At 35.4% G+C, this 57,671-nt stretch carries 55 protein-coding genes and 1 tRNA gene (1 of these 56 running past the window's edge); 41 read left to right on the top strand and 15 right to left on the bottom strand.

Annotated elements, in window-relative coordinates; all coding sequences use genetic code 11:
* From V7M80_RS10550 to V7M80_RS10530, 5 genes are all read left to right on the top strand, one after another.
* Positions 1-1,160, top strand: the 3' portion of a protein-coding gene (locus V7M80_RS10550; protein ID WP_333695972.1) for a PspC domain-containing protein. The gene continues 589 nt to the left of window position 1, outside the view; the window shows 1,160 of its 1,749 coding nt (coding positions 590-1,749); its start codon lies off the left edge, out of view; the stop codon is at positions 1,158-1,160.
* On the top strand, positions 1,157-1,903 hold the full coding sequence (locus V7M80_RS10545; RefSeq protein WP_333695971.1) for a head GIN domain-containing protein: 747 nt from the start codon (positions 1,157-1,159) through the stop codon (positions 1,901-1,903). The genes V7M80_RS10550 and V7M80_RS10545 overlap by 4 nt, the downstream gene beginning before the upstream one ends.
* Before the next feature lie 78 nt (positions 1,904-1,981).
* Positions 1,982-2,818 carry a GIN domain-containing protein gene (locus tag V7M80_RS10540; RefSeq protein WP_333695970.1) on the top strand — a complete coding sequence of 279 codons (837 nt, stop codon included), beginning with the start codon at positions 1,982-1,984 and terminating at the stop codon, positions 2,816-2,818.
* Positions 2,819-3,050: 232 nt separating this feature from the next.
* Complete coding sequence (locus V7M80_RS10535; protein ID WP_333695969.1) at positions 3,051-6,044, top strand: T9SS type A sorting domain-containing protein; 2,994 nt, start codon at positions 3,051-3,053, stop codon at positions 6,042-6,044.
* Positions 6,045-6,051: 7 nt separating this feature from the next.
* Positions 6,052-6,246, top strand: coding sequence for a hypothetical protein (locus V7M80_RS10530; RefSeq protein ID WP_333695968.1), 195 nt, complete (start codon positions 6,052-6,054; stop codon positions 6,244-6,246).
* Positions 6,247-6,405: 159 nt separating this feature from the next.
* Here V7M80_RS10530 and V7M80_RS10525 read toward each other — a convergent pair.
* Positions 6,406-6,480 (bottom strand) — tRNA-Pro (locus V7M80_RS10525).
* A 166-nt stretch (positions 6,481-6,646) separates the two neighbouring features.
* Here V7M80_RS10525 and trxB point away from each other — a divergent pair.
* The 16 genes from trxB (at position 6,647) to V7M80_RS10445 (ending at position 22,080) form a co-directional block, all read left to right on the top strand.
* Positions 6,647-7,594 (top strand): thioredoxin-disulfide reductase, encoded by a 948-nt coding sequence (trxB, locus tag V7M80_RS10520; protein ID WP_333695967.1) that lies wholly within the window; start codon positions 6,647-6,649, stop codon positions 7,592-7,594.
* Between the two features lie 135 nt (positions 7,595-7,729).
* The gene (gene udk / locus V7M80_RS10515; RefSeq protein WP_333695965.1) at positions 7,730-8,338 is read left to right on the top strand and encodes a uridine kinase; all 609 of its coding nucleotides are present in this window, start codon (positions 7,730-7,732) and stop codon (positions 8,336-8,338) included.
* A gap of 3 nt (positions 8,339-8,341) precedes the next feature.
* Entirely contained in the window at positions 8,342-8,683 is a 342-nt protein-coding gene (locus V7M80_RS10510; RefSeq protein ID WP_333695964.1) for an FtsB family cell division protein, read from the top strand.
* 10 nt (positions 8,684-8,693) lie between these two features.
* On the top strand, positions 8,694-10,058 hold the full coding sequence (locus V7M80_RS10505; RefSeq protein ID WP_333695963.1) for a methylmalonyl-CoA mutase subunit beta: 1,365 nt from the start codon (positions 8,694-8,696) through the stop codon (positions 10,056-10,058).
* Positions 10,048-10,692 (top strand): hypothetical protein, encoded by a 645-nt coding sequence (locus V7M80_RS10500; protein WP_333695962.1) that lies wholly within the window; start codon positions 10,048-10,050, stop codon positions 10,690-10,692. Before V7M80_RS10505 ends, V7M80_RS10500 begins: the two co-directional genes overlap by 11 nt.
* A complete protein-coding gene (gene scpA / locus V7M80_RS10495; protein ID WP_333695960.1) occupies positions 10,689-12,818 on the top strand; it encodes a methylmalonyl-CoA mutase in 2,130 nt (709 codons plus the stop codon). The genes V7M80_RS10500 and scpA overlap by 4 nt, the downstream gene beginning before the upstream one ends.
* Positions 12,819-13,393: 575 nt before the next feature.
* Positions 13,394-13,813 (top strand): hypothetical protein, encoded by a 420-nt coding sequence (locus V7M80_RS10490; RefSeq protein ID WP_333695958.1) that lies wholly within the window; start codon positions 13,394-13,396, stop codon positions 13,811-13,813.
* A gap of 64 nt (positions 13,814-13,877) precedes the next feature.
* Positions 13,878-14,444, top strand: a complete 567-nt coding sequence (locus tag V7M80_RS10485) for a GNAT family N-acetyltransferase (protein ID WP_333695956.1) — start codon at positions 13,878-13,880, stop codon at positions 14,442-14,444.
* A gap of 60 nt (positions 14,445-14,504) precedes the next feature.
* Entirely contained in the window at positions 14,505-15,635 is a 1,131-nt protein-coding gene (locus V7M80_RS10480) for a methionine aminotransferase (protein WP_333695955.1), read from the top strand.
* 95 nt (positions 15,636-15,730) lie between these two features.
* Positions 15,731-16,612, top strand: a complete 882-nt coding sequence (locus V7M80_RS10475; protein ID WP_333695954.1) for an SDR family oxidoreductase — start codon at positions 15,731-15,733, stop codon at positions 16,610-16,612.
* 126 nt (positions 16,613-16,738) lie between these two features.
* Entirely contained in the window at positions 16,739-17,503 is a 765-nt protein-coding gene (locus tag V7M80_RS10470; protein WP_333695952.1) for a ParA family protein, read from the top strand.
* 6 nt (positions 17,504-17,509) lie between these two features.
* Positions 17,510-18,415, top strand: coding sequence for a ParB/RepB/Spo0J family partition protein (locus tag V7M80_RS10465; protein ID WP_333695950.1), 906 nt, complete (start codon positions 17,510-17,512; stop codon positions 18,413-18,415).
* Positions 18,412-18,975, top strand: coding sequence for a DUF5683 domain-containing protein (locus tag V7M80_RS10460; protein ID WP_333695949.1), 564 nt, complete (start codon positions 18,412-18,414; stop codon positions 18,973-18,975). The genes V7M80_RS10465 and V7M80_RS10460 overlap by 4 nt, the downstream gene beginning before the upstream one ends.
* Positions 18,972-19,673: a 4-hydroxy-tetrahydrodipicolinate reductase gene (dapB, locus tag V7M80_RS10455; RefSeq protein WP_333695947.1), complete on the top strand. Its 702-nt coding sequence runs from the start codon at positions 18,972-18,974 to the stop codon at positions 19,671-19,673. The genes V7M80_RS10460 and dapB overlap by 4 nt, the downstream gene beginning before the upstream one ends.
* Positions 19,674-19,754: 81 nt before the next feature.
* Complete coding sequence (lepB, locus tag V7M80_RS10450) at positions 19,755-21,452, top strand: signal peptidase I (RefSeq protein WP_333695946.1); 1,698 nt, start codon at positions 19,755-19,757, stop codon at positions 21,450-21,452.
* A gap of 1 nt (position 21,453) precedes the next feature.
* Positions 21,454-22,080, top strand: coding sequence for a WbqC family protein (locus V7M80_RS10445; protein ID WP_333695945.1), 627 nt, complete (start codon positions 21,454-21,456; stop codon positions 22,078-22,080).
* Here V7M80_RS10445 and V7M80_RS10440 read toward each other — a convergent pair.
* The 7 genes from V7M80_RS10440 to V7M80_RS10410 all read right to left on the bottom strand — a co-directional run bounded on the left by V7M80_RS10440 (position 22,067) and on the right by V7M80_RS10410 (position 28,396).
* The gene (locus V7M80_RS10440) at positions 22,067-23,119 is read right to left on the bottom strand and encodes an endonuclease/exonuclease/phosphatase family protein (RefSeq protein ID WP_333695944.1); all 1,053 of its coding nucleotides are present in this window, start codon (positions 23,117-23,119) and stop codon (positions 22,067-22,069) included. The two genes, V7M80_RS10445 and V7M80_RS10440, sit on opposite strands and share 14 nt — an antisense overlap.
* A 13-nt stretch (positions 23,120-23,132) precedes the next feature.
* Positions 23,133-24,005 (bottom strand): rhomboid family intramembrane serine protease, encoded by an 873-nt coding sequence (locus tag V7M80_RS10435; protein ID WP_333695943.1) that lies wholly within the window; start codon positions 24,003-24,005, stop codon positions 23,133-23,135.
* A 33-nt stretch (positions 24,006-24,038) separates the two neighbouring features.
* A complete protein-coding gene (locus V7M80_RS10430) occupies positions 24,039-24,860 on the bottom strand; it encodes a rhomboid family intramembrane serine protease (protein WP_333695941.1) in 822 nt (273 codons plus the stop codon).
* Positions 24,857-26,707 (bottom strand): DNA mismatch repair endonuclease MutL, encoded by a 1,851-nt coding sequence (mutL, locus tag V7M80_RS10425; RefSeq protein WP_333695939.1) that lies wholly within the window; start codon positions 26,705-26,707, stop codon positions 24,857-24,859. The genes V7M80_RS10430 and mutL overlap by 4 nt, the downstream gene beginning before the upstream one ends.
* Positions 26,707-27,000, bottom strand: coding sequence for a hypothetical protein (locus tag V7M80_RS10420; RefSeq protein WP_333695938.1), 294 nt, complete (start codon positions 26,998-27,000; stop codon positions 26,707-26,709). The genes mutL and V7M80_RS10420 overlap by 1 nt, the downstream gene beginning before the upstream one ends.
* Before the next feature lie 137 nt (positions 27,001-27,137).
* Positions 27,138-27,617 carry a 6,7-dimethyl-8-ribityllumazine synthase gene (gene ribH / locus V7M80_RS10415; protein WP_333695936.1) on the bottom strand — a complete coding sequence of 160 codons (480 nt, stop codon included), beginning with the start codon at positions 27,615-27,617 and terminating at the stop codon, positions 27,138-27,140.
* A 2-nt stretch (positions 27,618-27,619) separates the two neighbouring features.
* Positions 27,620-28,396 carry a tetratricopeptide repeat protein gene (locus V7M80_RS10410; protein ID WP_333695935.1) on the bottom strand — a complete coding sequence of 259 codons (777 nt, stop codon included), beginning with the start codon at positions 28,394-28,396 and terminating at the stop codon, positions 27,620-27,622.
* 176 nt (positions 28,397-28,572) lie between these two features.
* Between V7M80_RS10410 and recF the strand changes: the two genes are divergently transcribed.
* The 11 genes from recF to V7M80_RS10355 all read left to right on the top strand — a co-directional run bounded on the left by recF (position 28,573) and on the right by V7M80_RS10355 (position 40,069).
* Positions 28,573-29,652 carry a DNA replication/repair protein RecF gene (gene recF, locus V7M80_RS10405; protein ID WP_333695933.1) on the top strand — a complete coding sequence of 360 codons (1,080 nt, stop codon included), beginning with the start codon at positions 28,573-28,575 and terminating at the stop codon, positions 29,650-29,652.
* Between the two features lie 196 nt (positions 29,653-29,848).
* Positions 29,849-30,832: a hypothetical protein gene (locus V7M80_RS10400; protein WP_333695931.1), complete on the top strand. Its 984-nt coding sequence runs from the start codon at positions 29,849-29,851 to the stop codon at positions 30,830-30,832.
* 66 nt (positions 30,833-30,898) lie between these two features.
* A complete protein-coding gene (locus V7M80_RS10395) occupies positions 30,899-31,573 on the top strand; it encodes a DUF2461 domain-containing protein (protein ID WP_333695930.1) in 675 nt (224 codons plus the stop codon).
* Between the two features lie 3 nt (positions 31,574-31,576).
* Positions 31,577-32,590, top strand: a complete 1,014-nt coding sequence (gene murB / locus V7M80_RS10390) for a UDP-N-acetylmuramate dehydrogenase (protein WP_333695929.1) — start codon at positions 31,577-31,579, stop codon at positions 32,588-32,590.
* Between the two features lie 88 nt (positions 32,591-32,678).
* Complete coding sequence (locus V7M80_RS10385) at positions 32,679-32,882, top strand: membrane or secreted protein (RefSeq protein WP_333695927.1); 204 nt, start codon at positions 32,679-32,681, stop codon at positions 32,880-32,882.
* Positions 32,883-32,899: 17 nt separating this feature from the next.
* Entirely contained in the window at positions 32,900-34,006 is a 1,107-nt protein-coding gene (locus V7M80_RS10380; RefSeq protein WP_333695926.1) for a glycosyltransferase, read from the top strand.
* Positions 33,997-34,545, top strand: coding sequence for an RNA polymerase sigma factor (locus V7M80_RS10375; RefSeq protein ID WP_333695924.1), 549 nt, complete (start codon positions 33,997-33,999; stop codon positions 34,543-34,545). Before V7M80_RS10380 ends, V7M80_RS10375 begins: the two co-directional genes overlap by 10 nt.
* 39 nt (positions 34,546-34,584) lie before the next feature.
* Complete coding sequence (locus tag V7M80_RS10370) at positions 34,585-35,829, top strand: MFS transporter (protein ID WP_333695922.1); 1,245 nt, start codon at positions 34,585-34,587, stop codon at positions 35,827-35,829.
* A gap of 96 nt (positions 35,830-35,925) precedes the next feature.
* A complete protein-coding gene (lipA, locus tag V7M80_RS10365; protein WP_333695921.1) occupies positions 35,926-36,798 on the top strand; it encodes a lipoyl synthase in 873 nt (290 codons plus the stop codon).
* Between the two features lie 68 nt (positions 36,799-36,866).
* On the top strand, positions 36,867-37,865 hold the full coding sequence (gap, locus tag V7M80_RS10360) for a type I glyceraldehyde-3-phosphate dehydrogenase (protein WP_333695920.1): 999 nt from the start codon (positions 36,867-36,869) through the stop codon (positions 37,863-37,865).
* Between the two features lie 29 nt (positions 37,866-37,894).
* Positions 37,895-40,069 carry a tetratricopeptide repeat-containing hybrid sensor histidine kinase/response regulator gene (locus tag V7M80_RS10355; protein WP_333695919.1) on the top strand — a complete coding sequence of 725 codons (2,175 nt, stop codon included), beginning with the start codon at positions 37,895-37,897 and terminating at the stop codon, positions 40,067-40,069.
* On the opposite strand, the gene V7M80_RS10350 is transcribed toward V7M80_RS10355, so the two are convergent.
* From V7M80_RS10350 to lpxK, 3 genes are all read right to left on the bottom strand, one after another.
* The gene (locus V7M80_RS10350) at positions 40,066-41,340 is read right to left on the bottom strand and encodes a metal-dependent hydrolase family protein (protein WP_333695918.1); all 1,275 of its coding nucleotides are present in this window, start codon (positions 41,338-41,340) and stop codon (positions 40,066-40,068) included. The genes V7M80_RS10355 and V7M80_RS10350 overlap by 4 nt on opposite strands.
* A gap of 61 nt (positions 41,341-41,401) precedes the next feature.
* Positions 41,402-42,217: a purine-nucleoside phosphorylase gene (locus V7M80_RS10345; protein ID WP_333695916.1), complete on the bottom strand. Its 816-nt coding sequence runs from the start codon at positions 42,215-42,217 to the stop codon at positions 41,402-41,404.
* The gene (gene lpxK, locus V7M80_RS10340) at positions 42,189-43,214 is read right to left on the bottom strand and encodes a tetraacyldisaccharide 4'-kinase (RefSeq protein WP_333695914.1); all 1,026 of its coding nucleotides are present in this window, start codon (positions 43,212-43,214) and stop codon (positions 42,189-42,191) included. The genes V7M80_RS10345 and lpxK overlap by 29 nt, the downstream gene beginning before the upstream one ends.
* Positions 43,215-43,339: 125 nt before the next feature.
* Here lpxK and V7M80_RS10335 point away from each other — a divergent pair, with 125 nt between their 5' ends.
* From V7M80_RS10335 to rluF, 4 genes are read left to right on the top strand one after another with little or no spacing between them, the layout of a single operon-like run.
* Positions 43,340-44,434: a Nif3-like dinuclear metal center hexameric protein gene (locus tag V7M80_RS10335; protein ID WP_333695912.1), complete on the top strand. Its 1,095-nt coding sequence runs from the start codon at positions 43,340-43,342 to the stop codon at positions 44,432-44,434.
* Positions 44,435-44,437: 3 nt separating this feature from the next.
* The gene (locus V7M80_RS10330) at positions 44,438-45,217 is read left to right on the top strand and encodes a zinc ribbon domain-containing protein (RefSeq protein ID WP_333695911.1); all 780 of its coding nucleotides are present in this window, start codon (positions 44,438-44,440) and stop codon (positions 45,215-45,217) included.
* A 33-nt stretch (positions 45,218-45,250) separates the two neighbouring features.
* The gene (locus tag V7M80_RS10325; protein ID WP_333695909.1) at positions 45,251-46,099 is read left to right on the top strand and encodes an alpha/beta hydrolase; all 849 of its coding nucleotides are present in this window, start codon (positions 45,251-45,253) and stop codon (positions 46,097-46,099) included.
* A gap of 14 nt (positions 46,100-46,113) precedes the next feature.
* A complete protein-coding gene (gene rluF, locus V7M80_RS10320) occupies positions 46,114-46,908 on the top strand; it encodes a 23S rRNA pseudouridine(2604) synthase RluF (protein ID WP_333695907.1) in 795 nt (264 codons plus the stop codon).
* Between the two features lie 31 nt (positions 46,909-46,939).
* Here the strand turns inward: rluF and V7M80_RS10315 are convergent, their stop codons facing one another.
* Both V7M80_RS10315 and ffh read right to left on the bottom strand, forming a co-directional pair.
* A complete protein-coding gene (locus V7M80_RS10315; protein ID WP_333695905.1) occupies positions 46,940-47,830 on the bottom strand; it encodes a bifunctional 5,10-methylenetetrahydrofolate dehydrogenase/5,10-methenyltetrahydrofolate cyclohydrolase in 891 nt (296 codons plus the stop codon).
* Positions 47,831-47,892: 62 nt separating this feature from the next.
* Positions 47,893-49,230 carry a signal recognition particle protein gene (gene ffh, locus V7M80_RS10310; protein WP_333695903.1) on the bottom strand — a complete coding sequence of 446 codons (1,338 nt, stop codon included), beginning with the start codon at positions 49,228-49,230 and terminating at the stop codon, positions 47,893-47,895.
* Positions 49,231-49,375: 145 nt separating this feature from the next.
* Between ffh and V7M80_RS10305 the strand changes: the two genes are divergently transcribed.
* A complete protein-coding gene (locus tag V7M80_RS10305; RefSeq protein ID WP_333695902.1) occupies positions 49,376-50,092 on the top strand; it encodes a hypothetical protein in 717 nt (238 codons plus the stop codon).
* 382 nt (positions 50,093-50,474) lie between these two features.
* Here V7M80_RS10305 and V7M80_RS10300 read toward each other — a convergent pair whose 3' ends face one another.
* Positions 50,475-50,924, bottom strand: a complete 450-nt coding sequence (locus V7M80_RS10300; protein ID WP_333695901.1) for a hypothetical protein — start codon at positions 50,922-50,924, stop codon at positions 50,475-50,477.
* A 27-nt stretch (positions 50,925-50,951) separates the two neighbouring features.
* The gene (locus V7M80_RS10295) at positions 50,952-51,944 is read right to left on the bottom strand and encodes a hypothetical protein (protein ID WP_333695900.1); all 993 of its coding nucleotides are present in this window, start codon (positions 51,942-51,944) and stop codon (positions 50,952-50,954) included.
* Between the two features lie 102 nt (positions 51,945-52,046).
* Here V7M80_RS10295 and V7M80_RS10290 point away from each other — a divergent pair, with 102 nt between their 5' ends.
* The 4 genes from V7M80_RS10290 to xerA all read left to right on the top strand — a co-directional run bounded on the left by V7M80_RS10290 (position 52,047) and on the right by xerA (position 57,565).
* Positions 52,047-52,568: an RNA polymerase sigma factor gene (locus tag V7M80_RS10290; RefSeq protein ID WP_333695899.1), complete on the top strand. Its 522-nt coding sequence runs from the start codon at positions 52,047-52,049 to the stop codon at positions 52,566-52,568.
* 42 nt (positions 52,569-52,610) lie between these two features.
* Positions 52,611-53,498: a FecR family protein gene (locus V7M80_RS10285; RefSeq protein ID WP_333695897.1), complete on the top strand. Its 888-nt coding sequence runs from the start codon at positions 52,611-52,613 to the stop codon at positions 53,496-53,498.
* A gap of 3 nt (positions 53,499-53,501) precedes the next feature.
* Entirely contained in the window at positions 53,502-56,045 is a 2,544-nt protein-coding gene (locus V7M80_RS10280; protein WP_333695896.1) for a TonB-dependent receptor, read from the top strand.
* 476 nt (positions 56,046-56,521) lie between these two features.
* The gene (gene xerA, locus V7M80_RS10275; protein ID WP_333695894.1) at positions 56,522-57,565 is read left to right on the top strand and encodes a site-specific tyrosine recombinase/integron integrase; all 1,044 of its coding nucleotides are present in this window, start codon (positions 56,522-56,524) and stop codon (positions 57,563-57,565) included.
* Positions 57,566-57,671: the final 106 nt, after the last annotated feature.

The following is a 57,671-nucleotide window of genomic DNA, read 5'->3' as shown; positions in this document are numbered from 1 at the left end:
ATCCGGATTTAAAGGAAGGTACCGATTCTGTAAAGAATTCAAATTCTGTAAAATCGGGTGCCGAGCGTATAGGTACTAATATTGGTGAAATTTTCATGACTTTGTTTAGTCTATTTGCTAAATTCATCGGAGCGATAATCATCATTTTTTCAATACTCGTTTTGGGTTCTTTACTTATTGGTAGTTTTACTTTTGGGACAACCACTTTTGTAGAAATGCCTTGGCAAGCCTATTACGATGCTGTTATTGTTAGTGAGTTTCCTATTGGTTTGGTAATTTTACTCAGCTTTTTTGCTATTGGTATTCCCTTTTTCTTCTTATTGATTTTAGGACTAAAATTGATAATTACGAATATGAAATCTATTGGAAACATAGCAAAATATACACTTTTGGCATTGTGGATAATTTCGGTTGGAATTCTAATTTCATTTGGAATCAAACAAGCAACTGAAGTGGCCTATAGCGGAAAAGTTTCAGTAAAAGAAAATTTGAATTTGATTCCTAATGATACGCTCATGATATCTTTTAAATACAATGACTTTTACGCTAAAGATCTTTATCATTATAACGATTTTGAAGTTACTCAAGATGAAAATGAAAACACTGTAATTTACTCCAACGATGTTCGAATTGAAATCAAATATACCGAAGAACCTGTAGCTTCAATTCAAGTAGAAAGAAAAGCAGAAGGAAAATCAATGAAGGAAGCTAAAAAACGTGCTGAGAAAATTAAATACCAGTACACTATTGATTCAAACAAGTTGATTTTTGACAACTACTTTGTAACCGATTTAAAAAATAAATTTAGAAACCAAGAAGTTGATATTTACTTGTATTTACCCAAAGGTACCTATTTTAAAACCGACTCGAGTTTTAAAGAGTTTGACAGAAGTGATAACTCCTTTTTTAATTTACATTTTAGTTCAGATCATTATATTTATCAAGTAAAAGATCGAAAAGTATATTGCATCAATTGCCCATCTGAAGAAAATGAATATGAAGATATCGAATTAAAATTTGAAGACTCAACTTCTACTTCGGTTACTATAAATAGAAACGGGATACAAATACAAGAAAAAGATAACTCAACTACCCAAAAAGAGTTTAAAGGACTAGAAATCAATAAAGAAGGTGTAATTATTAAAACTAATAATCCATGATAAAATTTATTGTATATTTATCTAAAGCAATTGTTACGCTCATAGCAGCTTTGTTGTGGGGTTCCTGTCAATATCACATTGATTTGACAGATACTATAAAAGGTAGTGGAAATGTTATTCAAGTTGAGCGTACCTTGAATGAAGAAATTCAATCTATTGAGGTTAAAAGAGGTATGACCGTAGTAATAGAACAAACTCCTTCTAATACGATACGTATTGAAGCAGATGACAATTTAATAGAATATATTGAAACAGAAATAACCCATGGAAATTTAGTTGTAACTACCACCAAAAACACGCGAACAAAAAATCCAAAGATTGTAAAAATTGGTGTAAAGAATCTAAATGCAATCCGAACTTCAAGTGGCTCGGAAGTAAAAAACATTGGTACATTACTAACTCAAGAAATTGATTTAAGAAGTTCAAGTGGTAGCCATATAAAGTTGGTTGTAGAATCGGAAAAAATAACTTGTGATTCCAGTAGCGGTAGTGAAATAGAATTAGAAGGCAAAGCTTTAGTTTTGGAGTGCGAATCATCCAGCGGAAGTACAATTACAGCTAAAAAAATGAAAACCAATCAAATAACTGCAAAGTCTTCTAGTGGAAGTTCAATAAGTTTGTATCCTATTCAGAGCTTAGATGCTACTTCCACAAGCGGAAGCACTATCAAATATTACAACAGTCCAAACAAAACTACCAAAAAAAGTACATCAGGTGGCTCTGTAAAAGAAGCTTATTTTTAAATTAATTAAAACAAACCCCAACCAAAAACATCTCCCAGGAGATGTTTTTTTTATATTTGCTAATAAATCTACCCTAAAATGAAACAACTATTCTTAATACTCGCTTTGCTACTCCCTGTATTTCATAGTTTTAGTCAAAAAACTGAAAAGATCAAAGCTTCAAAAATTGTTACAGTTTCACAAAAAGAAATTCCGGACTTTGAGAATTTAGAGGTTCAAGATGATATTAAAATATTTTTACAGAAAGGAACTCAAAGCCAAATAGAAATTGAAGCCGACGACAATACTCACGAAGCATTTGATATCCAATCATCCGGTTCTACATTGCGAATAAAATTGAAACAATCCATTTCCGGAGCTAAAAAAACCAGTTTAAAAATAACCTACACAGATAGTTTTAAAATGTTGATTACCAAAACAGATGTTGATGTTACAGCGTTGTCCGAACTTCGTTTAAACGAAATTACAATAAAAAGTTATGACGATTCAAGACTCTTTTTGAATGCCAATTGCAACTCTTTCACGCTGATTACCAATGATAAATCTAAAATAGAATTAAACCTAAAAGCCCAAGACGTTGTATTAGAATTAAGTAAAAACTCAAGTTGTAAAGCCTTAATCAATAGTGTTAAATTAAAATGCGACATGTACCAAAAATCTACTGCTGTGATTGAAGGTGATACCGATGAATTAAAACTTAGGCTAGATAACAGTTCTAATTTTACAGGTAAAAATTTGGTTTCCAACTACGCCTCTATGATAGTTGAAGGTACTACAAAGAATAGCATAAATGTTACTACGAAATTGGTCTTGGAAGCCAGCGGAAAAGCTGAAACCTTATTTTATGGTGAAGCCAAAGTTGAACTTAAAAAATTTACAGACGAAGCTCAACTCAGCAAAAAGAAATTGAAATAAAAAGTTGAACAAACTCTAAATATCTAATTGAATTTTAATTCTAAAATTAGAATCCTTATAATTTAAAAAAAAAATATCAAACTGCACCAAGTTATTAACACGAAAACGTTTTCGTTGAAGCTATTTCATGCAAGTTGTTAATTATCTATAAGTTTATTTGTTAGGTTTGTAAAATATTTACAAAATGGCAAAATTTTAAAAAAATACTATAGATTTAAAAAAATTACACACCATGAAAAACTATTACGCTTCTAAAAGTTCATATATTCTATTCTTTTTATTCTCTTTTTTTACCTTTTCAAAGTTGATCGGTCAAACCTACACTACTGGTGTAGCAAATTGGACTCAAGTATGGAATAGCAATAGCGGAAGATTTGATTTCACAAATGGTATAGGAATGTTCTCTTTTGGTAATACTGCAGAAGGACAAGTAGAAGGCCGTTTTTTTACTGTTGATGGAACCCTCAATGGAACCCAAAGAACTGTAAAGCCAGGACAAAAAATAATCATTCGCATTGCAGGTCAAGATGGAGGGGGGCGTTCAGGAATAGTAAACGACGGAATTATTGGTATATCCATCAAGTCTGGAGGCGGTATTTTTGACGGTACCGGATTAGCAGGACGATACGATAATAATTCCATTTTAAAAATAGAATTTGTTGGCGGTCAAAGCTCTGCCAGATTCACAGATGGAGGAGGTTTTTCTACAGCAAATATGCCCAATTTTTCGAGTTTTAAATCGGGAACAACCTATGAAATTGAAGTAATTTCAGATCGCGAGTTCAACTTAGTTGTGGGATCAAACCGAAACAATATTAGAAGTTTTGGTGGTTCTGGATCTGTATCACCTGCTTTAATTCATGCTCGAAATTCAGGAGCCAATATGGATGGACTTTTCACTTTGTTAGAAGTGGTAAACCAAGCCATCAATCTTACCGCTAATGGCAGCGAAGAGTACACGGTTACTGGTATTATTTCTAACAATGAATCCAATTCAAACACCGTTGTTAAAAACGGAAGCGGTATCGTTATTCTTACCAATCAAAACACCTACACGGGAAGTACAACCATCAATTCAGGAACTTTAAGATTAAACAGAACCGGCGGAACTACCCTACCTAATGGTAATTCGGTAACAGTTAATGGAGGTACATTAAGAGTGAGTTCCAACCAAACTTTGGCCAATTTAACTCTAACTAGTGGTGTTTTAACAATAGATAACGGAGTTACACTTACATTACCCAATGGATTGAGTATTCCAGACGGTTTTACAATTACAAACAATGGCACACTCGTAATCGAAGGAACATTAACCGATAATAGATCCAACAAAACCTTTGGTGGAACTGTAAATTACAACGGTGGAAACCAAACTATTGTAGGAGCAAATTATACGAATTTGTCACTATCCGGTTCCGGAACAAAAACTTTTAGTGCCAATTCTGTTATTAGCGGAAACTTTACCAGCTCAGGAGTTCAAATTGTTACGCCTTCCTTGCTAACATTCAATGGAAGTTCAGCCCAATCCCTTACAGGAGCCGATTATAATTCTATTCACTTTGAAGGTAATTCAAAAACGTTTACATCAAATACATCTATAAGCAGTACTGGTGCAATAACTTTTGGAACTGGTTCTGGGACAATAGATTTTGATGGAAGCTCTAATAATTTAGATTTTATACTTAAATCAGACAGCAATGGTACTGCAAGAGTTGGACAAATTGAAAGTTTTACATTATCAGGAAATGTAACTACCCAAAGATACATTCCGCTAGGCAAAAGAGCCTTTCGCTTTTTGACTTCTACCGTTAATACAATTGAGAGTATCAGAGCCAACTGGCAGGCAAACGGTAACACTACATCAGGAATTGGAACTCAAATTACGGGATCGGGAGGTATTACAAACGGATTTGATGCCAGTAATACTAACAACCCTTCCCTATTTTTTTATAACAACCAAGTGGCCTCAGGCACAGGTTGGACAGCGGTTTCAAATACAAACTCAAATTTATTAGAAGCTGGCGTTGGTTATCGAATTTTAATTCGTGGTGATCGAAATGTTGATTTGGGTGCTGCAGCGGCGGCTGAAATGAACCAAGCTGTAACCCTCAATACCAAAGGCACTCTCAAAACAGGGACTGTTACATATAATGATTCTTCCAGTCCGGTAGCTATTAACAATACGACCAACACTACAACAGATAGTTACAGTTTGGTAGGAAATCCATTTATGAGTCCTATTGATTGGCATACAGTAGGTAAAACCGGTTTAGTTAATTCTTATTACGCATGGGATGCCAATATGGGAACTGCCTCACAAAGAGGTCGTTATGTGGTTTATAGTCAATCTTCCGGCACTAATAACAATGCATCATCAGAAGTAGGAAGATACATTCAACCGGGACAAGCGTTTTTTGTGAGAAACGAATCTGCCGGTACAGCCGGAACGCTAACCATTCAAGAATCAGACAAGTCCAATGCCGCAAATACAAATGTATTTAGAGAAGCATCAAATTACAGTTCGAAATTGAATATTTTAGTTTATGAGCCCAATGTTTTGAGTCTTGGAGGATACCCTATTGATGGTACTGTTGCCGTATTTGGTACCGAATTTTCTAATTCAATAGATTTTGGAGATGTTGCTAAATTGAATGTTGCTGGCGAAAATATTGCTCTTTCAAGAGAAAATATAAATTTAGCCATTGAAGCATTTCAAATCCCACAATCAGATGATGAATTATTGGTTAAACTTCTTCAATTTACGGCATCAAAATCATACGCCTTCAAAATATCTGCCGAAAGTTTTGATGAAACCTCAGCTTACCTAGTAGATAATTTTTTAAATACATGGACAGAAATCGACTTGAATTCAGATTTCATTCATCCTTTTAATACTACAACTGACGTTGCATCTTATCATCCCGATCGATTTAAAATTGTTTTTAATCCATCTACATTAAGTTCAAATGAATTCAACTCAACTTTAGTTCAAGTTTACCCCAACCCCATTCAAAACAATCAATTTACAGTTCAATTTCAAAACACTTTCAGTTCAAATGTAAACGTTTCTGTACTATCGATTTTAGGTCAAAAAATTCCATTTAAATCCACTTCAAATTCTAATGGAGTTACAATTGAATTAAATCAAACTTTAAGTTCCGGAATTTACTTTTTAGAACTTGAAAGCAATGGAAATAAAATAACCAAAAAAATAATCGTTAACTAAAAGCCTTATGAAATCAAAATCTATCACTATATTATTCTGTTTCATTTTCTTATTTATTTCATCAACTCTTATCGCTCAAGAAGATTTTGAGGATGATACAGATGATTCAGGAGCTCCTGCCGCACCAATAGATGGGTTTATCATTGTTTCTTTGGTAGCCGGGAGTGCTTTTGGATATCAAAAATTAAAATCAAAAAAATAACATTACCACATAGTACTCCAAAAAGACATTTAGATTTTAAATGTCTTTTTTTATTTCACTGTTACTTTGGAACAAGAAAATTAAAAGAAGAAAATACAATTAAAATCTCCAAACTTTACCTAAAACAAAAAAACCTTTTCACATGTGAAAAGGTTTTTGTCGGGGTGGCAGGATTCGAACCTGCGACCTCCTGCTCCCAAAGCAGGCGCGATAACCGGGCTACGCTACACCCCGAATTGAATACAAAATTCAGGTTGCAAATATATACCTTTTAAGTTGTTTTGCAAATGAAAAAAGCAATATTATTAGGTTATCCTTAAATTATTAAAACTAATTAACAACTGGAGATTTATTTTCAATTATCAATTACATTTGCAACACAAATTGAAAATCAAATACCATGTCTGATACTATTCAAAAAATAAAATGTTTAATCATTGGCTCAGGTCCTGCGGGATATACGGCTGCCATTTATGCTGCAAGAGCCAATATGAATCCGGTACTTTATCAGGGTACTCAACCGGGTGGACAATTAACAACTACCAATGAAGTAGAAAATTTTCCGGGTTATCCGGATGGAGTCACAGGTCCTGAAATGATGATTCAACTTCAGGCTCAAGCCAAACGTTTTGGAACTGACATTAGAGATGGATGGGCTACAAAAGTTGATTTTAGTGGTCCGGTGCACAAAGTTTGGATAAACGACACACTCGAACTACACTGTGAAACGGTTATAATATCTACCGGAGCATCGGCAAAATATTTAGGTCTACCCTCTGAGCAACATTACTTGCAAATGGGAGGTGGAGTTTCTGCCTGTGCCGTTTGTGATGGATTTTTCTACAGAAATCAAGAAGTAGTTATTGTTGGTGCTGGGGATTCAGCATGTGAGGAAGCTCATTATTTATCCAAAATGTGTAAAAAAGTTACGATGCTGGTGAGAAGTGAAAAATTCAGAGCTTCAAAAATCATGGAACAAAGAGTTCGAAAAACTGAAAATATTGAAATTTTGATGAATACCGAAACCGTTGAAGTAAAAGGTGACGGACAGGTAGTTAGTTCGGTTTTGGTAAAAAACAGAGCTACAAACGAAGAAATGGAAATTCCGGCAACTGGATTTTTTGTGGCTATTGGTCACCAACCCAATACTGAGATATTCAAAGATTTTATAGATTTAGATGAGACCGGTTACATCAAAAATATACCGGGAACATCTAAAACAAACGTCGCTGGTGTATTTGTGGCAGGTGATGCTGCAGACCATGTATACAGACAAGCCATTACCGCAGCAGGCACAGGCTGTATGGCAGCATTAGATGCCGAAAGATACTTGGCTTCTAAAGAATAATCAAGAATCCCGATTTACAGTCGGGATTTTTTTTGATACCGTTTTACATGAATTTGAATTTTAAAAAGTTAGATTTAATCCCAAAACACAGAATATAATTTGCTATTTTTGCAATACTAATACCCTTAAAACACTATGCTTATAATTGGAATTGCCGGAGGAACCGGAAGTGGAAAAACAACTGTTGTACATCAGATCATGAACGAACTTCCCGAAACAGAAGTAGGCATCATTTCTCAGGATTCATATTATAAAGAAACTCATAATTTAAGTTACGAAGAACGTACAAAAATCAATTTTGATCATCCTAGAGCGATTGATTTTGATTTATTGGTTAAACATTTAAAAGAATTAAAATCCGATAAAATTATTGAACAACCCGTTTATTCTTTTGTAACTCATAATCGAACCGACGATACAATTATTACACATCCCAGAAAAGTTATGATTGTAGAAGGTATCCTTATCCTCGCTAATCCGGAATTACGAGATATGTTTGATATCAAAATTTATGTTCATGCTGATTCTGATGAACGCCTCATCAGAAGATTAAAAAGAGATATTGCAGAACGAGGAAGAGACATGAATGAGGTATTAAATCGCTATCAAAACACCTTAAAACCCATGCATGAGCAATTTATTGAACCCACTAAAGCTTTTGCAGATATTATCATTCCTAACGACAAATACAACACTGTTGCTATTGATGTTGTGCGTGCCGTTATCAATCAAAGAATACTATAGGTAATGAAATTTATTCAACGTTTAAAAGAGAAATACACTTGGTTCCGGTTTATTGGAAATCGGTACTTTTTTGTAGCTCTTTTTTTTGCGATTTGGATGCTTTTTTTAGATAATTATTCCTACATTGAGCATCGCGTATTAAACAAAGAATTGAACGAACTCGAAGCCAATAAAAAATACTACAAGGAAGAAATTCGTAAAGACTGCCTGGAAATTAAAAGACTCAACAACCCGGATTATATAGAAAAATATGCTCGCGAAAAATATTTTATGAAAAAAGACAGTGAGGATATTTACATTATAGAATTTGAAGACGAATTACTCGAAAAGGAAAACCCAAACTAAACCATTTAGAATGACTCAAAAATTATTTACAGCATTCGAACCTCTTTCCAGCAAACAATGGAAACAACAAATTCAATTTGAATTAAAAGGAGCCGATTACACTGAAACCCTTGTTTGGGAAAGTCCTGAAGGTGTAAAAGTTAAGCCATTTTATCATGCTGATGAATCTGTAACAAAATGTCAGATACCTATGCCAAACGGTTTCAAAATTATTCAGAACGTTTTTGTTCATGATGTTAAGAAATCGAACGAACGGGCTTTAGACTCATTAAATAGAGGTGCTGAGTCTATTCGATTTACAATTGAAAATGAAGCAATTTCTTTGGATGAATTAATGGAAAATCTTCCAAAAGAAAATGTAACATATTATTTTAATTTATTATTTCTTTCTGCTGAATTTGTAAAAAAAGTTGCTTCATTTTCCTCTCAAAATCAATTTGAAATTGTTATTTTACAAGACACGGTTGGTCAATTAGCAAAAGATGGAAACTGGTTTGTTTCGCTTGATAAAGATTTTAGCGAAATGAAAATCATTTCTGGATTAAACTTCCCCTTTTTAAGTTGTAAACTAGAGGTATATCAAAATGCCGGAGCCAATATAGTTCAGCAATTGGCCTATGCTATGGCTCATGTTAATGAATATTTCAATCGGATTGAAAATATTTCATCACCCATTACCTTTGAAGTTTCTGTAGGTACCCATTACTTTTTTGAAATTGCTAAATTGAGAGCACTACGTTTGCTTTTTAATACATTGGCAAAAGAATACAATCACATTTTGGATTGTCAAATTCTTGCTGTGCCAACCAAACGCAATAAGACCTTATACGACTACAATGTAAATATGCTTCGCACTACTACCGAGTGTATGAGTGCTATTTTAGGAGGTGCAGATGCCATTTCGAATTTAGCTTACGATGCTCTGTATCATAAAGATAATGAATTTGGTGATCGAATTGCTCGCAATCAATTGTTGGTATTAAAACACGAAAGTTATTTTAATCAAGTGCATAATCCGGCTGACGGAGCCTATTACATTGAAAGTTTAACCGAACAATTAGCCGAAAAAGCTTTAGCTTTATTTAAAGATATCGAAGCCAATGGCGGATTTATCACACAATTGATTGAAGGAACCATTCAACGAAAAATTAATGAAAGTGCTCAAAAAGAACAAGACCTATTCGATTCCGGTAAAGAAGTTTTGTTGGGTACGAATAAATATCCGAACAAGAATGATAAAATGGCCAATGACTTAGAGCTGTTTCCTTTTGTGAAAAACAATCCGAGAAAAACATTGATTACTCCCATTATCGAAAGAAGATTAGCCGAAAAAATGGAACAGGAACGACTTAAAAGCGAAGTAAATGATAAATAAAATTAAACTCTTTTTAGGACTTACTTTACTCGTCTTAATCGTTTCATCGTGTAATGAAGCTGTAAAAAAATCACATGAAATAATACAAAATACTACAAAACCTGAACTCTTAGGTAAATTTTTTCCAATTGAAAATCAAGGCATTAAACTCTTTCTTCCCAAAGAATTCAAAAAGATTTCTAAGACAGAATATTTAGAAATTATCACACAACTGGAAGACAGCCTGACTTTAAGCCTTGAAAATCAAAGATTAAAACAACTTTACAATTCCGGACATGAAATCTATTTATTTCAACACCTTACCTCGGGTTCCATTTTGAGTTTAATTCCAACTGAATATTATAAATTTAACAAAGCTGATGCTCAATTTTTACTCAATCGGATTCGAAAAAGTCACGATGAAATAAGCCAACTTACGGGAATGATTTATCAAAAAAACGAAGCTCGATTTTTCGAAACCAAAGAAGCCCAAATATTTAAAGCCATTTACACCGTATCAGTTCCCGAATCCGATTCTGAATTTAACAAACAAGTCTATTTTGTCAGTTTCAATAAAAAAAGTTTTGCACTCACACTAGAAACTCCTTTTTTAGTTGATTTTGACCCTTATCTGGAAAAAATTCGTGTATTATGATAACTCGAAAAAACATACAACACTTAAAACTAACGGAAACTCTTAACACTGCAGAAAATGCAAATCAACCTGATTTTTCCACAGCTGAGGGTATTGCAGTGAAAACTATTTACAGTAAAAAGGACGTTGAAAATCTTGAACACCTTGATTTTGGTGCCGGATTTGCTCCCAATCTCCGTGGTCCCTATGCAACAATGTATGTGCGTCGTCCTTGGACGATTCGCCAATATGCCGGATTTTCTACCGCCGAAGAAAGTAATGCCTTTTACCGAAGAAATTTAGCTGCAGGTCAAAAAGGACTTTCAGTAGCGTTTGATCTAGCCACACACCGTGGCTATGATTCCGATCACGAACGTGTGGTGGGTGATGTGGGAAAAGCAGGCGTAGCCATTGATTCGGTGGAAGATATGAAGATTTTGTTTGATCAAATTCCGTTAAACGAAATGTCGGTTTCTATGACCATGAACGGTGCGGTTTTGCCCATTATGGCTTTTTATATTGTGGCGGCCGAAGAACAAGGAGTAGCTCCACATTTACTTTCGGGAACCATTCAGAATGATATTTTGAAAGAGTTTATGGTGCGAAATACGTACATCTACCCACCTACTCCTTCAATGAAAATTATTGCCGATATTTTTGAATATACGAGCAAAAATATGCCTAAATTCAATTCGATTTCGATATCGGGTTATCACATGCAAGAAGCTGGTGCAACCGCCGATATTGAATTGGCTTATACCTTAGCCGATGGTTTGGAATACATTCGAACCGGATTAGCAGCCGGAATGGATATTGACACCTTTGCCCCACGCCTATCGTTTTTCTGGGCCATTGGAATGAATCATTTTATGGAAATTGCCAAAATGCGTGCAGGTCGAATGTTATGGGCGAAATTACTCAAACAATTCAATCCGAAAGACGAAAAATCATTGGCTTTAAGAACCCATTGTCAAACTTCGGGTTGGAGTTTAACCGAACAAGATCCGTTTAATAATGTGGCTCGAACCTGTATTGAGGCGGCTGCCGCAGCCTTTGGCGGAACGCAATCATTACACACCAATGCGTTGGATGAAGCGATTGCTTTGCCAACCGATTTCTCGGCTCGAATTGCCCGAAATACGCAAATCTTTTTGCAAGAAGAAACGAAAATCTGCAAAACGGTTGACCCGTGGGCCGGAAGTTATTATGTAGAAAGTTTAACCGATGAAATTGCCAAAAAAGCATGGGCATTGATTGAAGAAGTGGAAGAATTAGGCGGTATGACCAAAGCCATTGAAGCCGGTATTCCGAAACTGCGAATTGAAGAAGCCGCGGCTCGAAAACAAGCCCGAATTGACAGCGGACAAGATATTATTGTTGGGGTGAACAAATACCGTTTGGAAAAAGAAGATCCGTTAATGATTTTGGATGTGGATAATGAAATGGTTCGCAAGCAACAATTGGAACGATTGGCAAAAATAAAAGCTTCACGTGATACGGAAAAAGTAAAAGCCAGTTTGACCAAATTGACAGAAGCGGCAAAATCAGGTCAGGAAAATTTATTATCTTTAGCCGTAGAAGCAGCCCGAAACCGAGCCACTCTTGGCGAAATCAGTGATGCCTTAGAAGCGGTTTTCGGACGTTATAAAGCACAAATTAGAACTTTTAGTGGCGTGTATAGTAAAGAAATTAAAAACGACGAAAGCTTTGAAAAAGCGAAACAATTAGCCGATACTTTTGCCAAGAAAGAAGGTCGTCGTCCTCGCATTATGATTGCCAAAATGGGACAAGACGGTCACGATCGTGGTGCAAAAGTAGTGGCAACCGGTTATGCCGATGTTGGTTTTGATGTGGATATTGGTCCGTTATTCCAAACCCCACAAGAAGCTGCCAAACAAGCCGTGGAAAACGACGTGCATATTTTAGGTGTTTCGTCTTTAGCAGCCGGACACAAAACCTTGGTTCCGCAAGTAATTGAAGAACTCAAAAAATACGGTCGCGAAGACATTATGGTGATTGTAGGTGGCGTAATTCCTGCACAAGATTACAAATTCCTGTTTGATGCCGGAGCGGTTGCTGTTTTTGGACCGGGAACGAAAATTAGTGAGGCGGCGATTAGTATTTTGGAGGTTTTGATGGAGGATTAGTTTTTAGCTGTAGTCGCAGTTGACAGAAGTATAGAATTTTAAAAAACGCTGACTGAAAGGTTGGTGTTTTTTGTAGCAAATACTCTGCTTAAAACAAATCAAAAAAAACCCTGACTTCATATCAGAGTTCAAAGCCCACAATAACAATCACCATCAAAGTAAACGAGCTTATTAAATCGAGCGAAACCTTAAAGAATTTGATTGAATTAATTACAGTAGAACTTAAAGTTGTTGAATTTGTTTCTGTAAACAAGGCTTAGAAAGCAAGTGTAGCGGTTGAATAGTTTTGATCGTAAACCTGACAGGTTTTTGAAACCTTTCAGGTTTAACGATAAAACCGTTAAACTTTTTTCAAAAAATAAAAAACTGTATTAGAAGTTTTTTCTTATTTTAGCTTAATAATTTAAAAGCCAAACAGATATGTTTCAACCTTTAAAATATGGTATATACTACCATATTATAACAGAGGAATTAACAGCGATATTCTCTTCAAAGAAAAGTCCAACTATCAACATTTTCTAAATCTTTACGACGAACACATTAATCCAATTGCAGAAACCTTTGCTTGGTGTTTAATGAAAAATCACTTTCATTTTTTAGTACGAATTAAAGAGGTTGAAGAAATAACATCTGCTAAGAAAGTGTTGCCTTCACAAACTTTTTCAAATTTATTTAATGCCTACACCAAAGCTTATAACAAATGGCATAATCGTCATGGTTCTTTGTTTGAAAGAACTTTTAGAAGAAAGCAAATCAACTATGATAACTATTTTCAAAATGTCATTGCATACATTCATAATAATCCTGTTCACCACAGAATATGTGAGCATCCGTTAGAATACCCTTGGAGTTCATACTTATCTTGTGTCTCAGGCAAACCTACAAAACTTCAAAGAGAAAAAGTGATGGAACTATTCAATGGTTTAGAAAATTTTAAAAGTATTCATACGGAAAAAGTGGATAGTTTTGCTATTGAATCATTTTTAGGGATTTAAACCTGACAGGTTTTTGAAACCTGTCAGGTTTAAAGACATTTCATATATTTACAAAAACAAAAAAATGCTCTCCCTCTCCTTCACTCCATTCCCCAACCTCGAATCCGATCGTTTGCTATTACGAGCGGTTACTGTGGATGATGTTAACGAAGTAATGGAACTTCGTGGCAATCCGGAAACCATGAAATTCATTCCAAGACCGTTGGTGACTTCGCAAGAAATGGCATGGGAACACATTGCGATGATTACCGAAAAAATTGAAAATAATACAGGAATCAATTGGGCCATTACGTTAAAAGAAAATCCAAAATTAGTGGGTATCATTGGTCATTATCGCATTCAACCTGAAAATTATCGGTCAGAAATTGGGTATATGTTGTTGCCGGAATATCATGGAAAAGGCATTGTAAGCGAAGCCATTAACAGGGTGTTGGACTATGGTTTTAACGTGTTAAATTTCCATTCTGTAGAAGCGGTAGTAGATCCTGAAAATCAAGCCTCAATTAGAGTATTAGAAAAAAACGGATTTGTAAAAGAAGCCCATTTTTTAGAAAATGAATTTTGGGATGGCAAATTTTGGGATTCGGTAGTGTTTTCAATTTTAAAGAGAAACTTCAAAAAAGGAAAATAAAATCAGGTAGATTTTAATTCTTAATACAAATTGTCTATTTTTAGGACTGAAATTGCTACCATGTCCAAATTACCTCATTTAAATACCAGCATTTTCACCATCATGTCTAAAATGGCGGTGGATTATAATGCTATCAATTTATCTCAAGGATTTCCAAACTTCCCTGTAGATGACCGGATGGTTGAAATTACCATGCGATTGGCTAAGGCTGATGTACATCAATATACACCTATGGCCGGATATCCTCCTTTAATGGATAAAATTGGCCGTCTCACTTTGGATTCCTACCAAAGAAAAATCAATCCAACAACCGAACTTTTAGTAACAGCAGGTGCCACAGAAGCTATTTTTGCTACACTTCAAGCTTTGGTAAGATCCGGTGATGAAGTTATCATTTTGGACCCGAGTTATGATTGTTATCAAACCCCCATTTTACTATGTAATGCAAAACCGGTTCGGGTCTCATTGAACGACGATTACACCCCTAATTTTGAACGTATAGCACATCATTTATCTTCAAAAACACGCCTATTAATCCTCAACAATCCACACAATCCATCGGGAAAAATGTGGACAGAAAATGATTTTCAACAATTGGAGAATCTGTTAGACCTGTATCCTGACATTTTGATTTTAAGCGATGAAGTATACGAATATATTGCTTTTGAACAAAAACACATTTCAGTAAATACCCGAGAAAAATTGAGAGACAAAACAGTTATTGCCTCTTCTTTTGGAAAAACATTACATATGACCGGTTGGAAAATTGGGTATGCCATTGCACCGGAACATTTAATGAAAGAGGTTAAAAAAGTGCATCAGTTTTTAGTGTTTAGTGTAAACAGTTTATCGCAAGCTGCAATAAGTGAATATCTAGATGTTTTTGAAATCAATTCTGTTTCCAAACTGTATGCGGAAAAAAGAGAATTTTTCAAAAATCTGATGAAAGCCACTCCTTTTAAATTATTACCTTGTGACGGCACTTATTTTCAGGTAGCATCTTACCAAGAGATTTCCAATGAAAGTGATTTAGATTTTACCAAACGATTGGTTACACAATTTGGCGTAGCAACTATTCCTTTATCCATTTTCTATGGCGATGGAACTGACTTGAAAAGAATCCGATTTTGCTTTGCTAAAGATGATGAAACACTCAGAAAAGCAGCCGAACGATTACAACGATTGGGTTAACAAACAAACTTGTCAATTGCAATAATGTTACTTTAATGCTAAAATTATTAAAATAAATCCCTTAAACCGTATATTTACCTAAAACAGAAATAATTATGAATTTTTCAGCAAAAATGCTTCGTGATAACGCCCTCGAGGGCAAAGTAATTGTAGTAACAGGAGGCGGGAGTGGACTTGGAAAAGCTATGACTCAATACTTCTTGGAATTGGGGGCAAAAGTTGCCATTACTTCCAGAGATCTAGAAAAACTTAAAACCACTGCCACCGAGTTAGAAAATGCAACCGGCGGAAAATGTTTACCCCTGCAATGTGATGTTAGACACTACGATCAAGTAGAAGCTATGCTTCAAGAAGTTTTAAAAACGTTTGGAAAAGTAGATGTTTTATTAAATAATGCTGCCGGAAATTTTATCTCTCCAACCGAAAGGTTATCAGCAAATGCATTCGATACCGTTATAGACATTGTATTAAAAGGGAGTAAAAACTGTACACTTGCTTTTGGAAAACATTGGATTGACACCAAACAAGAAAGCTCAGTAATTTTGAATATTGTGACCACTTATGCTTGGACAGGTTCTGCCTATGTTGTGCCGAGTGCAACCGCAAAAGCAGGTGTCTTGGCCATGACCCGAAGTCTAGCAGTAGAATGGGCAAAATACGGAATTCGAAGTAATGCTATTGCTCCCGGCCCTTTCCCTACCAAAGGAGCTTGGGATAGACTTTTACCCGGTGATTTGGCCGAAAAATTTGATATGGCTAAAAAAGTTCCTTTAAAACGAGTGGGTGACCATCAAGAGTTAGCCAACCTCGCAGCCTATTTGGTTTCAGATTTTTCAGCCTATGTAAATGGTGAAGTAATTACCATAGATGGTGGCGAATGGTTAAAAGGTGCCGGACAGTTCAACTTATTGGAACAAATTCCGGAAGAAATGTGGGATATGCTGGAAGCAATGATTAAGGCCAAGAAAAACAAATAAATAGCCAGTATTTGAACTGCCAATCTGTTAATTTATTGGCTTTAAAACAATTAACTATTGTTAACAAATTGAAGTTGAAAAAACCATAAATAATCGTAATTTTACAGCTCAAATTTAATCTACTCAATGGGCAAAATAATTGCAATTGCAAATCAAAAAGGCGGTGTAGGAAAAACTACTACCACAGTAAATCTTGCAGCCTCTTTAGGGGTTTTGGAAAAGAAAGTTTTATTAATTGATGCCGATCCGCAAGCCAATGCCAGTTCCGGTTTGGGAATTGATGTTGACAGCGTGAGTATAGGTTCCTATCAAGTATTAGAACACAGTCATACTCCCTTGGAAGCCATAGTAAAATGCTCGGCTCCCAACGTAGATGTCATTCCGGCTCATATAGACTTAGTGGCTATTGAAATAGAACTGGTGGACAAAGAGAATCGAGAATACATGCTTAAACAAGCTCTTAATTCTATTCGTGACCAATACGATTACATCTTGATTGACTGTGCACCATCCTTAGGATTACTCACTCTCAATGCATTGACTGCTGCAGATAGTGTTGTTATCCCAATTCAATGTGAATATTTTGCTTTGGAAGGTTTAGGAAAACTCTTAAATACCATAAAAAGTGTTCAAAAACTTCACAATCCCGAATTGGACATTGAAGGTTTGCTACTTACCATGTACGACTCCCGTTTACGCTTGTCAAATCAAGTAGTAGAAGAAGTCCAAAAGCATTTCAACGATATGGTATTTAGTACTATCATTCAACGCAATGTAAAATTAAGTGAAGCACCCAGTTTTGGAGAAAGCATCATAAACTTTGATGCAACCAGTAAAGGGGCCAACAATTATTTAAGTTTAGCCGAAGAAATAATTAAAAAAAACAGTTAGGATTTTATGACACAAGCCGCTAAAAAACAAGCTCTTGGAAGAGGTTTATCCGCTTTATTGAAAGACCCGGAAAATGACATCAAATCGGTTAATGATAAAAATGCAGACAAAGTTGTAGGGAATATCATTGAGCTTGAAATAGATGCAATTGAAATAAATCCGTTTCAACCCCGAAGTAATTTTAACGAAGAAACCCTGCAAGAACTGGCTACTTCTATAAAAGAATTGGGTGTAATACAACCCATTACCGTACGGAAATTAGACTTTAACAAATACCAACTTATATCCGGAGAACGTAGACTTAGAGCTTCAAAAATTGCGGGATTAAGTGTAATTCCTGCCTATATTCGTATTGCAAACGACAATGAATCTTTGGTCATGGCACTGGTAGAGAATATTCAACGTCATGATTTAGATCCCATTGAAATTGCACTTTCCTACCAACGTTTGATCGATGAAATTCAATTAACTCAAGAACAAATGAGTGAAAGAGTAGGAAAAAAACGCTCCACAATTGCCAATTATTTGAGATTATTAAAGCTTGATCCAATTATCCAAACCGGTATTCGTGACGGGTTTATTTCTATGGGACATGGAAGAGCTCTTATTAACATTGAAGATGAAGATGTACAATCGGATATCTATCAAAAAATTATCAGTCAAAATCTTTCCGTTCGAGAAACCGAAGCTTTGGTAAAAAACTATCAAGACAGAAATTTACCAAACTCTGGTAAAGCAACTCCCAAAAAAGCGGCCTATTCTATTTCTGAAGTTGAAAAAAATGAACTCAATACCCTTTTAGGTAGAAAAGTTGAAATTAAAATCGAAGCAAACGGAAAAGGAAAATTAGCCATTCCTTTTCAATCGGAAGCCGATTTAAAAAAGTTATTAGCTTTAATCAAACGCTCGTGATTCGTTTTACTTTCATATTATTCTTTTTTTTAATCGGAACGGAGTTTTCATTTTCTCAAGTGGTTTTTGAAGAGGCTCAAACCAAAAGTGACTCTTTAAGTTATAAAAAAATTGACCCGTTGGCTCCATCAAAAGCCGCATTTTACTCGGCAGTGCTTCCCGGGTTGGGACAAGCTTACAACAAGAAATACTGGAAAATTCCAATAGTCTACGGTGGAATGGCCGCAGGTTACTATTTCTACAATCAAAATCAAAAAAGCTACAAAGAATTTCGGGATATTTATAAAAGAAGATTGGAAGGTTTTACCGATGATAAATACTTTGGTATATACTCAAATGCAGTATTAATTAATGCTCAAAGAACTTTTCAACGCAATAGAGATATTTCTTTATTGGTTATTTTGGGTGTTTATGCCCTAAATATCTTGGATGCTAACATAGATGCACATTTGATTCAATTTAATGTGAATGATAATCTTGCACTTAAACCCGATTTGAATCAAAACGACATCAATTCAAAATACTATGTTGGTTTAACTCTTAATTACACCTTTAAATGAAAATTGCTTTACTAGGTTATGGAAAAATGGGGAAAGTTATAGAGAAAATAGCTCTAGAACGCCACCATGAAATTGTACTACGAAAATCTAGAAATGAATCCTTTGAAGGCATTGAAAAAGCCGATGTTGCCATTGATTTCAGTGTTCCTGAATCGGCTGTTGAAAATATTTCGTATTGTATTGAAAAAGGAATTCCAATTGTTTCCGGAACTACCGGATGGTTGGAAAATTACCCTAAAATGGTTTCTTTGTGTGAACAACATAAAGCCGCATTCATTTACGGTTCAAACTTTAGCTTGGGTGTAAATTTATTTTTTGAATTGAATAATTTTTTGGCTCAAATGATGGGTAAATTCAAAGAATATGATGTTGTCATGGAGGAAATTCACCATACACAAAAACTTGACAAACCTAGTGGAACCGCTATTTCATTGGCAAATGCAATACTTAATCATACTTCAAAAAACCAATGGAGTATAGAAGAGCCTACTCAAGATGATTTGTTTATTGATGTGAAAAGAATAGATGCGGTTCCCGGCACACATAGCGTTATTTACAATTCTGTAGTAGATTCTATAGAAATAAAACATACCGCTCATTCACGAGATGGATTTGCTCTAGGGGCTGTCATAGCAGCCGAATGGATTTTGGGTAAAACCGGAGTTTTTACTATGAAAGATGTGCTTGATTTAAACTGAAGGCCAATAAAATAAGCCCAATCAAGTAACAAAATTATAATTTTAGATACTAATTTGAACAGATTGTAAAAGCATAATATAATGACATTATCAGAGTGGTTAATCGTTTTTTTATTGATTCAGGTAGTTCACTTTTTTGGAACTTGGAAACTATATCAAAAGGCCGGTAGAAAATCTTGGGAAGCTGCAGTACCGGTTTACAATGCCTTTATTTTAATGAAAATAATAAATCGCCCTTGGTGGTGGATTTTTTTATTATTTATTCCGGTTGTAAACCTGATAATGTTTCCTGTAATTTGGGTTGAAACGCTGCGTAGTTTTGGAAAAAACTCAAATTTAGATACTCTTTTAGCAGTTGTAACATTTGGACTAATCATTTATTATTTCAATTATACACAAGATTTACAATATGTTGAAAACCGATCTTTGCATCCTAAAAACGCTGCAGCCGATTTTATAAGTTCAATTCTTTTTGCCATTGTAGTAGCTACAACCGTGCATACCTATGTAATGCAACCGTTTACGATTCCTACTTCATCCTTGGAAAAATCACTCCTAATTGGAGATTTTCTGTTTGTTAGTAAATTTCATTACGGTGCTCGAACACCTACAACCGCAGTTGCTTTGCCCATGGTTCATGATAGTATTCCGTTTGTGAAAACCAAATCCTATTTAAGTTGGCCACAACTCCCCTCTTTCCGTTTTCCCGGTTTTGAAAAAATTGAACGCAATGAAATTGTGGTTTTCAATTGGCCTACAGATACCGTTTATCAATTTAGAGATGCATCCGGCAGAAGAGTAGATAAACCTTTAGATAAAAAATCAAACTATGTAAAACGTTGTGTAGGTATTGCCGGCGATACTTTGCAAATAAAAGATAGAGTTGTTTATATAAATGGTGCCAAGTTGGGCATGCATGACAGACAAAAGTTACAGTTTTTCTACTCTGTTGAAACCAAAGACAATTCGATTAGTGATATCATAAGAGATTATGGTATTACTGAAGTTCAAGAATTTTATACTATTCCACGAAAATATTGGGATATTCAGTCTATAAATATTTATTTAACCAATGGGGCAAACAGTGCCAAACTTACCGAAGTTTTTAAAGACAGCACAACTGTTACGGTTAAAGGCTACTTAACGCAAGAATACTTTAACAAGTTGGAAATGAATATCTCCTATAAGCATGCCAACTTAAATCTAACAAACGAATTGGCTGAACAGCTGAAAAAAGATTCCCGCATTAAGAAAATCGATTTCATAGAAAACGAAAATACCAAAACCATATTTCCGCACAATCAAGAATGGAGTAATGACAATATGGGCCCCATATACATCCCGAAAGCCGGAAGCACTGTAGCTTTAAACCTTGAAACTTTACCCTTTTACAAAGCGATCATAACCGATTATGAAAAAAATGAACTGCAAGTGGATGGCGATACTATATTGATCAATGGAAAAGTAGTCCAATCTTATACCTTTAAAATGGATTATTATTGGATGATGGGTGATAACAGACACAACTCTGAAGATAGTAGATACTGGGGATTTGTTCCTCAAGACCATATAGTAGGTAAGCCGGTATTCATCTGGTTGAGCCTAGACCAAAATGTACCTTGGTCTAAGTTTTTTGATAAAGTGCGTTGGGACAGAATGTTTACAACCGTTCATGGAGAAGGAGAACCGGTTTCCTATTTCATTTACTTTGTTATCTTAGTGGCGGGTTGGTATATTTTTGATTTCTTCAGAAAAAGAAAGCAAAAGAAAAATGCATAAAATGAAAACCCTTTTATACCCTACCTATTTCCCGTCTATTAGTCACTACGTTGCTTTAATTCAAGCTCGTGAAGTAGTTTTTGAAGTAGAAGATAATTTTCAAAAACAAACCAATAGAAACCGAATGTATATTTACAGCCCAAACGGAATACAACTGCTAAATATACCGGTTAAACACAGCAAAATAGGTCACCAAAAAACAAAAGACATTCAAATTGAATCTAATTTCAATTGGCAAAAACAACACTTCAAATCCCTTGAGGCGGCCTATAGAACTTCGCCCTTTTTTGAATATTTTGAAGACGATATTTTACCGGTTTTTGAAAAAAAACATACGTTTTTAATGGATTTAAATTTTGAAGTATTTGAAATTGTAAATCGCTGTTTGGGTATAGAAATTCCGTATCAAAAAACACACGAATACTTTCATGAAGTTGAAAATAGTATCGATTTACGAATTCTGGCCAATGGAAAAAGAGATACAACAGTGTGTGAACCTTACACACAAGTTTTTGATGACAAACACGGTTTCATTTCAAACTTAAGTATTTTGGATTTACTTTTTAATGAAGGAAGATTGGCATTAGATTATGTAAAAAATCAAAAATTACCTCCTACTCTTTTTTAAAAGCCAATCTACTTACAATAGGATAATGATCGGAGTTCACAAATTCCGAAAAAGTGGTAAACTGCTTTACTGTAAATTTTTTATCGGCAAACACATAATCAATACGAGCCGGATAATATTTAAAATTGTAAGTTTTACCAAATCCGCTACCCGATTCTTCAAAACCATCTTGCAAATCGCCTTTAACACTGCGGTAAACAAAAGAATAGGCACTATTATTTAAATCGCCACAAACCAACAAGGGATAGCTGCATTCTAACTTGTGTTTTTTGAGTATTTCTGCTTGTTGTTGTTGTGTTTTAAATGCCGTACTAATGCGTTTAAACATCCGCTTTGATTGATTTTGAGAAACCCCTTGAATGTTTTCGTCTATTTCATGCACATCGGGTGTAATTTTAATAGATTGCAAATGCACACTATAAACCCGCAAAGTATCTTTTCCTCTTTTTATATCGGCAAAAACAGCATTATTTGTAGAATTCGGAAAAGGAATCACACCTTCATTTACAATGGGATATTTTGAAAAAATAGCTTGTCCCAACTTGGTATTTTTACCTTCAACAAAAATGTATTTGTATTTGTACAGTCTAAAATCGATATCGTTTTTATGTGAATACTCTTGTAAACATAGGATATCCGGATTTTGTTCTTTGATAAAAGAAGCAATATTTTGGCTCACATCAGTTTGCGGAATCCAATCGTATAAGTTAAACAATCGCACATTGTATGTCATAACACTAAAATCGTCCTCTTCTTTAGGCAATTGATTTTCTGAGAACTTATAAAACTTGGTTATAAATGTAATCCCGAGCAATAAAACTAAACCAGACAAGAGCATTTGACGTTTCAGTTGAATTAACCAATACCCAAAGAATAATAAGTTCAATATGAGCATTAAGGGTAAAAATAGGGTCAATACAGACAAAATAGGAAACAATTTAGGAGCCAAAAAAGGTAAAATATAAGCAACGAAAGTCAATACAGTAAGTACTATATTGAGAAAAAAGATGATTTTATTAAACCAATTTAAATTCTTCATTCCATTAAAAATATCAATTCTTGCCTACTTTAAACAAAAACTCTTTTTCATCTTGAGTCAAACTATCATAACCCGATTTACTTATTTTATCTAATATTTCATCAATTTGTTGTTGTGTCTTGTCTTTAACTACCGGTTTGGGTTTCACGGTCACTTGGTTTTTGTGAACTTTTTTAAAAGGTTTCGATTTTCTTCCCTTGAACAAATGGATTACGCCATCCATAAATGTAGAAAAAGGTTTTGTAATATCAATTCCGTTTTTGAGTTGCGAACTGTAAAGGTAGCCAAATAATGCCCCACCTAAATGAGCTATATGACCGCCCACATTGTCAAAAGAAAGACTAATTAAATCGACTACCAGATAAAACAAAGCTATATGCCATAACTTTACCGTTCCAATAAGTAAAAGTCTAATTTGCATATGCGGTGCATAGGTAGTAACGGCAAAAAGTACAGCCATTACTGCACCACTTGCCCCAACCAATTGGGCATTTTGATTTACCAAAGCCGGAAAAATTAAATAACTTATTAAGTAAATGAATCCGGAAAAAAGAGCTCCGGTTAAATACATACTCAACAACTGCTTTTGTGTAAAAAAAGTAAGGAACAACCGACTCGAAAAATGGAATACAATTAAATTAAACAGTATGTGAAAAAAACCGGCATGAAAAAAAGCATAAGTCAGTAATGACCAAGGCTTCCAAAGTAAATCAGCACTGTTTGAAGATAAACTTATAAAATTAAGAAAAGGAAATGGAATTTGAAACAAGGACAATACACCTTGTAATACGTAAGGAATCGCAAATAATAAAACATTCAAGTAGATTAACTTTTCAGTTACTCCACCCATTCTATACTGTTGTTTCAATTCTTCAAAAATGCTCATAATTGCATGTATCGTTTATAGGAATAGATTCTATTAATTCCAACGTTTATCATTGAATTGATTTCTTTTCCAAATCCACATCATTAAAAATCCGGTTAAAGCACCGCCCACATGGGCAAAATGGGCAATACCACCTCCACCAAAAATAGATTCGCCTTTTAATCCCATAAATAAATCACCCAAAACCAAAAACGGAACAAAATATTTGGCTTTAATGGGAATAGGTAAAAACAACAGCATCAATTCGGCATTGGGAAACATAAAAGCAAAAGCAACTAAAATACCATACAAGGCTCCAGAAGCCCCAACGGCACTTCCGTCGGCTATAATTGAAGCTTGAAACAATGCTTTAAAATTGGTTTCATTTAGCAAATCATATTTCCCAATAGGTTCTAATATAGGTTTAATATTTTCGGCCAATTTTTCTCCAACATACATATTCCCATCTCTAAAAGGCACATTTATTACTTGTTTGAGTGTTTCAGAAGACAAACCTAGATCTGAAGCAGCTTCCAGAAGCTTTTGGAATTCATAATATTGCATTCCGGTATGAATTAAAGCAGCACCCAAACCGCAAGAAATGTAGAAAAAAAGAAACTTCTTAGCTCCCCAAAAATGCTCTAATGCCGAACCAAACATTACCAATCCAAACATATTGAAAAAAATATGCATCAAATGTGGCATTTTGGCGTGCATAAACATGTGAGTTAGGGGTTGCCACCATTGAAACGAATTGCTCAACGGAAAATGTAAAGCCAATAAATCATAAGCAGCAGGTGCAATCGTATTGGAACCAATGTAAAATAGTACATTGAGAATCAAAAGTTGTTTAACGGTTTCGGTCATTCGCATCATATCGCAAATTTTTTGTCTAATTCATCTACACTAAGCGTAATGAATGTAGGTTTATTAAAAGGTGAAACATTGGGCTCTTTACAGGCAAATAAGCTGTTTACTATATTTTCTTGTTCTTTTTCTGTAAGATAGGTTCCTGTTCGAACGGCCAAACTTCGTGCCATAGATTTGGCTATAGAATCACTTTGACTGAAACTCGAATCGGGTACATCGTTTTCTAATGCATCTATCAAATCCTCTAGAACGATAGAAACTTCACTTTCTGTCATTTGTACCGGAATGCCCGAAATAACTACTTTATCTTCAAAAAGAGCGTCAAAAACAAATCCGGCACTTTCCAATGAAGCCTTCAACTGGGTTATCCAATGCATTTCATTTACCGAGAAAAAGATTTCCAACGGAAATAACAAATGCTGACTTGAAGACTGATGTAATGTCATATTTTTTAAGTACTGCTCATACAAAATCCGCTGATGTGCTCTTTGTTGATCTATGACCATCATACCGGATTTAATGGTACTTATAATGTATTTTTTGTGAACTTGATATGTTTTTTGAGTGGTTTCTACTTCATCATTTTCAGAAAAAAGAGAACCTGTAACCACTTCTTGCTCAAAAGTTATTCCGTCCAATTCTTGGGTGTCACTTTTTAATCCAACATACAAACTTTCCCATGAAGCCGATTCTGATTTTCGTTCTTTAAAATTAAAGTTGGCTTGTGATTTTGAGGGTTTCTCGGATGCAAAAGGATTGAAATTGGAATCCACTTGAATGAGAGGAACCGACGCTTCTTTATGCTGATAATCATAGGGCGTATCCAAATTAGGATCTCTTTCAAAATCCAAAACCGGAGCCACATTAAACTGCCCTAAACTGTGCTTAACCGAAGAACGTAAAATAGCATATAAAGCATGTTCATCGTCAAACTTAATTTCGGTTTTTGTTGGATGAATGTTGATATCGATACAATGCGGAGGCACTTGAAGGTAAATAAAATACCCCGGTTGCATTCCGTCTTTAAGTAATCCTTCATAAGCCGACATGACAGCGTGGTGCAAGTAGCCGCTTTTGATGTATCGGTCGTTTACAAAAAAGAATTGTTCCGAACGATTTTTCTTGGAAAACTCAGGTTTTGAAACAAATCCTGTGACTTGAACTATTTCAGTTTCTTCAAAAACAGGAATAAGTTTTTCATTGGTTTTACCGGAAAAAACCCCAACAATACGCTGACGTAAATTGGTAGCCGGTAAATTAAACATTTCACTTCCATTGTGAATTAAAGTAAAATGTATTGAAGGATGTGCTAAAGCCACACGTTGAAACTCGTCTACAATATGACGTTGCTCAACCGTTTCTGATTTTAAGAAATTGCGTCGGGCCGGTATATTGTAAAACAAGTTTTTGACCGCAAATGAAGTCCCCGAAGGCAGAACAGCAGGATCTTGTGAAATAAACTTGCTCCCTTCAATAACCAAATGGGTACCCAATTCATCCTCATGAGGTTTGGTTTTTAGTTCAACATGAGCTATTGCAGCAATAGAAGCTAAAGCCTCTCCCCTAAAACCTTTGGTGTGCAACGAAAATAAATCTTCTGCATTTCGAATCTTGGAAGTTGCGTGTCTTTCAAAACACAATCGTGCATCGGTAACCGACATTCCTAAACCGTTATCAATAACTTGAATCAAAGATTTACCGGCATCTTTTACAATTAATTTTATAGAAGTAGCCTTGGCATCAACTGCATTTTCCATGAGTTCTTTCACCACGGATGCAGGTCGTTGCACAACCTCACCCGCAGCAATTTGATTGGCTACATGATCGGGAAGTAATTGAATTATACTAGACATTACCTTTGTCTGAAAATAGATAAATCGAAATCGATAACAAACAAAAACAATAAAACCAATACTAATATAACCAGAATCAAACGCTTGTTTACCTCGCGGTTGCCTCTATGTCTACTCTCAGAACGGGCTTCGCTCCAATGGGCTCTAAAGTCGTTGTAATTTACCGTTTCTCTGTTTTTATGAAACTTAGAATCAAAATCATACAAATTACCCTGCTCCTTGCCTTCGTAATAACGAGGCGTGTAGTTAAAACTTTTATTTCGGGGTAATTTTATTAATGATCTCTTTAGCATCTTCTTTGATATTATCTTTCAAAGTTAAACAATTCCAAACGGACTAGAAAATTTAGCTCTGTGAAAGTTTTGTTAGTTTTTAACAAAAAAACCAACCTGTAAAAAAGGTTGGTTGTTTGTATTATATTGAAAACCTATTACAATGCAGTCATCTTGATTGCGGCCACAGCAGCTTCTACACCTTTGTTGCCATGTTTTCCTCCGCTTCTATCTATGGATTGTTGTTTGTTATTATCGGTTAGAACACAAAATATAACGGGCATTTTACCGGTTAAATTCAAATCTTTAATTCCTTGTGTAACTCCTTCACAAACAAAATCAAAATGCTTGGTTTCACCTTGAATTACACTCCCTATGGCAATAATTCCGGCCAAATGCGGAAAAGAATCCATCATTTTTTTACAACCGTAAATCAATTCAAAACTTCCGGGCACATTCCACCTAATGATATTTTCAGGAGCAACATTTACATCAATAAGGGTATCATAAGCTCCTTGATACAATCCTTCGGTAATATCGTCGTTCCATTCTGAAACAACAATCCCAAACGAAAGTTGACTTACGTTTGGGAGTTTTGTTTTATCGTATTGGGATAAATTTTTGTTTTCGGTTGCCATATTTACTGAGCCATTCCGATTAAACCGTCTATGTTTCGAGCTTCTGGAGCCGACTCATATTTTTCTTTAATTTGAGTAAAATAATTCAATGCTTCAGCTTTGTTTCCTAATGTAAAAGCGGTCTGACCGGCTTTTAAAAGAAAACGTGGCGTAGTTAAATCATTTTCATTCATCTCGGCTGCTTTTTTGTAATAATCTAAAGCTTCTTTCAATTGATTTTTTTGAGCAAAAGCATCGCCAATAGCTCCTTTGGCTAAAGCCGAAATAATCAAATCATCCGATTTGAATTTGTCTAAATAACTGATAGCTTCTGTATTTTTGCCCAAATTCAAGTATGCTATACCGGCATAATAATGAGCTAAATTACCTGCATCGGTACCGGAATAATGCTCTGCTATTTTCAAAAAGCCAAATTTACCATCTGCTCCATTTAAAGCTAAAGTAAACAAACTATCTTTTGAAGTAGTTGAATCTAAAGCACTTTGAAAGTTTTGTTGAGCCATAAACATTTCATCGGCTGCTTCAAATTCTTTAGGGTCGGCTACAAATTTTTGATATAATAAATATCCAACTGTAACAAATGCAATAGCACCTACAACACCAAAAATATATTTTTGATTTCTAACAACCCATTCTTCTGCACGAGAAGCCCCTTCATCCAAAGTATTAAAAACTTCGGCAGTGGTACTGTCTTTAACGTCTACATCAATGTTTTCTTCGATATCTTCAACTTCTTTTGGTTTTGGAGCTTTGAAACCTCTTTTATTGTATGTTGCCATTTATATTTAATTTAATGAGCCGCAAAAATAAAATTTTTATTGAAATTTAAAAGTCATTTTGAAGTATATTTTTGAGAAAAAGGTGTAATCAATCAAATTTTGAAAAAAATTGCAGAATTCGCATTACTTTTGCCTTACTGAATTTTAATTCTCACCAGCGAAATTTCAAACATACAGTGATTTTAAAACAACTTTCCATTTTTAATTATAAAAGCATTTCGGAAGAACAATTTGAATTTGATTCCAAAATCAATTGTTTTGTGGGTAAAAATGGCGTTGGAAAAACCAATGTTCTGGATGCTATCTATCATTTGGCGTATGGAAAAAGTTATTTTAATCCGTTGGCCGTTCAAAATATCAAACACGGAACCGACTTTTTTTTACTGGAAGGAGACTTTGAAAAAAATGATAGACTGGAACAAATTAGTTGCAGTCTTAAAAAAGGATTGAAAAAAACGCTGAAAAGAAATGCCAAAATCTATGAAAAATTATCCGAACACATAGGTTTGATTCCATTGGTTATCATTTCTCCTGCTGATACCGATTTGATTACCGAAGGTAGTGAGACACGAAGAAAATTCATGGATAGTATTTTGTCTCAACTAGACAATACATACCTCAACAGCTTGATTCTTTACCAAAAAACTGTTGCCCAAAGAAATGCTTTGCTCAAATATTTTGCTCTAAACCATGTTTTTGATGGCGATACGCTTCAAATATACAACGAACAACTGCATCAAATTGGTACCGAATTACATCAAAAAAGAGTCCGTTTTATTACGGAATTTATTCCCTATTTTTCAAAGTATCATCAAATTATAACACAGTCTGAAGAACAAGTGAACATTCGTTATGAAAGTGATTTGGAAAAACTAAGTTTACTAGAACTTCTAGATCAAAATCTAGCCAAAGACAGAGCACTTCAATATACCAGTGTGGGAATTCACAAAGACGATTTGCATTTTGAAATTGATGCTTATCCCATAAAAAAGTTTGGTTCTCAAGGTCAACAAAAATCTTTTCTTATTGCACTCAAATTAGCTCAATTTGAATTTCTCAAACGTGAAAGTGGTCAAAAACCAATTCTCCTATTTGATGATATTTTCGACAAATTAGACGAATTTAGAGTTAGCAAAATTGTTGAGATGGTAAATGACAATGCTTTTGGACAACTTTTTATTTCGGATACACATCCGGAACGCACCGAAAAAATTGTAAAAAGCACACATCAATCGTATAAAATTTTTCATTTATAAACTATTATTTGAAGTTTTCTAAAGATTAATCTTAAATAAACAGTAAATTCGAAACAACTTCTTTCTTTTAATTCTTTTTACCTAAAAATCAATTAGGCTCAACCGAATCATGTTCCTTTTTCTTACATTTGAGCCTCCTTTTGAAAAGGAATACATTTCAACTAAATACAAGCCTTTTAATCTAATATTCACACCAATGAAAAGTATTTCATTCAAATCTTCCTATATCCTGATTTTTGGAGCCTTATGTCTCTTTTTTGGAGTACAATACATACTTCTTGACTCCTTAAAGAACCTAAAAAACGTAAAGGAGTCCAATCAAAAAGCATTAGAGCTGCAATTGTATCCCAATGAAGTATTTTCAATTATCCATTTGGCAAACTATAATTTCCTACAAGCACAACACTATTTTGATTTGTATCTTTTGGAACATCAAACTTCCGATTTTGAAAAATACCAGTTGCACATAAACACCACCATTCAGTATCTTGACACCCTGTCTCTGGAAGGAAAACATCCCAAAACTTTCAAATCAACTTTTGCAGAAAAAATCATTTTAGAAAAGCAACTCATAGATGCTAAAAATGAATTGGAACAATGGGTAAACAAAGGCATATCACCTCTTATTGAATACGAATTTGATGCCTATAAAATAAAAAAATACGATATTGAACGTGTTTTGAGAACGGTAGAATATGACAGCATCAAAATAAGTAACGATGTGATCAAAAGAGGTATTTTGGCACGAATTGGTAACGCCATTTCTGGCAAATATGATATTCAAAAAGAAGAATTACAAGTGTATCTGAAGGTTGTTTTAGATCAAAAACCAATATCAGGTAATTTTGAAAACCAATTGAAAAATGTTTTTATTTCAACCGACAGATTTTATACAAATCAATTTAATTTATTCAAAAACAAGATGCATCAAACGCAAATAAACCAAAAAAAATTAATCCAAATCAATCATGAAATAGTGAACCATTGTCACAGTATTTTTAATTTTTACAAAGATTTTTATACTCAAAACAAAGAAGCACACCACAAACAAATTTTGGAAAATGTAAAAAAGGATTTCAAAAAAAATGAAATCTACATTTATATACTGCAAGGCCTTACCTGCTTGATATTCTTAGGGATTATTGGTTATTTTAGAATTAGTAATAAAGGAAATATTTAATCATTAAATGGGAAAAGTATCTACTAAAAATTGTAAATTGGTCAAAAATATTTTAGGAATGAAAATATGTTAACTATAGAATCATTACAGTTTTTAGAAGATTTAAAACAAAACAATAACACCGAATGGTTTCATGCTCAAAAAAAGAGATATGAAAACTACAAAACCGATTACAAAAACCTCATTGCTTCGCTATTAGAAAAAATGAAAATGATGGATCCGGCTTTGACCCCATTAGAAGTAAAAAATTGTACTTTCAGAATCAATCGAGATATTCGCTTTTCAAAAGACAAATCGCCCTACAAAACCAATTTAGGAATTTGGATGCCTATTCAAACTTTTACAAAAAATGCTCCGGGATATTACATCCATTATGAAAAAGGAAACAGTTTTATAGCCGGAGGATTGTATTGTCCGGAACCCGAAGAACTTAAAAAAATAAGAACCGAAGTGGCGTATTTTTATGAAGACTTAAAAGAAATCATTTCGGACAAATCGTTTCAAAATAGTTATGGCGATTTAGATCGAAACGAAAGTAACAGTCTAAAAAAAGCACCCAAAGATTTTGACCCCAATCACGAGGCAATTGCCTATTTAAAATTGAAGAGTTTTACTGCTTCTTGTAAAATTGAAGACACTGCTTTTTTGCAACCTGATTTTTGCGAATTGGCTACAAAAAAACTCCTACCTTTGAAGCCTTTGAACGCATACTTACAACGTGCCTTAGCCCCTTTGGATTAACTCATGAATACAATTGAAAATTTTTCTCTTAAAGAATACAATACCTTTGGCATTGAAGCCAAAGCCAAACAATTTGTCTCTGTATCCAGTTCGGAAGAACTAATTGAAGTTTTGAAAACTAATTCCTCTACCCCTATTTTTATTTTGGGCGGTGGCAGTAACATGCTACTCACTAAGGATATTGATGCTTTAGTAATTCATATTAATTTAAAAGGTAAAAAAATTATACGTGAAGATGCCGATTTTGCTTGGGTTGAAGGTATGGCCGGTGAAAACTGGCATGAATTTGTATTATGGACTATAGAGCAAGGTCTTGGTGGATTGGAAAACCTATCCTTAATACCGGGAAATGTTGGTACCACTCCCATTCAAAACATTGGGGCTTATGGTGTAGAAATCAAAGATACTTTTGATCACTGTACTGCTATTTCCAAAAAAACAGGAGAAGAAGTAACTTTTGACCGTGATGCCTGTAAATTTGATTACCGTGAAAGTATTTTTAAAAATGAGGCAAAAGACCAATTTGTCATTACCAAAGTAGTTTATAAACTCACCAAGAGAAATCACAAAAAAAACACTTCATACGGAGCAATTGAGCAAGAATTAGCCTCAAACAACATAATTCATCCTACTCTAAAAGATATCAGTAATGCTGTAATTTCCATCCGCAATAGCAAGCTTCCCAACCCCAAAGAATTAGGTAATAGCGGTAGCTTTTTTAAAAATCCTATTGTACCCATGGCTGAATTTAAAAAAATTCAATCGCAATTTCCGGATATGCCATTCTATAAAATTTCTGAAAACGAAATTAAAGTTCCAGCGGGTTGGCTCATAGAAACCGCCGGTTTTAAAGGCAAAAAATTTGGGAATGCGGGAATTCATTCCAAGCAAGCCCTGGTTTTGGTAAATTATGGCCAAGCCACCGGAAATGAAATTTGGGAAGTTTCAAAACATATTCAACAAACTATTTGGGATAAATTTGGCATAAAAATAGAAGCCGAAGTAAACATTATCTAGTAAAATTCACTTGTATTTTGTTTTGAAAAATCAAAATAAATCAAGGGACATTTTGTAACTTTGCCCTATCAAAAAAAGATATTGAAAAATGAAATTGATTTTACTCACAATTGGACTTTTAGCAATTGCTTTTGCAGGAATTGCCATAAAAATATGGAGCAAAAAAAATGGTAAATTTTCGGGAACCTGTGCCAGCCAAAGTCCATTTTTAAACAAAGATGGAGAAAACTGTAGCTTTTGCGGCAAAACACCCGAACAAATGAAAGATTGTTCAGAACCATCACACTCATAACAATAGCTTATCTACTCATGCTAGACATTGTTTTGTACCTTTTTATAGGGGTTATTTTTATTCAAATGCTTTATTATGTTTTGGTTTTTGGCAAATTTTCATTTGCTAAAAATGTGACAAATCAGCCCAAGCGTATTCCCATATCCGTTATTGTTTGTGCCAAAAATGAAGAAGAAAATGTAAAAAAGTTTGTTCCGCTTTTGTTGGAACAAAATTATCCCGATTTTGAAGTGGTGCTAATTGACGACTCTTCTTCAGACAATACTTTGGAAATCTTTGAAGAATTTGAAAAAAAGTACAGCAATATCAAATTAGTTAAAGTAATCAATAACGAAGCATTCTGGGGTAATAAAAAATTTGCATTAACCTTAGGCATAAAAGCCGCAAAAAACGAATACCTATTGTTTACAGATGCCGATTGTTATCCAACTTCACCCAATTGGATTAAGGAAATGTCTTCTCATTTTACCCTAAAAAAAACCATTATACTAGGTTATGGAGCCTATGAAAAAATAAACCATTCGTTTTTAAATAAATTAATCCGATTTGAAACGGCTCTCACAGCAACCCAATATTTGGGCTGGGCTAAAATAGGCAAACCCTACATGGGTGTCGGAAGAAACTTAGCCTACAAAAGAGAAGAATTTTTCAAAGTAAATGGTTTTATAGATCATATGAAACTTCGCTCCGGAGACGATGACTTGTTTATCAACCAAGCCGCAACTTCAGAAAATACAACTCTCTGTTTTTCAAAAGAAAGTTTCACCTATTCCAAACCCAAAACCTCATTCAAAGATTGGTTTAATCAAAAAAGAAGACATGTTTCTACAGCTACCTATTACAAAGCTTGGGATCGTTTTCAATTAGGGCTGTTTTTCATTTCACAACTTCTATTCTTGATTTTAGCAGTGGGGTTACTTTTACTGCAACACCAATGGATCCTAGTTGCTTCTTTAATTGCGTTTCGCTATTTGTTTGCATGGATTTCTTTGGGCTATGCTGCCGGAAAACTAAACGAAAAAGACGTTGTACTGTGGTATCCTATTTTGGAAATAAGTTTGATAGTTACACAATTGAATGTATTTTTTACTAACTTGTTTTCAAAACCTGTACATTGGAAATAAAAAAAATCATAGATAAAGCGGTCGCAGGAGACCAAGGAGCCTTTACTGCCTTATTGGATATGTATTGGAATGAGGTCTATGGTTTTATGCTGAAAAGAACCGAGAATGAAACAGATGCTGAAGATATTACCATCGAAACTTTTTCTAAAGCATTTGACAAATTGGGCCAATACAATCCTGATTTTCAATTCAATACTTGGCTAATTGCTATAGCCAAAAACGTTCATATTGATATGTTACGTAAAAAGAAAATTTCCCTTTTTGTTGACATAACAGACGATGAAGACCACCAAGCTTACAACGTAGCCGACACAACTCCTTCGGCTGAGGACAAAATTATAACTGAACAAAATTTAAAACGTTTGTTAGAGTTTATCAAAGAACTCAAACCCCATTACCAAGAAGTTATCCAACTTCGTTACTTTCAAGAAATGAGCTACCAAGAAATAGCCGAACAATTGAATGAACCCCTTAGCAATGTAAAAGTCAAACTGTTGAGAGCTAAAAAACTTTTGGCAGAAATCATCCTCAATAGATAATCCTTTTTTTGTTAGTTTTACAAAGCTAACCCAAGGATTATGAAAATCTTTACCTTTTCTGAAAATTCAAAAAAATTACTTAGCCTTCCTGTAATAGTTGCGGCACTAGGCTATTTTGTAGACATCTACGATTTGCTATTATTTGGCATCGTTAGAGTTCCTAGTCTTTTAGATTTGGGAATGGATGTGGATAAAGCCGGCACCTTAATTTTAAATTTTCAAATGGTAGGATTGCTTTTGGGAGGCATCCTTTGGGGCATATATGGCGATAAAAAAGGGAGACTTTCTGTGCTTTTTGGATCTATAATTGTCTATTCGTTAGCCAATATTGCTTGTGGCTTTTTACCCCAGATTCCGCTTTCAGATAAAGTTTGGGTATATGCCATTCTTCGATTCATAGCGGGGGTTGGCTTGGCAGGCGAATTGGGTGCAGGAATCACATTGGTAGCCGAAAGTTTGCCCAAAGAATTGAGAGCTAAAGGAACTTCAATTGTAGCTGGTTTTGGTCTGTTGGGTGCGGTTGTTGCTCAATTAACGGTAGAATGGGCAGAAAGTTGGACAATAGCCTATTTTATTGGAGGCGGAATGGGATTGGCCCTTTTAGTTCTTAGAATAGGTGTTGTAGAAAGCGGATTATACCAAAACCTCCAAAAAGAAAATGCTGTTGTAAAAGGCAACTTTCTTCATTTTTTTACAAATAAAAAACGATTTATCAAATATCTCAAATGCATTGCAATAGGATTGCCAACTTGGTTTTGCATTGGAATATTAGCCGTAATGGCCAATCAATTTGCCCCATACCTAGGGATAGAATCTGTAAATCCCGGGAAAGCCATCATGTGGGCCTATATCGGAATTTCGGTAGGCGACTTTGCCAGTGGTTTCATTTCCCATTTTCTAAAGTCGAGAAAAAAAGCTATTTTTTTTATGATGCTTTTTACTCTACTGGGCGTTATTTTACTTTTATACGGTCCTGCAAAAAACGAAAACATGTACTACTTTTATTGCACGTGGCTCGGACTGGGAACAGGGTATTGGGCTATGTTTGTGACAGTAGCTGCAGAACAATTTGGAACCAATATACGCAGTACAGCTACTACAACTGTACCCAACATGGTTAGAGGCTTACTCCCCTTAATGCTTTTAGGATTTGATTTTTTGAAAGTAGATTTCGGTGTCATCACGGCTGCCAGTATTGTTGGTGTGTTGGCTTTTGGTTTAGGTATTTATGCAACGCTAACTATTGAAGAAACACACGATAAAGATTTGGATTTCGTAGAATAACATTAAATTTCAATTCAAATTATCATTTCATACTTACCAAAGAATTAACAAAAAGAGATTTCTTTTTTCTATCTTTGTGTTTCAAAAAAAGGCTCTATGGAAACTGTTTTAGATAAAGCACAACCTTCGGTTGGTAAACCAAAATGGTTACGGGTAAAACTCCCAACCGGTCAAAAATATACCGAATTAAGAGGTCTGGTTGACAAATACAACTTAAACACCATTTGTACTTCCGGAAGTTGTCCTAATATGGGAGAATGTTGGGGAGAAGGTACTGCTACCTTTATGATTCTGGGAAATATTTGCACACGTTCCTGTGGATTTTGTGGTGTAAAAACCGGAAGACCCGAAACTGTTGATTGGGATGAACCTGAAAAAGTAGCCCGCTCTATAAAAATCATGAATATCAAGCATGCCGTTATTACCAGTGTAGATAGAGATGATTTGAAAGATATGGGTTCTATTTTATGGCAAGAAACCATTTGGGCCATTCGAAGAATGAACCCTAATACAACTTTAGAAACGCTTATACCCGATTTTCAAGGTGTTGAGAAAAACATCGATCGAATTATTGAAGCCAATCCCGAAGTGGTATCTCACAACATGGAAACCGTAAGACGATTGACACGAGAGGTTCGTATTCAAGCCAAATACGATAGAAGTTTAGAAGTTTTGAAATACCTAAAGGATAAAGGCATTCGCAGAACAAAATCGGGAATCATGCTGGGTCTCGGAGAAACAGAGGAAGAAGTTATTCAAACCCTCAAAGATCTCCGTACGGTTAATGTTGATATTGTAACCCTTGGACAATACCTCCAACCTAGCAAAAAACATTTACCTGTAAAAGAGTTTATCACGCCGGAGCAATTTAAAAAATATGAAGAGATAGGCAAAGAATTGGGCTTCCGTCACGTAGAAAGCGGAGCTTTGGTTCGCTCATCCTATCATGCCCAAAAACACATACTGTAACTCTTAACTTTCAAGTTTCAGGAGTGTAATTTAGTACAGCTGAAACTTGAAATTTGAATTTTTTCAACTTGAAACAAAAAACGACTATAGCCATAAACGGTTTTGGAAGAATTGGAAGAAATCTTTTTCGATTACTTCTCCATCATCCTACCCTTGAAGTTATCGCAATAAACGATATTGCCGATACGCAAACCATGGCTCACTTACTTAAATACGATAGTATTCATGGTGTTTTACCCCAAACCGTTTCCTATAATGAAAATGCTTTAATTGTAGATGGAAAAGCTTTCGCCTACAGCAGAAAAAAGCATATCACTGACATCAATTGGCAAGGAGTAGACTTTGTTGTAGAAAGCACCGGAAAATACAAGACTTATGAGCAAGCATATTTACACATTCAAGCAGGTGCCCAAAAAGTAATTCTCTCTGCTCCACCCGAAGATGATCAAATTAAAACCATTGTTTTAGGGGTTAACGAATCGATATTAGACGGATCAGAATTAATTGTTTCCAATGCCAGTTGCACCACAAACAATGCTGCTCCAATGATAAAAATTATCGATGATCTTTGTGGTATTAAACAAGCCTACATAACAACGGTACACTCCTATACAACCGATCAGAGTTTGCACGATCAACCTCATAAAGATTTAAGAAGAGCTCGTGGAGCATCACAATCTATTGTTCCCACAACTACAGGTGCAGCAAAAGCCTTAACTAAGATATTCCCAAAACTCGAAGGTAAATTAGGTGGAAGTGGCATTAGAGTTCCCGTACCTGATGGTTCGTTGACAGATATTACGTGTTATGTAGGACGAGAAGTTACCATTGAGGCTATAAATCAAGCCTTTCAAAAAGCGGCTCAACAAGAACTAAAAGGAATTCTTGATTTTACAAAAGACCCTATCGTTTCTGTAGATATAATTGGGAACAAACATTCTTGTTTGTTTGATGCACAACTCACTTCGGTAATTGATAAAATGGTAAAAGTTGTAGGTTGGTATGACAATGAAATAGGATATTCCTCACGAATTATTGACTTAATTGGGTATATTTCAAATAAATAGCTAAATTTAACCTTTAAATTAACCCATTTATGAAATTATACTACTTCATCATTCTGCTTTTTGGCATCACAATGACAGCTCAAAATGAAGGTGAAAATTCAGAATCCAACGATTCTGTAGACTATTTTATAGAGCTAGCCCAATTTCATAAAAAAAATAACAACTACAGAAGTTCTCAAGATTATATTCAAAAAGCAATTCAATTTGCTGAAAATAATAAAGACATCAATGCACAAGCAGACGCTTATCTTTTTTTAGGAAATTTATATTTCGAATTGAACAAAATTGAAGATGCCATTCAAATTTATACCAAAACTATCGCTTTATACCAAACCCAACTCCCATGTTACAACCAAGCCTATACTTTCTACAATTTAGGTCTTTGTTTTATAGAATTAAAAAATTATGCCAAAGCGGAATTTTACTTCAAAAAAGCAGAGCAAATATTTGACATTATAGAAGTACCGCAAGCCAAAGAGATGGTAAACTTGCAAAAAGGGATTGTATACCGTGCCAAAGGGGAAAATGAATTGGCTTTGAGTATTCTCAATAGTGTGCTTTCAAATAGTACAGATGAAGACCCTTTTAAAACTAGAGCCGACGCCTTTTACCATATTGGTCTCATTGAAAGTGACAATAAAAGATACAATCTTGCCCTGAATTATTTTAATAAAGCTTTGGATTTAAGCAAGACAAATCAAAATGCAGAACTCATAGCCGAGACAACTCAATCACTTAGTCAAGTATATGAAAAATTGATGGATTTGACCAATTCGCATAAATATTTAAAGCTTCATGTTCAAATAAGAGACAGCATTAGAGAAGTTAACAACAAACGCATTGGAACCGAAGATTTCTTAAGCTTTAAAGAAACCGAAAGACTCAAAGCTATTGAACAATTGGATAAAGAAAACAAAGAGCAACAAAGAGCTAATAAATTTTCGAAACTCATTAGTATTTTAAGTATCGCACTCATCACCATTTTATCACTTTTGAGCCTTTCATTGTATAAAAACAATATCATTCGAAGTGAATCGAATAAGTTATTACAAGAAAAAAACAAAGAACTGCAACTTGCCAAAGACAAAGCAGAAAAGGCTTCAAAAGCCAGAGCCGAATTTCTCTCTACAGTAAGTCATGAATTAAGAACTCCTCTAAATGCAATAAATGGTATTACCCATCTTTTATTGGAAGAAAAACCCAAAAAATCGCAATTGGAATACCTGACTTCTCTTAAATTTTCGGGAGACTATTTATTGAGCTTTATAAACGATATCTTGGAAATTAACCGTGTAGAAAGCGAAAACATTGAAATAGAAAGTATCAATGTGAACATAACCCAATTGCTCGAAGACCTTCAAAATTCGTTCAAAGACATTGCTTCTAAAAACAACAACCAATTTGTGTTGGATTTAGACCCGAAAATTCCGGAAAATTTAATTGGCGACCCAACCAAATTGTCTCAAATTTTTATCAATTTGATTAATAATGCTCTAAAGTTTACCAAAGACGGTTCGGTTACTGCCAAAGCAAAAGTGGTTTCCCAAAATGGAACAACCACAGGAATTCATTTTGAAATTTCTGATACCGGAATTGGAATTCCCCCCGAAAAACAAAAAAGTATTTTTGAAAGTTTCTCCCAAGGCTCTGTAGAAATCAACAGAAAATATGGCGGTACCGGATTGGGGTTGGCTATAGTAAAAAGATTGGTCAATCTTTTAGGAGGGGAAATTCAATTGGAAAGTACAGTAGGGGTTGGCTCTACCTTTTCATTTGATTTGGATTTCGAACTGGGACAACAAACTTTTGTTGAAGTCAAAAAACAATACGACGAGTCTGTTTTTGTGGGTAAAAAAGTATTGGTTGTTGAAGACAATAAGATCAATCAAATGATTACCAAAAAAATGTTGGAAAACAAACAAATTGAATGCGATTTAGTAGATAGTGGTGAAGAAGCCATTGAATCGGTTCGCAATCATACTTACGACTTGGTTTTAATGGATGTGCATCTGCCGGGTATTAATGGTACAATAGCCACAGAAACCATTAGACAATTCAATACTTCTATTCCCATTATTGCTTTAACGGCTATTTCACTCAATGAGAATAGAGAAATGTTGCTTTCTTATGGTATGAATGATGTGGTAACCAAACCTTTCAACCCGGATAATTTTTATAAAGTTATTGCCAGTTTGTTATCCTAATACACAACACCATCTTTCATAACAAATAAAACCTTTTCCAAAGTTTTAATATTTTCAAGTGGATTATCTTCTACCGCTATGATATCGGCAAGGAAATTTTCTTTTAATTGTCCCAATTGATTTTCCATACCCAAAAGCTTGGCATTGGTGAGTGTAGCCGATTGAATAGCTTGTATTGCTGGCATACCGGCCTCTACCATATAAAAGAACTCTTTTCCGTTTTGACCGTGCGGAAAAACACCTGCATCGGTACCAAAAGCAATCTTTACTCCTTTTTGATAACATTTGGCAAATGTCGACTGAATTTGCGGACCTACTTCCAGAGCTTTAGGTCGAACAATCTCGGGATAAAAACCGGTTACTTTGGCTTTCTCGGCCACTTCTTTTCCGGCAGTTATAGTGGGCACCAAGTATACATCAAATTTTTTCATCAATTCCATGGTAGCTTCACTCATAAAGGTTCCGTGTTCTATTGTTTTAATACCACCCAAGATAGCTCTTTGCATACCTTCATCACCATGAGCGTGTGCAGCGGTAAGCATAGAATAATCAGCTGCAGTTTGGGTTATGGCTTTAATTTCTTCTAGAGTAAACTGTGGATTTTTACCACTTTTGGCTACGCTCAAAACACCTCCGGTAGCAGTGATTTTAATCACATCGGCACCTTCTTTATAACGTTGTCTTACTGCTTTAACGGCATCTTCAGGTGAGTTTATAACGCCTTCTTTGGGCCCGGGATCTCCCATTAAAAGTCGCTTACTGCCATTAGTGGGATCGGCATGACCTCCGGTTGTGGCTATAGATTTTCCGGCAGCAAAAATTCTGGGTCCGGGAACTGTTCCTTTATTTATAGCATTTCGTAATGAAATATTTACACCTGTACCCCCTAAATCTCTAACCGTTGTGAAACCTGCTTTTAAAGTTGTGAGAGCTATACGAACCGATTCAAAAGCGATATCTGCCTCGTTATCCAAATAGGCCGACATATAACTAGAAGCATTGAATTCATTTTCCATGTGAACATGCATATCTATAAGGCCGGGTAAAACAAACTTATTTTTTAAATCAATTTCAACATCTTCTGGTTTTGCTTTTGAAACATACCCCGAGACGATTTTCACTATACGTGTTCCGGAAACCACAAGCGTTTGCTCTGTACTTATTTTACCCGTTTTTACATCCAAAATCTTTCCGCAATGCAAATACAGGTCTTGAGCACTTACTGAAATCATGAAGAACAATAACCCTAAAACCAAACCGTATTTTTTCATAATTATAAATTTTAATTTCTCGTTTGAAACTGTAAAAAAGAGGTGAAAAAGAACCTAAACCTTAGGATTGTGCCGAAATAAATTCGCGAATTAACTGACGAACATGCGGTTCTGCTTTTTGTGCTGCTAATAGTACCTCATCGTGATTCACTTCTTCAATATTCTCTTCATCACCCATATCGGTAATAACCGATACGCCAAGACAAGCCAAATCCATATGTCGAGCTACGATAACTTCGGGAACGGTAGACATTCCTACACAGTCTGCTCCCAGAATTTTAACCATTTTGTATTCTGCCAAAGTTTCAAAAGTTGGACCTTGCAAGCCCAAATAAATTCCGTCTTTTACTTCAATCTGGTTTTGCAAAGCAATAGCTTTGGCTTTTAAAATCAACTCTTTCGAATAGGGCTCACTCATGTTTACAAACCGAGGTCCAAATCTTTCCTCATTTTTACCCCGCAAAGGATGGTCTGGAAATAAATTAATGTGGTCTTTGATTAAAACGATATCCCCTACTTTGTAATTCGGATTCACGCCTCCCGATGCATTAGAAACAATCAAAGTTTGAATGCCCATATACCGCATTACACGCACCGGAAAAGTAACCGTTTGCATGTCATACCCTTCGTAATAATGAAAACGGCCTTGCATAGCAACTACAGAAATGCCATTGATTTTTCCAAAAACTAAGGCTCCGGAATGTCCCTGAACGGTTGAAATGGGAAAATTTGGTATCTCACTGTAGGGTATAGTGAAATCTATAGCTATATCTTGCGTAAAAGAACCCAAACCGGAACCAAGTATGACCCCATAAACGGGACTGTAGTTTGTTCGTTCTTTCAAGTAATTAACTGTTTCTTGTACTTTGTTCCACATAATTTAAAATTTGTTTATTGAAATCGTCTCCTTTTGCGAGAAAAACACTTTGTATCGGTAAATAAAATAATTGAGTCGGATTGATTTTTCCCTTCAGTCTAACAAAATCTTTTTCGGTTGTAATTATACGTTTATTTTGCGATTTGTTTTGAATATTTTGAATATCCTTTTCCGAAAAATCATGGTGATCCGGAAATTCTAAAATCGCATCAGATTGGTTTTGCATGTAGTTAAAAAACGGTTGCGGTTTGGCAATACCGGCTACCAGTAATTTGGGGGAGTTTTTGATAAAATCTACCGTATGATTTTCGGTTTCAGAATACACTTTATCATCGTATTGAATGGATGAAAAATAAAGTTGTTGTTCCGCTGAAAGTTTCAGTTTTTTCCGTATTAGGTTTTGCTCTTTTTCGGAAAGATTAACCGGACATTTGGTTACGACAACTACTGATGCCCGTTTGGCTCCACTCCTACTTTCACGAAGGTTTCCCATGGGTAAAATAAAATCATCGGTATACAAATCTTGGTAAGCTGTGAGTAAGATATAAAAACCGGCTTTTACTTTCCGATGTTGAAATGCATCATCCAGCAATACCACTTGGGGTTTTTTATCCAAGGTAAGTAATTGGCCTACTCCTCTTTTCCGATTGGCGTCTACAGCCACATGAATAGAAGGGAATTTTTGAAAGTATTGAAACGATTCGTCTCCTATATCATCTGCTGTTACCCCTTTATTAGCTAAAACAAAACCGTTTGTTTTTCGCTTGTATCCTCTACTGAGAACTGCCAAATTGTAATGCGGTTCCAAAAGGCGAACCAGATATTCAATTTGAGGTGTTTTTCCGGTACCCCCTACACTCAAGTTTCCAACCGCAATAACAGGTATAGAAAACGAATGCGATTTAAATATTCCAAGATCATAAAAACTATTGCGAAGGGCGGTAACAAGACCGTACAAAATAGCAAAAGGAAAAAGTATTTTTCGAAATAAATTCATAGTACGAAAGTACGTATTATTGCGTAAATCACCTCATTTTTACCCACGAAAATAAAAAAATGTACACGCCATAAAATAAGGACCGCAAAATAATTTCTTATGTTTGTAGCTGTAAAGAAATAAAAATGAAACTGAACAATTTAGTATCCATTTTAGATGAATGGGCTCCTCTGGCTTATGCCGAAGATTTTGACAATGTAGGCCTTTTAGTTGGTAATCCGGAACAAGATATCACGGGGATTTTAGTTTGCCATGATGCCCTAGAAAAGGTTATAGACGAAGCCATTCAAAAAAAGTGTAACCTCATTGTCTGTTTTCATCCCATTCTTTTTTCGGGTTTAAAAAAAATAACCGGAAAAACCTATGTTGAACGTGTAGTTCTCAAAGCGATTCAAAACCATATTGCAATTTATGCCGTGCATACGGCTCTAGACAATCATCCGGATGGAGTCAATCAAATTATTTGCAATCAGTTGGGATTACAAAACACAAAAATTTTGGTTCCAAAAGAAAAATTCATTCGCAAGTTGGTAACCTACACCGTTCCGGAAAATCACCTCCATTTGCGGAATGCTTTATTTGAAGCCGGAGCCGGAAACATTGGCAATTATGACCATTGTAGTTTCAATTCCCACGGAATTGGTTCGTACAGAGGCAATGAGAAAAGCAATCCCGAAATAGGCGAACGCTTTGAATTTGTGGAAAATAAAGAAATTAAAATTGAAGTCACTTTTGAAAAACATTTAGAATCAAAAATTTTGAATGCTTTATTCAAAAACCATGTATATGAAGAAGTGGCTTATGAAATTTACGAATTGCAAAATCAAAATCAAAACTTAGGTTTGGGAAAAATTGGGGAATTCGATCAGCCCCTTTCGGAAAATGAATTTTTACAACTGGTAAAAACCCAAATGAAGTGTGAATCCATCAGACATTCGGCTTTTCTTAATCGTCCCATAAAAAAAGTTGCGGTTTTGGGTGGTTCCGGCAGTTTTGCCATTTCGCAGGCAAAAAAGTTAGGTGCCGATGCTTTTTTAACCGCCGATTTGAAATACCACCAATTCTACGAAGCTGAAAATCAATTACTTTTGGCCGATATTGGCCATTACGAAAGCGAAAGATACACAAAAAACTATATTGTTGATTTTCTTATCAAAAAAATTCCTAATTTTGCCATCATTTTATCAGAACAAAATACAAATCCAGTTAAGTACTTTTAGATTATGACAAACGTAAAAGAAATGAGTGTGGAAGAGAAGTTGAGAGCACTCTATGACTTGCAGTTAATAGACTCAAGAATTGATGAAATCAGAAACGTGAGAGGTGAATTGCCACTTGAAGTACAAGATTTAGAAGATGAAGTAGCGGGTTTGAAAGCACGTAACGAAAAATTGAAAGCCGATTTGGAAAATATTGACGACCAAATTAAAGCTAAAAAAAATGCCATTGAAGCTCACAAAGAAGGCATAAAAAAATATACCGAGCAACAAAAAAACGTACGAAACAATAGAGAGTTCAATTCGTTGACCAAAGAGATTGAATTTCAAGAATTGGAAATTCAATTGAACGAGAAGCACATCAAAGAAATGAAAGCTTCTATTGAATACAAAAAACAACAAGTAGCCGAATCTCAAGAAAAATTAACGGCCAAACAATCTCATTTAGAGCATAAAAAAGCTGAATTAGGTGATATTATGGCTGAAACTCAAAAAGAAGAAGAGTTTTTAATGCAACTTTCTAAAGAATATGCAGCTAAAATTGAAGATCGTTTATTGGCTGCATACCACAGAATTCGTACCAGCGTTAGAAATGGCTTAGCAGTCGTATCTATAGAACGTGGTGCCTCTGCCGGATCGTTTTTTACCATTCCACCACAAACTCAAGTTGAAATTGCTGCCCGCAAGAAAATTTTAACCGATGAGCACAGTGGAAGAATATTGGTAGACAATGTTCTAGCCTCAGAAGAAAGAGAGAAAATGGAAGCTATATTTGCTAACATCTAAAATACGAAACCCCGAACATATCGGGGTTTTTTTATGACTAAAAGTATTACTACCCTTATTGTAAAAGCCATTGGTTTTTATATCAATTGCCTAAGTTTTATTCTGCCCCAAAAAGCGGGCAAATTAGCCTATAAATTTTTCAGTGAACCTCGTAAAGGAAAACTCAATCTGCAAAATTTACCCGAAGTTCTCAAGACAGCTGAATTAGAAATTTTGAATACCGAAACAGCTGAATTTCCGGTTTACATTTGGAAAGGTAATGAAACCAAAATTCTATTGGTTCACGGTTGGGAAAGCAACGCCGCTCGATGGGAAGCCTTTTTGCCTCACATTTTAAAAACCGGTAGTACGGTCTTGGCTTTGGATGCACCGGCTCACGGTTTGGCATCTGGCAAAGAATTTAACGTTCCTTCTTATGCTTTGTGCCTAGATCGGGTTTTTAAAACATACCAACCCGGCTTCATGATAGGCCATTCTATTGGAGGTGCGGCTTGTTTGTATTACCAACATTATTTTCAAAATACCGCTTTAAACAAAATGGTGATTTTGGGAGCTCCTTCAGACCTATCGGTTTTAATTGAAAATTATGCCCAATTGTTGAGTTTAAACCGCAAAGTGGTAAACTTACTCGAGCTGCATTTTTACCGCAAATTTCAGAAAAAAACATCCGATTTTAGAGGCTCCAAATTGGCCTCAAATCTAACAATTGAAGGAATAATTTCTCACGACACCGAAGACGATGTGGTAGCTTTTGACGAAAGTTTAAAAATAAAGAAAGCTTGGAAAAAAGCTCATTTTATTGAAACCCAAGGCTTAGGTCATAGTATGCATGATGTACAACTCTACAATCGCATTGTTGAATTCCTTTTTCAAAATCAATAACCTATCTTTGCACTATGGAAGAAACGGGCAAACGCATCAATAAATTTTTATCCGAATCGGGGTTTTGTTCTCGAAGAGAGGCCGATAAACTCATTGCCGAAGGAAGAGTAACTCTTAACGGAAAAGTGCCAGAGATGGGAACCAAAGTAGGAGAAACCGATGAAGTTCGGGTAGATGGAAAGCTCATACAAGAAAAGAAAGCCCAATCTATTTACTTGGCTTTTAATAAACCGGTGGGTATAGAATGTACCACCAATACAGAAGTACGAAACAACATTGTAGATTACATTAATTATCCGGAACGCCTATTCCCTATTGGAAGATTGGATAAAGCGAGTGAAGGTTTAATTTTCATGACTAATGATGGAGATATTGTTAACAAAATACTTCGAGCCCGAAATAACCACGAAAAAGAATATATAGTTACCGTTGATAAACCCATTACAGATCGTTTTATTCAACGGATGGGAAATGGAGTTCCTATTTTGGATACTGTAACCCGAAAATGTAAAGTTGAACAGCTGAGCAAATATGTTTTTAAAATTGTTTTAACCCAAGGTTTAAACCGTCAAATTCGTAGAATGTGTGACTATTTGGGATATGAAGTAAAAGCCTTGAAACGCATTCGTATTATCAACATAAGTTTGGATGTACCTACCGGAAGATACCGAGAGCTTACGGCAGCTGAAATCAAAGAATTGAATCGTTTAATTGAACCTTCGAGTAAGACCGAAGAAGCCAGTTTACCCAAAATAGCACCCCAAAAAACAAGTTTTAAATTGCAACAAAATAAAAGAAAACCCAAATAAAAAAAGACGCTTCAATGAGCGTCTTTTTTATTTATTTACTTGGCTTGAGTCGTTTTTGTTCTCTGGCGAGCAAAGTGTTTTTTAACAGCATGGCAATGGTCATGGGGCCTACCCCACCGGGAACCGGGGTAATATAGGACGCTCTTTTGCTTACATTTTCAAAATCAACATCACCGGTTATGCGGTATCCTTTTTCGTTGGTTTCATCCAAAACCCGTGTAATTCCCACATCAATTACTACTGCATCATCTTTAATCATTTCGGCTTTTAAATAATTTGGAACCCCCAAAGCGGTAATAATAATATCGGCTTGCGTGGTAATTTGAGCAATATTTTTGGTATAGCTATGCGTTAAAGTTACGGTAGAATTGCCGGGAAACCCTTTTCGTCCCATCAAAATACTCATGGGTCTACCCACAATATGACTCCTTCCAATAACCACAGTGTGTTTTCCTTTGGTTTCTACATTATAGCGTTCCAAGAGTTCTAATATTCCGAAAGGAGTTGCAGGAATAAACGTACTCATGTCCAGTGCCATTTTTCCGAAATTTTCAGGATGAAAACCGTCTACGTCTTTGCTGGGATCAATAGACATGATAACATGTTGGGTATCTATTTGTTTGGGAAGCGGTAACTGTACAATAAATCCGTCTACAGAATCGTCTTCGTTGAGTTCCTTTATCTTTTTTAACAATTCGGTTTCAGAAGTAGTACTGGGCATTTTAATCAACGTACTTTCAAAGCCTACTCTTTCGCAAGCCTTAACTTTACTGCCTACATAGGTTAAACTGGCTCCGTCGTTCCCAACAATAATAGCGGCCAAGTGGGGGACTTTTTCGCCTTTAGTTTTCATTTTTTGGACTTCGGCTGCAATTTCGTTTTTGATGTCTTCGGCAATTTTTTTTCCGTCTAGTAGTTCCATAATATAAAATAAAGTGTTGTGTTTTTTAAAAAAAATAAGACGCGTTTGTACGCGTCTTTGTGTTATCTCATGCCTTTCATTCCTCCCATCATCCGGGCTAAGTTTTTGGCTCCGCCTCCTTGCATCATTTTCATCATTTTACTCATTTGATCAAATTGCTTCATCAATTGGTTTACTTGCTCTACTTTGGTTCCGGAACCTTTGGCAATTCGTATTTTGCGTTTTCCGTCTATCAATGCGGGCTTACTTCGCTCTGCGGGAGTCATAGAGTGGATTATAGCCTCAATATGTTTGAACGCATCGTCTTCTATCTCAACATCTTTTAAGGCTTTTCCGGCTCCGGGAATCATGCCCACCAAATCTTTCATGTTCCCCATTTTTTTAATTTGTTGAATTTGCACTAAGAAATCATCAAAACCAAACTCGTTTTTAGCAATTTTCTTTTGCAATTTTCGAGCTTCTTCTTCATTATATTGTTCTTGAGCTCTTTCAACCAAAGAAATAACGTCTCCCATTCCCAAAATCCTATCGGCCATACGAGAGGGATAGAAAACATCAATGGCTTCCATTTTTTCACCTGTACCGATGAATTTAATGGGTTTATTTACTACCGATTTAATGGATAATGCAGCTCCACCTCGGGTATCACCATCCAATTTGGTTAAAATAACGCCGTCAAAATTTAAGCGGTCGTTAAAGGCTTTGGCTGTATTTACGGCATCTTGCCCGGTCATAGAATCTACTACAAACAAGGTTTCCTGTGGCTGAATGGCTTGATGCACATGGGCAATTTCGTTCATCATTTGTTCATCAATGGCCAAACGACCGGCGGTATCTACAATTACCACATTAAATCCGTTGGCTTTGGCATGCTTTATGGCATTTTGAGCAATGGAAACCGCGTCTTTATTCTCGGGTTCCGAGTATACGTCTACCCCAATTTGACCTCCAACCACATGCAATTGGTTGATAGCAGCAGGACGGTATATATCACAGGCAACCAAAAGTGGTTTTTTTCCTTTTTTGGTTTTTAAATAATTGGCTAATTTTCCTGAGAAAGTTGTTTTACCCGAACCTTGTAAACCCGACATTAAAATAACCGTGGGTTGACCGGAAAGGTTAATTCCAACTTCAGAGCCTCCCATCAATTCGGTTAATTCGTCTTTAACCAATTTAACCATTAACTGCCCCGGTTGTAGAGAAGTTAATACGTTTTGTCCGATGGCTTTTTCTTTTACCGTATTGGTAAAATCTTTGGCTATTTTAAAATTCACGTCGGCATCCAACAAGGCTCTACGTACCTCTTTTAGGGTATCGGCTACGTTAACTTCGGTAATTTTACCGTGTCCTTTTAGAATATGAAGGGCTTTATCGAGTTTATCGCTTAAATTACTGAACATAATTTGGATTATCTTTTAATGAATTGCAAAGATAACATAAAGCAAACAAGCATCAAAAAATGATTTTAAGATATTTTTTAAAAATAAGGTAGGGTAATTCGATTTTAATTTGTTTTAAAATCATAAATCTAAAAACTAAAACGCGATGAAAAACAAAAAAATTCTTTGGGTACTTCTAGCTGGAATATTTGTAACTTCTTGTTCCAACGAAGACAATTCCAATTCGGATGGAAATAATAATCTTCGAATTGTTGCCAAAGCCAGTTATTCCGGGAATACTGGTAGAAATGACAATGCTGTTACCGTTTCTGACTTTAAAATCAATTTAAGAGAAATTGAATTTGAACTGGATGACGATTTTTATGATGACGACGATGATGATTATGGAGATGGATTTTATGGAGATGACGATGAATTTGAATTGAGAGGCCCTTTTGAATTGGATTTACTTAGTGGAGAAACGACTATTACTACCATTAATATTCCAAATGGTGTTTATGAAGAAGTTGAATTTAAAATGGCCAGAAACACCAATCCTGATAGCGAATTGTTTAACAAATCGGTTCTTATTAGAGGAATGATAGGCACTACCCCTTTTGTTTTTTGGCACAATATTGATGAGGATTTTGAAATTGATTATGAAGATGCCGGACAAAACTTAGTCATAGCAAATAATACAGCCACATTAGTGATTAATTTTAATTTAGATGCCGTTTTAGCCTATGTAGATTTAAGTGCTGCTCAAGATGGTAATGGGGATGGTTTAATAGAAATTAGCCCCGTAGATACAGATGGCAATCAAGCTTTGGCTCATTTGATAAAAGATAAAATTGAGGAGTACACTGATTTGTTGGACGATTAATTCCAAATACCACAAATAACCCTAAAAAGCCATACGTAAAGTATGGCTTTTTTTTGTAGCTGAAATACTTTGAATAGGTGAATATTTAAGTCTTTATGAAAACGCTCTGTAAAGACCGTTGTTTAACTTTTTGACTTCTTCTTCTTATTTATTCTTTCAATCTTCTATAACGTAATAATGCTTCATTCGCGAACTGAACGCTTATAATCTCTAAAATTATATTTTAAATCCCTTGTTGGTGTTGATTTTTGTAATGCATTCAATGTAAAAGTAAAACATCTAAAGTAGTAAAAACCAATGCCTCTTGATTTTATATTATAGAAACCCATTTAAAACAAAAAAACCATTCACAAGGAATGGTTTTAAAAATAGAGATTTAAATCTAATTTTTCTGAAAGGTTAATAAATCTATACTTCCATCACCACCACTTACATGTCTTAATTCTATGCGGGATGATGTTACAGAAACGATTCGCCAATCTTCACTAATTTCTTCAAAAGGACCGGTTGTAGCCGTGAAGGTAAGTATTAATTTGGGAGTGCTGTCATCTGTTCCTGTGGTCCAAGTACCGGTACGAACCGTAGTACCGTTAGTCGCTTCTACTGTAGCATTGGCATTGAAGGTAAAATTGTAACCGTTGTAATTTGAAGTTTGGACTACACCATCTTCTGAAAACAAAGTCACTCTCCAAGAACCGGATACAATTGAATTTTGCGTTTGAATAATGAGTTGACTTGATGAGGGATTGGAATCATCATCACTACTACAAGTAGAGGCCAAATTCAGTAATAAGATACTGCTCAAAACGGGAATTAAAAAAAATTTTTTCATTGGTTATAAAGGGTTAGGTTATTCATTTTAAATCTTAGAAAAAGTGAGGTATTCGTCGTTATCATCCTCTTTGAGTTGAATTGTATTGTTTGAAAAATCAAAGAGTTCCCAATCATCTACTAATTCTTGCAAAAGAGAATTCTCAAACGTTAAATCTAGTTTATTTACACCGTCGTCTTCGTAAAAACTCCAAGTCCCTGTTGAAGTAGTACCGTTTTTGACAACCTGAATCGTATTATTTGACAAAAAAGTAAACGTAAACCCCACATAATCATTGGTTTCATCACCGTCATCAAAAAAATAAGAAACTCTCCAAGATCCGGAAGTTAAAACCTCCTCAAAATTACCCGAAACTGCACTTGAGCCACATTGTGTTACGGCTGCTTCAAGCAAACTCTTGAGCTCTGCATTAGAATTGATTATTACAGTTTGACCTTGCGTATTTAGGGCAGAAATGGGATAATTAATTGAAAATACGGTTGTATTTTGAAGTGAAAATATAAAGTTTATTACCTGAGAATTGGAAAGTAAAGTTGTTTGATTTGCAGATTGATTGGAACTTTCATAAACGTTAACTGAAATAGGATAAACCAATGCACTACAAGTTAATTCACTCAAATCGTCTTGCGTAGCGATTAAATTTTGCAATGCCGTTGTATTGGCAATAACTACTTCTTGATAATTGCGTAAAACAACTGTTATGGGAAATGTGTAAAAAACCAAGTCATCATCTGTGTTGGATGCATTTTTGAGGTTTTCAATTAATGCGTAATCCGAAACACTCGAAACGGTTAAACTGGTGCCGTTTAAAGTTATACTAACTGGTAGTTTCACCCGAAACACGCTAGTACCATCCAATATATTATCTTCTGATGTAGGGTTTTGACTTACACGGGACAACAATTTGGTTACAGGTGAAGCTTTACTCAAATTGGCCACATCTTGTTGCAAACTCTCTTCTTCGGATTGACACGAAAAGGCTAATGCAAGTACTATACTTATCCCTACTATTTTATACACGTTTATCATAATCCTTTGAATTATTAACCAAACAAATAAAAACGAAATTACCCTACCCAAATTACTTTTTTTTTATAATTTCACCAAAGTTTTTAGAAACCAATGACAAATCTATCCCTTTTAGGACTTTGTGAAGAAAATAATTTCAATCGCTTTTTCAAAAATCAGGTTAAGGCTCTTCGCAATTATATGTATTACAAATTCGGCAATGCTGAACAAGCCGAAGATGTAACGCAAGAAGCCTTTATCAAACTTTGGGAAAACTGTGAAAAAGTGCCTTTGGAGAAAGCTAAATCCTATTTATACACCATTGCCAATAATACGAGCCTCAATCAAATTGCTCATCAAAAAGTAGTCTTAGAATATGCCAAAGCTGCACCAAAACAAGACAAAACGTTTGAAAGCCCGGATTTTCACATGGAAGAAGAGGAATTTAAAACCAAATTGCAAAAGGCTATTGCCAATTTAAACGAGGGCCAACGCACCTGCTTTTTGATGCACCGCATTGATGGTAAAAAATACAGTGAAATTGCTGACGCCTTGGGCATTAGCGTAAAAGCCGTTGAAAAAAGAATGCATTTGGCTCTCATCGAATTAAGAAAAGAATTTGATTATTTTAAGTAGGGTTTTTGAAATCCAAACGGTTATAGATAAAAATCCAATGATATGGAAGAAAACTACCCCTTAGCAAAATGGCTGAACAATGAACTGGAAGGAGACGAACTGAAAGCGTTTGAAGCCTCGAAAGATTTTGCCGTATACCAAAAAATAAAACAGTACTCAGGCGAATTGCAAACGCCTACTTTTGATGAAAATAAAATGCTTCACACGATTTTACAAAGGAAAAAAACAAAACCTATTTCACTCCAAAAAGTAGTGCTTCGCATTGCTGCTGTTGTCATCCTAAGTTTCGGAATTACCTTTGCCGTGAAAAATTTTACAAACTTCACGGAATATGCTCCCAATGGAGCCACAACAGCATTTTTGTTACCCGACAATTCAACCGTATTACTCAATTCGGGTTCGGAGATAGAATACAAAAAATGGAACTGGAACAACGAACGTAAACTGAAACTCAACGGTGAAGCTTATTTTAAAGTGGCCAAAGGGAAAAAATTTGAAGTAGCCACCGAAATAGGAAAAGTGACCGTATTGGGAACCCAATTCAATGTAAAAAACCGTAACAATCGCTTGGATGTGACGTGTTTTGAAGGAAAAGTACAAGTAAACTATCAAAACACTCAACACCTTTTAACCCAAGGAATGACGGTTTCGTTTGAAGACGGGCAACAACTGGTGGCAGACCAAACCGCACAAACCGAACCGGACTGGCTTTCAAAACAAGTGGCGTTTACTTCGGTAAAACTGCCGGCTATTATAGAAGAAATGATGCGTCAATACAATATTGCTATTCAAATGAACGGAAAAGCAACTCCACAACGATTTACCGGAACCATTCCGATGGACAACCTTGAGGTTGCTCTTGAAATTGTTGCGAACACGTATCATTTAAAAATAACGAAAATAGATGATTCAACCTATCGATTGGAATAGTGAATGAAGGTTAAAAAAGGGGGAATAACCCTATTGTTGCTTTTCTTGTGGGTTTTTGACCTTTATGGTCAGGAGCTCGGACCCACTATGCCTTTAAAAGAAATTTTACTTGAAATAGAAAAACAACACCAAGTTACTTTTAATTATATCGAAGAGGAAATTGTAGTTTATACACTACCTTCTCCGGCTTTAAAAAAAACTTTAGAAGAAAAAATCGATTATATCCAGAGTAAGACGACCTTGCGTTTTAAGTTTGTTAGCGACCGATTGATTACCATTTCCAATAACAAGAAACTAGACAAACCGCTTTGTGGGTATTTGTTGGATACCGATTCTAAAGTACCAATTTACAATGCAACCATACGCATTTCCGGTACCAATACCTTTGTGTTATCCGACGAAAAAGGCTTTTTTCAACTGCCTGTGGTTTCGCCCAACCCAATTGAAATCAGTCATGTGAATTACCAAGCTCAATCGGTTTTGATAAACGATTTGTATGTAGAAAATTGTCCCACATTTCTTTTGCAATATGCCATTCAGGAGCTGGAAGAAGTGGTAGCCGATGCCTATTTGACGGTAGGTATTCGCAAAAAAACAAATGGAACCTTTGAAATTAAACCCAAGAAATTCGGTATTCTACCCGGATTGGTGGAACCGGATGTGTTGCAAACCATGCAGCAAATTCCCGGCATCATAAGTGCCGATGAAACCATTGCCAATATCAATGTACGTGGCGGTACCCATGACCAAAATTTATTCCTTTGGAACGGGATTCGACTCTATCAAACCGGACACTTTTTTGGTTTAATCTCGGCTTTAAATCCAAATTTGGCCCATACCATTCAAATTTCGAAAAACGGCAGCTCTGCTTTTTATGGCGAAAGTGTGTCGAGTGTGATTGCTATTTCTTCTCGCAACTCTTCCGAAGAAAACACCTCAACTTTAGGGATGAACTTGCTGAATGCTGAATTTGCTTCCCGCATCAAAACCGGAAAAAACAACAGCATTGAAATTGCCGCCCGAAGATCGTTCACGGATGTTTTTAATTCGCCGACGTATAGAAATTACTTTAACCGTATTTTTCAAAACACCGAAGTGATTGATGTAACCAACAATCAAGACGTGAATTACGATAGCGAAGAAGATTTTTACTTTTATGATTTTACGGTGCAATTCCAACAAAAAATAGGTAAAAAAAGTGAATTATTCATTGATGGAATTGCCATTTCCAATGCGTTGACCTTTACGGAAAGTACATTGTCCAATTCACAATTGATTTCCAAAAACAGCAGGTTGAACCAAAACACTTTTGGCGGAAACCTGACGTGGAAAACCAAATGGAATGCCAAAAACGAAACCGAAATCAGTGTGTACAGTTCCTATTATGAGTTAGAGGGCAAAAATGAATCGGTAGAAGAAAATCAGGTATTGGTGCAGGAGAACACGATTTTAGACAATGGTTTTCGTTTGCGAAACCGTCACAAATTGAATCAAAACCTCACGTTGCACAACGGCTATCAGTTCAATGAAATCGGAATCAGAAGTTTTGATGATGTGAATGTTCCTCAATTTACCCGAACGGTGAAAGAAGTCTTGATGAGTCACGCTTTAATTGCGGAACTGGAATACCAATCGCTCAACCAAAAACTGTATGCTAAATTAGGCGTTAGAGGCAACTATTTTGATAAATGGTCGATGACGTTGATTGAACCGCGTTTGCATCTGAATTATGCTCTTTCCGAGCATTTAAAAGTGGAAGTTGCAGCGGAGCAAAAAAACCAAACCGCTTCGCAAATCATCGATTTACAACAAGACTTTTTAGGGGTGGAAAAACGCCGTTGGGTGTTGGCCAACAATGCAACCATCCCGATTCAAAAAAGCAATCAAGCTTCTATTGGTATGGTGTTTCGCCAAAACAATTGGCTCATTCATCCTGAAGCCTTTTATAAAAAAGTAACCGGCATCACCAGTTCCGGGCAAGGTTTTCAAAACCAATTGGAGTTTGTAAAAGTTACAGGAGCATACGAAGTATATGGTGTGGAAGTGCTCATTCAAAAACAAATAGCTCCATTTACTGGTTGGTTGAATTACAGCTTTAACAACAACGATTATACTTTTGAAGGCTACATTCCGCCGCAGTTTGCCAACAATTTTGAAGTGAACCACAGCCTAGCGTTGGGAGCTACTTATCAATGGAAAAACCTCAAATTGGCGTTGGGAGGCAAATGGTTTACCGGTCGACCCAACACCGTCCCGTTGAGCAATACCCCTATCTTTCCTACTCCTGACAACCCGTCGATTGCCTACAGTTTACCGAATGCCGAAAACCTGGATGCTTATTTTCAAGTGAACTTTTCCTCCTCGTATGCGGTGGCGTTGGGCCAAAAAACCAACCTCTTTTTGGGCGTCTCGGTGCTGAACCTCTTGAACCAACGCAATACCATCAATCGTTTTTACCGCATAAATCCCGGTAATGAAGCCATAGAAGAAGTCAACACCTATTCCTTGGAATTGACTCCAAATGCTTTTTTGAAGTTGAATTTTTAAATAAACCTTCATGGAATTTGGATGGATTAGGATTGAAGATTTGAATTCTTAATTCAACTACCTTCAACCCCTTCTTTATCCCTTTATCCTCCCTTTATCCTCCCTTTATCTTCCTTTTATCTTCCTTTTATCTTCCTTTTATCTTCCTTTTATCTTCCCTTTATCCTCCCTTTATCTTCCTTTTATCTTCCTTTTTCATTTTATCTTTCCTACATTATCCCTACACTATCCCTACACTATCCCTTCTTTATCCCTTAATCTTCCCTACATTATTCCTAGGCCTAACCGATTTTGAAATTGTTGTATGGGTTTCCTGTTTTTTTATTTTAAGGGGTTGAAAAACGAGTTCGTTATTTGGGCATACTGAGCCGTTAATTTTCCTGCTTTTTTTGGGGTAAAATGGTACCATTTTAATGCTTTGAGAACCTGGAAGATATTTTTTTTATATTTGAGAAAGATATAAGCCTAAACAAAAGATGAACTGGAAAGCCAAAACTGTAGTACATAAAGGAACACCCCGCATTGCTGTTTATTTTGAAAAAAATGCAGATTGTATTGCTCGAATTAAAACTTTTGAAGGAGCGAGATGGAGTTATAGTAACCAATATTGGCATTTGCCTGATACAGATGCAAATCGCTTGCATTTTAACCTTCCATTGGCTTCGACTTTAATTCCCAATGCTGAAGGAATCGCGAGTATTGAAACGTTTAAAAGATATCTTTTATCAAAACGCTACAGCCCAAATACGATTAACACGTATAGCGATGCCTTAAAATCGTTTTTAACATTTTGTAATACCAAAGCAATTAAAGACATTAGCAATGACGATGTTATTACTTACAATAACGATTACCTTTTGAAGAACAAATTTTCTTCTTCCTACCAAAACCAAATTGTAAACGCCATAAAGCTTTTCTTCAAAATAGTAAAAGAATCATCGATTGAAATAGACCAAATACATCGCCCGAAACGAGAAAAGACTTTGCCGAATGTTTTGAGTAAAGAAGAAGTAAGACGCATACTTGAGGCTCCAACTAATTTAAAACATAAAACCATGTTGAGTTTAATTTATTCCTGTGGTTTGAGATGTGGCGAATTATTGGCATTGCAACCCCATCACATTGATTCTAAACGAAATATAGTTTTATTAAAAAATTCAAAAGGCAAAAAGGATAGAATTGTTCCGTTGAGTTTAAAAATATTAGAGTTATTGAGAATCTATTATAAAGTTTACAAACCTCAAACGTATTTGTTTGAAGGGCAACATCCCGGAACGCCGTATTCTGATAAAAGTTTGCAAAGTGTTTTGAAACAGGCTTTACAAAAAGCCGGCATAAAAAAACCCGTTACGTTGCATTGGTTACGTCATAGTTATGCTACCCATTTGCTTGAGAGCGGGACCGATTTGCGGTATATTCAAGAATTATTAGGACACAACAGTAGTAAAACTACCGAGATTTATACGCATGTAAGTACCAAAAGTATTCAACATATAAAAAGTCCGTTTGATGATTTGTAAGATTTTTTTATTATTTTTGATAAACGATAGTTCTGAGATTTATCAGACTTATCTACCCAAAATTGGGTTGCTAAGTCTGATTTTGTCAGACATATAAACAAGTTGG

It is taken from the genome of Flavobacterium sp. (assembly GCF_036759525.1).
GTDB lineage: Bacteria > Bacteroidota > Bacteroidia > Flavobacteriales > Flavobacteriaceae > Flavobacterium.
This window is presented reverse-complemented; position numbering and strand designations above follow the sequence as displayed.

What these genes read in the sequence shown, in the direction of transcription:
- V7M80_RS10335 (WP_333695912.1), top strand. Translation starts at nt 43,340, where the DNA reads ATGAAACTGAACAATTTAGTATCCATTTTAGATGAATGGGCTCCTCTG.
- ffh (WP_333695903.1), bottom strand. Translation starts at nt 49,230, where the DNA reads ATGTTCAGTAATTTAAGCGATAAACTCGATAAAGCCCTTCATATTCTA.
- V7M80_RS10380 (WP_333695926.1), top strand. Translation starts at nt 32,900, where the DNA reads ATGCTAGACATTGTTTTGTACCTTTTTATAGGGGTTATTTTTATTCAA.
- V7M80_RS10280 (WP_333695896.1), top strand. Translation starts at nt 53,502, where the DNA reads ATGAAGGTTAAAAAAGGGGGAATAACCCTATTGTTGCTTTTCTTGTGG.
- V7M80_RS10480 (WP_333695955.1), top strand. Translation starts at nt 14,505, where the DNA reads ATGTCCAAATTACCTCATTTAAATACCAGCATTTTCACCATCATGTCT.
- lpxK (WP_333695914.1), bottom strand. Translation starts at nt 43,214, where the DNA reads ATGAATTTATTTCGAAAAATACTTTTTCCTTTTGCTATTTTGTACGGT.
- V7M80_RS10440 (WP_333695944.1), bottom strand. Translation starts at nt 23,119, where the DNA reads ATGAAGAATTTAAATTGGTTTAATAAAATCATCTTTTTTCTCAATATA.
- V7M80_RS10400 (WP_333695931.1), top strand. Translation starts at nt 29,849, where the DNA reads ATGAAAAGTATTTCATTCAAATCTTCCTATATCCTGATTTTTGGAGCC.
- V7M80_RS10305 (WP_333695902.1), top strand. Translation starts at nt 49,376, where the DNA reads ATGAAAAACAAAAAAATTCTTTGGGTACTTCTAGCTGGAATATTTGTA.
- lipA (WP_333695921.1), top strand. Translation starts at nt 35,926, where the DNA reads ATGGAAACTGTTTTAGATAAAGCACAACCTTCGGTTGGTAAACCAAAA.
- V7M80_RS10465 (WP_333695950.1), top strand. Translation starts at nt 17,510, where the DNA reads ATGACACAAGCCGCTAAAAAACAAGCTCTTGGAAGAGGTTTATCCGCT.
- dapB (WP_333695947.1), top strand. Translation starts at nt 18,972, where the DNA reads ATGAAAATTGCTTTACTAGGTTATGGAAAAATGGGGAAAGTTATAGAG.
- V7M80_RS10535 (WP_333695969.1), top strand. Translation starts at nt 3,051, where the DNA reads ATGAAAAACTATTACGCTTCTAAAAGTTCATATATTCTATTCTTTTTA.
- V7M80_RS10445 (WP_333695945.1), top strand. Translation starts at nt 21,454, where the DNA reads ATGAAAACCCTTTTATACCCTACCTATTTCCCGTCTATTAGTCACTAC.
- V7M80_RS10490 (WP_333695958.1), top strand. Translation starts at nt 13,394, where the DNA reads ATGAAAAATCACTTTCATTTTTTAGTACGAATTAAAGAGGTTGAAGAA.
- V7M80_RS10435 (WP_333695943.1), bottom strand. Translation starts at nt 24,005, where the DNA reads ATGAGCATTTTTGAAGAATTGAAACAACAGTATAGAATGGGTGGAGTA.
- V7M80_RS10290 (WP_333695899.1), top strand. Translation starts at nt 52,047, where the DNA reads ATGACAAATCTATCCCTTTTAGGACTTTGTGAAGAAAATAATTTCAAT.
- ribH (WP_333695936.1), bottom strand. Translation starts at nt 27,617, where the DNA reads ATGGCAACCGAAAACAAAAATTTATCCCAATACGATAAAACAAAACTC.
- murB (WP_333695929.1), top strand. Translation starts at nt 31,577, where the DNA reads ATGAATACAATTGAAAATTTTTCTCTTAAAGAATACAATACCTTTGGC.
- V7M80_RS10430 (WP_333695941.1), bottom strand. Translation starts at nt 24,860, where the DNA reads ATGATGCGAATGACCGAAACCGTTAAACAACTTTTGATTCTCAATGTA.
- V7M80_RS10410 (WP_333695935.1), bottom strand. Translation starts at nt 28,396, where the DNA reads ATGGCAACATACAATAAAAGAGGTTTCAAAGCTCCAAAACCAAAAGAA.
- V7M80_RS10285 (WP_333695897.1), top strand. Translation starts at nt 52,611, where the DNA reads ATGGAAGAAAACTACCCCTTAGCAAAATGGCTGAACAATGAACTGGAA.
- V7M80_RS10300 (WP_333695901.1), bottom strand. Translation starts at nt 50,924, where the DNA reads ATGAAAAAATTTTTTTTAATTCCCGTTTTGAGCAGTATCTTATTACTG.
- V7M80_RS10530 (WP_333695968.1), top strand. Translation starts at nt 6,052, where the DNA reads ATGAAATCAAAATCTATCACTATATTATTCTGTTTCATTTTCTTATTT.
- lepB (WP_333695946.1), top strand. Translation starts at nt 19,755, where the DNA reads ATGACATTATCAGAGTGGTTAATCGTTTTTTTATTGATTCAGGTAGTT.
- udk (WP_333695965.1), top strand. Translation starts at nt 7,730, where the DNA reads ATGCTTATAATTGGAATTGCCGGAGGAACCGGAAGTGGAAAAACAACT.
- V7M80_RS10315 (WP_333695905.1), bottom strand. Translation starts at nt 47,830, where the DNA reads ATGGAACTACTAGACGGAAAAAAAATTGCCGAAGACATCAAAAACGAA.
- xerA (WP_333695894.1), top strand. Translation starts at nt 56,522, where the DNA reads ATGAACTGGAAAGCCAAAACTGTAGTACATAAAGGAACACCCCGCATT.
- V7M80_RS10385 (WP_333695927.1), top strand. Translation starts at nt 32,679, where the DNA reads ATGAAATTGATTTTACTCACAATTGGACTTTTAGCAATTGCTTTTGCA.
- mutL (WP_333695939.1), bottom strand. Translation starts at nt 26,707, where the DNA reads ATGTCTAGTATAATTCAATTACTTCCCGATCATGTAGCCAATCAAATT.
- V7M80_RS10345 (WP_333695916.1), bottom strand. Translation starts at nt 42,217, where the DNA reads ATGTGGAACAAAGTACAAGAAACAGTTAATTACTTGAAAGAACGAACA.
- V7M80_RS10510 (WP_333695964.1), top strand. Translation starts at nt 8,342, where the DNA reads ATGAAATTTATTCAACGTTTAAAAGAGAAATACACTTGGTTCCGGTTT.
- V7M80_RS10330 (WP_333695911.1), top strand. Translation starts at nt 44,438, where the DNA reads ATGACAAACGTAAAAGAAATGAGTGTGGAAGAGAAGTTGAGAGCACTC.
- V7M80_RS10370 (WP_333695922.1), top strand. Translation starts at nt 34,585, where the DNA reads ATGAAAATCTTTACCTTTTCTGAAAATTCAAAAAAATTACTTAGCCTT.
- V7M80_RS10475 (WP_333695954.1), top strand. Translation starts at nt 15,731, where the DNA reads ATGAATTTTTCAGCAAAAATGCTTCGTGATAACGCCCTCGAGGGCAAA.
- V7M80_RS10350 (WP_333695918.1), bottom strand. Translation starts at nt 41,340, where the DNA reads ATGAAAAAATACGGTTTGGTTTTAGGGTTATTGTTCTTCATGATTTCA.
- V7M80_RS10500 (WP_333695962.1), top strand. Translation starts at nt 10,048, where the DNA reads ATGATAAATAAAATTAAACTCTTTTTAGGACTTACTTTACTCGTCTTA.
- rluF (WP_333695907.1), top strand. Translation starts at nt 46,114, where the DNA reads ATGGAAGAAACGGGCAAACGCATCAATAAATTTTTATCCGAATCGGGG.
- V7M80_RS10545 (WP_333695971.1), top strand. Translation starts at nt 1,157, where the DNA reads ATGATAAAATTTATTGTATATTTATCTAAAGCAATTGTTACGCTCATA.
- trxB (WP_333695967.1), top strand. Translation starts at nt 6,647, where the DNA reads ATGTCTGATACTATTCAAAAAATAAAATGTTTAATCATTGGCTCAGGT.
- V7M80_RS10420 (WP_333695938.1), bottom strand. Translation starts at nt 27,000, where the DNA reads ATGCTAAAGAGATCATTAATAAAATTACCCCGAAATAAAAGTTTTAAC.
- V7M80_RS10325 (WP_333695909.1), top strand. Translation starts at nt 45,251, where the DNA reads ATGACTAAAAGTATTACTACCCTTATTGTAAAAGCCATTGGTTTTTAT.
- V7M80_RS10395 (WP_333695930.1), top strand. Translation starts at nt 30,899, where the DNA reads ATGTTAACTATAGAATCATTACAGTTTTTAGAAGATTTAAAACAAAAC.
- V7M80_RS10470 (WP_333695952.1), top strand. Translation starts at nt 16,739, where the DNA reads ATGGGCAAAATAATTGCAATTGCAAATCAAAAAGGCGGTGTAGGAAAA.
- V7M80_RS10505 (WP_333695963.1), top strand. Translation starts at nt 8,694, where the DNA reads ATGACTCAAAAATTATTTACAGCATTCGAACCTCTTTCCAGCAAACAA.
- V7M80_RS10355 (WP_333695919.1), top strand. Translation starts at nt 37,895, where the DNA reads ATGAAATTATACTACTTCATCATTCTGCTTTTTGGCATCACAATGACA.
- V7M80_RS10540 (WP_333695970.1), top strand. Translation starts at nt 1,982, where the DNA reads ATGAAACAACTATTCTTAATACTCGCTTTGCTACTCCCTGTATTTCAT.
- V7M80_RS10485 (WP_333695956.1), top strand. Translation starts at nt 13,878, where the DNA reads ATGCTCTCCCTCTCCTTCACTCCATTCCCCAACCTCGAATCCGATCGT.
- scpA (WP_333695960.1), top strand. Translation starts at nt 10,689, where the DNA reads ATGATAACTCGAAAAAACATACAACACTTAAAACTAACGGAAACTCTT.